Below are 57,671 nucleotides of genomic sequence, written 5' to 3' on the forward strand. Positions count from 1 at the left end.
GGTTGGCCGATCCCAGCGGACTGTTCGTTTCGCGGACCCGGGAGCCGGTCTCCGGAACCTGCATCACGGTGACCATGGAGGGCCGCCGGCCACTGCTGGCCGAGGTTCAGTCCCTTCTCGCTGAGAGCGCCAATTCCCAGCCACGCCGCGCCACCAGCGGGCTGGAAAGCTCCAGGGTTGCCATGTTGCTGGCAGTGCTTCAGCAGCGTGCCGGCTGCATGCTTCATAAGGATGATTCCTATGTGGCAACCGTGGGCGGAGTGAAGCTGACGGAGCCGGCCACGGACCTGGCCGTTGCCTTGGCTGTCGCATCGGCGAAGTCCCGCAAGGCGCTCCCCCAACGGCTCATTGCATTCGGCGAGGTGGGCTTGGCTGGCGAAGTACGTCCCGTGCCAGGGATTAACCAGCGCATCCAGGAAGCTCACCGTCTCGGGTTCACGCACGCTATTGTTCCGGCAAGCCCGGCAGGTGCCGGGATTATCCCGGACGGCTTCTCCGTGCGTGAAGTAGGGCACCTGGCCGAGGCGTTGGAACTGCTGATCACGTAATTCCGCCGGGGTGTCGGAGCCACCTGAGCTGCGTGTTCGGCGAGGATGAGAGGCATGACCAAACGGAATGTGCTTATCGGGGGACGCTTTTTCTTTGGACTTCTGACCTTGGTGGCCGTGGGAACACAGCTGACAGTTCATCTGGGCATGGGTTATGACCTCTGGAACTTCTTCAGCTACTTCACCAACCTGTCCAACATTTTTGCTGCCCTTGTGCTGCTGATCAGTGGATACCGGGTGCTGATCCGAAAGCGGCCCAGTGAGATCGACGATGTCACCCGAGGCACGGCCACCATTGCCATGGCCGTTGTGGGGTTGGTGTTTGGTGCACTACTGGCCGGTGAGGACCTCGGTTCCCTGCTCCCCTGGGTCAACTTTGTGGTGCACTATCTGATCCCTGTGGTGATGGTGGCGGACTGGCTGTTCCAACCGCCCAGGGCCACCCTCCGCGCCAAGCACATCTGGTATTGGCTGCTCTATCCCATCGGCTACTTGGTCTACAGCCTCATACGCGGAGCGTTCGTCAACTGGTACCCGTACTGGTTCATCGATCCCGCCCGTGCGGGTGGTTGGGGCGGCGTGGTGGTGTTTGCCGTAGCAATTTCCGTCGGCTTCCTCGTCGTGAGCCTGGCAATGCTGTGGCTCGGGAACAAGCTGAAGCGGCAGGTGGATTACTAGGCGGTCCTGCCCAAGGAATGGCGGAATAACTACAGCAACTGGCTATATTCGCCCATGTCAGCGGACAAAAATCCGCAAAGTGCACCTGTCGGACAGCTCGGAAAATGCACCTTGAGCGCATCATCGAACATAACGAAATGACCCACTTTGGGGCTTGCTGGTGCGGTTAACGGTGCCTGGAAGCCCTATCATTGTGCTTGTCGTCATGTGGGCATTTTTCGGTAGAGCGCACTGACGCCTGATTCAGCTTGTCTGTGAGCCGTGGCTTGCACCTTCGAAGGGAAACCCTATGGCCCGGAGTCCGGAAGAGTCGCTCAAGGCGACCTTGGCCAGAGTTGCACCCGGAACTCCATTGCGTGATGGCCTGGAACGCATCCTTCGCGGGCGCACCGGCGCCTTGATTGTGCTGGGCTACGATCGCACCATCGATTCCATCTGTTCCGGCGGATTCGACATCGGCATCGACTTCTCCCCAACCCGCCTCCGGGAGTTGGCCAAGATGGACGGCGCCATCATCTGCGACAAGGATGCCAGCAACATCGTCCGGGCAGCCGTCCAACTGGTGCCCGATTCAAGCATTGAAACCCAGGAATCCGGCACCAGGCACCGCACCGCCGAACGCGTCGCGATCCAGACCGGCGTTCCCGTTATTTCCGTCAGTCAGTCCATGCAAATCATCGCGCTCTACGTGAACGGCCTGCGCCACGTTCTGGAGGGCTCGGAAAAGGTCCTCGCCCGAGCCAACCAGGCCCTCGCAACCTTGGAACGGTACAGTGCCCGCTTGGACCAGGTCACCAGCTCTCTTTCTGCCTTGGAAATCGAGGCACTGGTTACCGTTCGGGACGTCGCAGTCACGCTGCAGCGCCAGGAAATGGTCCGCCGCATCTCGGAGGAAATCGCCCAGTATGTCTTGGAACTGGGTGAAGACGGCCGCCTGCTGTCCCTCCAGGTTGAAGAACTCACCGTGGGTCGCGGCCCGGGCAGTGATGTCATCATCCGGGACTACTCCGATCCCAACGCTACGCCCGAGGAAATCGAAGAAGCCGTCCAGGCCCTCCTCAATCTGGGCCCCACGGAACTGATCGACCTCAGCCGGATTGCCCACATCATCGGCTTCGCGGGTGGGGTGGAGCAACTGGACGCCGTCGTGCAGCCGCGGGGCTACCGTCTGCTGTCCGGCTTGAAGTCCGTGCCGAAGGCGGTAGCTGACCGTTTGGTGGACTACTTCGGCGGGCTCCAGAACCTCATGGCAGCCACCATCGACGACCTCATGACCGTGGACGGCATCGGCGATCAGCGCGCCCGTACCGTCCGCGAAGGCCTGAGCCGCATGGCCGAGGCGAGCCTGCTGGACCGCTTCCTCTAGAATGGGTTGAGTCGGACTCAGCCGATTCACTTGTTTTATCCCCAGAACACAGCTCTGCCCAAACCCGTTTTGGGCCCACATGTTATGCCCTCCAGGGCAGTTCAGGGATAAACCAGTATGGACTTCTACGCTTCCGACGCCTTCCTCACGGGTCTGGCCCGCGACTTCTACCGGGCCAAAAGCACTGAACTAAAAACGTACGCACTCCACGGGAGTACCGCGCGCGTCCGGCTTGCTGAGATCAACGGAAAAAGAGTGGTCCACAGCGGCCCCTTCTACGACTACGTGAAGCCCTTGGCCAACGGCGCACCTTTCACCGCGCCGGCCGGAACTGTGAAGTACCTGCCCAAGCTGGTCACGTCCGTCATCGAACTGCCGGATGAGGATCCCACCTCAGTGGTTCCCGCGACCCCCTTGGACCCGGCTCCGCTGGTCATGTGGGGAAAATTCGAAACGTGGGAGTCGTATCAGGCCCTCATTCGGAAACGAAGCAAGAGCTTGCTGAGAACGCAGCGGCAACGGCTTCGGAAGGTAACAGAACAGTTTGGCGAGCCTGAATTTGTTTTCGACAATACGGATATCGCGGCTTTCAACACCTGCATTGCATGGAAGATCCAGCAGTACAAGGGCGGACACGAAACGTTGGAAAGCGCCGAAGCCGTGGCCATGCTCCGACGGCTCTTCGAGGACCGGCACCTGATCCTGTCCACGTTGAAAGTGAAAGATGAATACGTCGGCTTCCATGCCGGCTTTATCTGGCAGGACGAATACCTGGCACTCATTCCCGCCTACAGCCCGGCCTTCGCAAAGCACGGAATCGGCAAGGAAATACTCTTGCGCGTAATGAAGCACAGCTTTGATGCAGGCCACAAGAGTTTCGATTTCCTGCAGGGCGCCGAGACCTACAAATGGGAGTTCGCCACCCACGTCCAGATTATTGAAAACCACGGCACACCGCCACTGATCAATCGTCTGAAAACTACGGCGGAGAGAACGGTCAAGCAGGGACTCGTTTCACTGTCACCGGAGCTCTTCTACCGGGTCAAGCGCCTTGTTTTGGCAGGACGGCGTGTTGCGGCGAATATCCGGGGCGCCCGGAAGGGACCGGACAAAGGTTAATTCAGCTGAAAGGCAACCTTGGCACTCGCCTTGTTCCCGAGGCGCGCTTCAAACGTGTAGTAAGCGCCGCCTGCGCCCGGTTTGGCGGTGATCGCGGCACAGCCTTCAAGCGTGCGGTTGCGCTGCCATGGGAAGTTAGCGGTCTCGCTCTTGCCGGGTTGGATGGTCTTGATGAGGTCCTCGCCGCCCGTCTGGCAGTCCTTTGACGAGAAGATGCGGTCCGATCCGCTCATCAGCAGGTACTCCATTTGGGAGGTGCCTACGTTGACCTCACACGGGGCGGTGCCGCCGTTGGTGATGGTCATGGTCAGCAGCGGAATTTCCTCTGGGCCGTAGGCGGGCTTATCGGTCTTGGCGGCTACAGTCATCAGGTTGAAATCGCAGACAGGCGTGGGCGGGGCCGAAGGCGAAGGCGCCGCTGTTCCTGTCGGCGCAGTCCCCTGCGTCGGTGCCGTTGATACATCCGGCGTGCTGGCTGCCTGCGGTTCTTGGGTCCCGGCGAGCGCCCCTGTGAGCGCGATGACTCCGCCAACCATAAGGGCGATGACCAGCAGCAGGGCGCCAAAAACCACCTGCCGACGACGGCGATACACGGCAGCACTCGGTCGGCGCCTGTTCACCGGGGTACTTTTGCCCGGCGTACCGGCGCGGGATGAGCCACGGGCAGCACCCTTCGCCGGCGCTGATGTGCGCGCGGTCGACTGCTGCTTACCGTTGTTGGCCATAGTTCTAGGCTAGGCTCGCGGTCGTGTGGGCACCTAACCTCCACGCCGCAGGGGTCCAATCCCGGCCTGTGTGACGTCGGCCATGAGCATGGCCGAGGGCGCCGGTCCCAGGATTCCACTACAGTGGATGGCAGCATGACACTTCCCGATTCCAGCCAGCTGGCAGGCCTCCACCAAGCCCTTGATCAGTGGTTCGCTGAGACTGCCCGCGACCTTCCGTGGCGAGAGCCCGATTGCAGCCCGTGGGGCATCCTGGTCAGCGAAGTGATGCTCCAACAGACTCCCGTTGTGCGTGTGCTCCCGGTGTGGCTTGACTGGATGGAACGCTGGCCCACCCCCGCCCACCTTGCCGACGAGCCATCTGGTGCAGCCCTCCGGCATTGGGGTCGCCTCGGCTACCCACGCCGAGCCCTGCGACTGCATGCGGCCGCCGTCGCAATGCGGGAGCAGCACGACGGCCAGGTCCCTGATACTTACGTTGAACTTCTGGAGTTGCCGGGGGTCGGCAACTACACAGCGGCCGCCGTCGCAGCTTTTGCTTTCGGCCGCCGCGAAACCGTGGTGGACACCAACATCCGGCGCGTCCATGCGCGGCTCATTTCCGGAAGTGCGCTCCCCGCTCCCGCCTTGACCGCCGGGGAGATGCGCCTGGCCGGCGCCCTCCTGCCCGAGGACCGGGAGTTGTCCGTGCGGTGGAACGCGTCCGTCATGGAACTCGGCGCCATGGTCTGCACCGCCCGCAGCCCCAAGTGCGCTGAGTGTCCTGTTCGCTCCAGTTGCGCCTGGCTCGCGGCAGGTGAGCCGCCGCCGTCGTACACCCCTAAGGGCCAGTCCTGGCACGGCACGGACCGCCAGGTACGCGGCGCCGTGATGGCCGTCCTCCGAGAAGCCGCCACACCCGTCCCCCGCGAGATGTTCGAGCAGGCGCCGGCCGACCTGGGGTTCGCGTCTTCCGGCGTCGGCATCCCGCTCGCTGCACTGCATCGGCTCAACTCGGCGCCCGAGCAACTGGAGCGGGCACTTGAGGGTCTGTTGGTGGACGGTCTGGCAGAAATGCACGACGGCGGTCTGCGGCTTCCAGCGTAGGTGCGGCAGCGGGGTATCGGTTCAGCAACAGGTGGCTTGGCGCCGTAACGATGCGGCGCTGTTTGCTCTGCCCAGGCGGCATCCCCGCGACAACTCCTGTGCGCGGTCATACTCTGAAGCATGGGCAGGATCGGATTGGCTTTGACCCTTGCCGGGACCGCAGCACTGCTTCCCGGTTGTTTCGCTGAACCTGTGGCCTGTCCGGCGATCGGGCACGTGGCGGGCGTTTCCTTGACCGTCGTTGCCAGCTACGCAGACGACGTTGCTTCGCTTCGGTTGAAGGCGTGCCAGGACGGCATCTGCACTGACAAGGACCTTATCCTGAACCCCGGGGCGACCGCCGTGGACCAAGGTTGCACACCGGATGGCGTGTGCTCCGCGACGTCCTCGCCGGATGGGACGCTTCAGGGTTTCCTCGAGCTTCCTGCCCTCAGTGAAGGTTCGATTGAGGCAACCGTGACTGGCACTTCCCCCACTGGAACGGCGTTGCCGGAAAGCACACTGACCTTCACTCCGAAGGGCGACTATCCGTTCGGTGAGCAGTGCGGGCGGGTGACTATTGCTGCCTTGGCGCTGGATGCAGACGGGTTGCGGCAGCTGTAAGCCTGGGACGCGTCCTAGGATGGGAGCGTGCCTGCCAATGATGTCCACCCCGACGTAGCCGAGGCATTGCAGGCTCTGACTCAATTGTCCGGACAGTATTCGCCAGCTATGCCGGAGGCCGACAATCATGAGTACGGCGCCGCCGTCGCCAGCCGAGGGCAGGAACTGATCCGGTTCCGCGTCGGCAAGCTCACCCCTACGAAAGTGGGCCTCTTCGTTGCGGTATGGCGCCGCGCCCAGGACGGTTCCACTGAGCCCTTCCCGGCAGAAGAAGGCATCGGGCTATTGGTGGTCACAGCGCGGGAAGGGAACAACGCAGGCCATTTTGCGTTTCCCGGGTCGGCGCTGGTCAAGCACAGGATTGTTTCCGTGAAAGGTGTCGGCGGAAAGCGCGGCTTCCGGGTCTATCCGCCGTGGTCTGAAGTGAGCAGCGGGCAAGCCCTACGGACTCAACAGTGGCAGTGCGCGTTCTTTACAGATCACGTTCCAGCCTGATCAACATCGGCCTGATCAAGGCCAGGGGGTTCACTGACCGCCGGCTAAACGGCACTCTTGTCTTATGAGAATCGCGTCCGGGCAATTCAGTGCGGGGACCGATCCCCAGCGCAATCTCGAAGCGGTCAGGCAGTTGATGACGACGGCCGCCCGCGGTGATGCTGAGCTTCTGGTACTTCCTGAGTCCAGTCTCTACGCCAGCAACGAGCCCGCGTCCGTCCTTGCCGGCGTCGCCCAGCCATTGGATGGCCCGTTCATCAGTAGCGTGGCGGCATCAGCCAAGGACCTGCAGTTGCCAGTGGTTGTGGGAACCACCGAGGCAAATCCGGATGGCCTGCCATTCAACACGCTCGTGGCCATTGATGAGGCCGGCGTGGTGCAAGCCACGTATAGGAAAGTGCACTTGTATGACGCTTTCGGATACACGGAAAGCTCCGGAATCTCCCCTGGGGTGATCACAAGCCCGGAGTTGCTGAATATCGCAGGCCTGCACTTCGGAATGCTCACCTGCTACGACCTCAGGTTCCCGGAAAGCTCCCGATTACTGGTGGACGCCGGGGCTGACGTCCTGCTTGTGCCAGCCATGTGGATTGTGGGCCCCGGCAAGGAAGATCACTGGAGCACGTTGGTCCGCGCACGCGCCATCGAGAACACTGCGTACGTGGTCACCGCTAACCAAACAGGCCCCCTTGCCACTGGCTACTCCATCGGGGTGGACCCTTTCGGTGTGGTCCTGGCCAATGCCGGCGAATCGCCGGGCGTCATCTATTGCGACTTGACTGCCGAGCGAATAGCGGAGGTTCGCGGGCGGGTTCCGTCGCTGCTGAACCGCCGCTTCAGGGTGGTCCCGCGGGAGCCCGGAGAACCAGGACCGGCGTGATCGGACTGACACTCGATTTTGACACTGTCGAAACATTACATGGCGTCCGCTGTCCTAAAATTTAAGGGAAGATTTGCCCCGGAAGGACCCCATGGAAACCACAGACACCGCAATGAAACCCGTCATCGGGCTCACCACCTACCTTGAACAGGCAGGCACTGACGGTTGCGGCACGGTTAATGCGGCGTTCCTTCCGGAAACTTACTTGGCTCCCATCACGGCGGCCGGAGGTGTGCCGATCCTGCTGCCGCCACAACCCGTCACGGCAGGGGTTATCGAGCTTCTCATCAGCCGCTTGGACGGGTTGGTCATTCCGGGGGGCTGGGATGTTGACCCTGGTTTGTATGGTCAGGAACGCCATGAAAAGACTGATGAGCCGCGCCCGGAACGGGACGCCTGGGAGCAGGCTCTCATCCGTGAAGCCATTCGGCAGGATATTCCCCTGCTGTGCATCTGCAGGGGCGAGCAGTTGTTGAACGTAACCCTCGGCGGCACCCTGCACCAGCATCTCCCGGAGGTGGTTGGCAACGGCAGGTATCAGCTGGGCGGCTATCAGTTCAACCTGATTCCCGTCATGGTTCGTCCGGAGTCCACCCTGGCCAGGCTCACCGGCTTGAGCATGGATGCCGTCCCGGTATCGCACCACCAAGCGGTGGATAAGCTCGGCGAGGGACTCGTGGCTGCAGCATGGAGCGAGGACCAGATCGTGGAGGCCATTGAATATCCGGCAAACACCTTCACGGTAGGCGTGCAGTGGCACCCTGAGGAGCTTCCGGAGGAATTCGGCCTGTTCCGTGGCTTGATTGAAGCAGCACGCGGAAAGTACCTGTCACGCTTGATCCCGGTGACGTCCTCTTCAGCCATGGCTGACCTGAATGAGGCCTTGGAAGGAACACCGTCCCTGACGTCGGAAGACCTGCCCACACTCTGATGAAAAGCATTGCATCCTTGTAATTTCCCCTTGCCCTCAATAAGTAAGCATGCTTACTATTGGGTTTAGTTCAGAGGTTATGCAGTTAGCCCACAGCTCTGCCAAGGAGCAACTGTGGCTCACCAGAGCAACGTCAATACGAGCGATGGCCAGCCATACAGTCCTCGCGACGCTGGAGCAATGGCACCAAGCGTCGCCACCCTTGGCAGCACGTCAATAACAAGGAATGACGATGTGCGGAATTGCCGGCGAAATAGCTTTCAGCGGTAGACGGGCGTCCAGGGATTCAGTCCTGGACATGATGGGGGCCATGACCTCCCGGGGGCCGGACGGGCGCGGTACTTGGGACGCCGGTTGGGTGGCAATGGGCCACCAGCGCCTCAGCATCATCGACCTCTCCCCAGCAGGTGCGCAGCCCATGGTGGATGATGGCAAGGTGGCCATCACGTTCAACGGCTGCATCTACAACTACAAGGAACTGCGCCAGGAACTGGAGCCGGAGTTCACTTTCCGGTCAACATCAGACACCGAGGTGATTCTGAAGGCGTACCAAAAGTGGGGCCACGACTTCGTTCACCACCTCACGGGCATGTTTGCGATCGCCATTGCCGATACCCGGCGCAATGAGGTGCTGCTGGTTCGCGACCGGTTGGGTATCAAGCCCCTCTATGTTGCCCACCTCCCGGGGCGGCTGCGATTCGCATCGACTTTGCCGGCAATTCTTGCTTCCGGTGGGATAGACACGTCGCTGAACGAGGTCGCCCTTCACCACTACCTCAGCTGGCACTCCATCGTCCCCGCCCCACGGACCATCCTGAATGGCGTCGCAAAAGTTCCCGCTGCCACTATCCGGACCGTCAGGCCGGACGGCACGTGGCGGGACCGGGAGTACTGGAAGCCCGAATACACGCGGAAGGAACAGCATGCCAACTGGTCCGTGGAGGATTGGCAGGATGCCATTGCTGAGGCTCTTCGAACAGCAGTACGACGCCGGATGGTTGCCGATGTGCCAGTAGGTGTCCTTCTGTCGGGGGGACTCGATTCGAGCCTTCTGGTGGCTTTACTCGCCGAGCAGGGCCAGCACGGGCTGTCCACCTTCAGTATTGGTTTTGATGGAGCTGGCGGTGATTCCGGAAACGAGTTCGCGTACTCGGACCGGATTGCGGAGACTTTCGGGACCAATCACGAGCGGCTCCACGTCAACACCTCTGACTTCGCTCCCGCCATTCCGGCCGCCATCGCGGCAATGTCGGAACCGATGGCCAGCCATGACGTGACGGCCTTCCACCTGTTGTCCGAAGCCGTGTCACGACATCTCAAGGTGGTCCAATGTGGCCAAGGAGCTGATGAGGTGTTCGCTGGTTACAGATACCACCAACCCCTGGCTTCCGTGGCGCGGCACGAAGCACTGAATACTTTTACCGCGGCGTTCGTAGACCACGGCAACCAGGAACTAGCCGAAATGGTGGAACCCGAGTGGTGGACTGGCAAGGATGCCAGCCGGGACGTCCTGGCGACCCACTTGGCGGCCCCTGGTGCCGACACGGCATTGGATGCCGTCCTGCGATTGGACACACATTTGTTGATGGTGGATGATCCCGTGAAACGGCTGGACAACATGTCCATGGCATGGAGCATTGAGGCTCGCGTTCCGTTCCTGGACCAGGATTTGGTGGGGCTGTCCGCCGCTTGCCCGCCGGAGCTGAAAGCATCCCAGGGCGGCAAGGGCATCCTCAAGGACCTGGGGCGCCGGCTCCTGCCTCATGAGGTGGTGGACCGGCCCAAAGGGTACTTTCCGGTACCAGCACTGAGGCATTTGGAGGAACCGTTCCTCACCATGGTGGGCGACGCCCTTCACGCCCCCGAGGCCAAACAGCGCGGCCTTTTCCGCTCTGACTTCATCGAGGGCCTGCTGGCTAACCCCAACGAACGTCGAACACCGGTAAACAGCAACGTCCTTTGGCAGGTGGCGCTCCTGGAAATGTGGCTCCAAAGCCATGGTGTGGGCTGATGCCTATGGTGGAGGAGTTGCGTCAGGCCGTGAAAAGAGACTTTCCGGAAACCATCGAACATCTCGCGGAGTTGGTTCGAATACCGGCCATGGCGTGGGAAGCCTACGACCCGGGCCAGCTGGACCTCGCCGCCGCTGAGGTAGCAGGCCTCCTCGGAAAAGCCGGGATGGCCGACGTCGTACTCCTCCAAGCGCCGCGCCCGGACGGCAGGCCGGGTGCCCCCGCAGTGGTGGCTCGCAGGCCGGCGAAGCCCGGCAAGCCGACCATCCTGCTGTACGCACACTACGACGTCCAGCCCGTGGGCGATGTGGCGCTATGGCTCAGTCCGCCGTTTGAGGCAGTGGAGCGGGACGGACGCTTATGGGGCAGGGGCGCGGCGGATAACAAAGCAGGAGTGCTCCTGCATGTGGCCGCCCTCCGCTCCGTGCTGCGTGTCCTGGACGTCGGGTTCGGCATGGGAATCACCGTTTTCATCGACGGTGAGGAGGAAGCCGGATCACCCAGCCTCCCCCAACTGCTGCAGGAACACCCCGCACTTCTCAACGCCGACGCCATGGTGGTAGCTGATTCCGGCAACTGGCAGGTGGGCGTTCCTGCGTTGACCACCAGCCTGCGTGGGTTGATATTGGGGACCATCGAAGTTCGTGTCCTGGAACACGCGCTGCACTCGGGCACCTACGGTGGGCCGCTACTTGATGCGGTGACAGTGCTGTCGCGGCTGATCGCCACGTTGCATGACGACGACGGTGCTGTGGCAGTGCGCGGTTTGCCCGTTTTTGAGCCCGAGGCTTCGGCGGATCGTGTTCCCGAGTTCAACGAGGTGCTGTTCCGCGCCGATGCCAAGGTGCCGCCACGCACGAAGCTTGCAGGAACCGGCACAGTGGCATCCCGTTTGTGGAACAAGCCGGCCTTGTCCATCATCGGCGTGGATGCGCCCAGCGTCGCCGAGTCCTCTGACACGTTGTTGCCCATCGCGCGGGCGAGGTTCAGCCTGAGCTTGGCACCGGGCACCAACACGGTGGAGGCCATGGAAGCAGTTCGGCGCCATGTTGAAGGCCACGCCCCTTTTGGTGCGGACGTCCGGCTGATTCCCGGAGGCCGGACCGAGGGATTCGCTGGCGGAACTTCCTTCCCAGCCGCCCGGACCATGCTGGATGCAATGGCTGAGAGTTGGGGAGTACCGGCCGTTTGCATGGGCGTGGGTGGTTCCATCCCTGTGGTGGACACGTTGTCCAAGCTTTGCCCGGATGCCGGCATTCTCATCACTGGAGCCGAGGACCCGGACTCCCGGGCGCACGGCGCAAACGAATCCGTCCATTTGGGCGACTTCCAGAATGCAATCCTTGCTGAGGCGCTGCTCCTGGCCCGGCTGAATTCCGAACCCACTACTGGCCACACCTAAGAAAGGAACCACCATGACCACCACTGACAGGCCACTCGCCTTGGTCACCGGCGCTTCAAGTGGCATCGGGTTCGAGCTGGCAAGGCAGTTCCTCAGCAACGGATTCGACACCGTCATCGTCGCGGAAAACGACAAGATCCACACGGCCGCAGAGGAACTGAAAGGCCTCGGCGGGGAGGTGTATGTAGAGCAGATTGACCTCACCGACAGGCAAGGCATGGGTCGCTTGCACTCCGCAGTGGCCGCATTGGGCAGACCCTTGGAAGCAGTCGCCATCAACGCCGGCATCGGAGTGGGCGGACCCTTTGTGGAAACTGACCTGGAAGCAGAACTCAAGACGATCGACCTGAACGTCACCTCTACGGTTGTCATCGCCAAATGGGTCGCGTCGGACATGGTTCAACGCAACAGGGGCAGAATCCTCTTCACCTCCTCAGTTATCTCCAGGGCGCCGGCACCCTTCCAAGCCATCTATGGCGCGTCCAAGGCGTTTGTGCAGTCCTTTGGACAGGCACTGCGCAACGAACTGAAGGACACAGGAGTCACCGTCACCACCCTCCTGCCGGGCCCAACAGAGACGGACTTCTTTGAACGGGCCGACCTCCTTCACACCAAGGTGGGGTCGGAAGACAAAGATGACCCGGCGTTGGTCGCCAAACAAGGATTCAAGGCCCTGATGGAAGGTGACGGCAACGTGCTGGGCGGCTCGCTGAAGTCCCGCACCATGGGCCTTGGCAGCAATGTCATGCCCGACGCGGCAGGAGCGGCATTCAACCGCAAACTGAGCGAGCCCGGATCCGGAGAAAACAAGTAACCACCAGAACAGAAGGAGTAGCTATGTCCAACCCCAATGAGGAACAGAACACCGCGGGCGAAGCCATCGAGGACGTCATCGTTCCACAGGACGACGCGTTGCCGAATCCCGACCGTTCCGGCCACGGCAAGATGCCCGAGGACATCGACGACGACGTTTACGAGAAAGCCGCGGAGCAGGAACGCGTCGCCGCAGGCCTTGCTGATTACGCTCCCAGCGACGTGCCGGACGCCACCGAGCCGCTGCCTCCGGAAGCCTCCGAAGAGGCGGATCTGGCACAGCGAGGACTACTGAACACCTCAGACGACGATTCTGAAGAGGACAACTGACGGACTCATGCCCCCAGACGTATAAGTCACCCGGGCGTTGTACCGAACGACTTCCGGTAGCCACTCGGAGTGAAGCCCAGGTACTTCCGGAAGTCGTTCGTTAGGTGCGCATGGTCTGCATAGCCAAGTTCGACGGCGATCGCGGCAAGGTCCGCTGTTGGGTCGGACCGGGTGCGCTCAGCCGCATCCTGCAATCTTCGACGCCGGATCAGCGCGGAGGGACTCAGCCCGACGTACTTTCCGGCGATTCTCTGCAAGGTTCTCGGCGACACTGCTAGACGTGATGCCACGTCCTCAATCAGGAGCACGTCCGGCTCGGAAGCAATGACATCCATCATCCGGTTCGCGAGCAAGGCTTCCTCGGATGCTTTACATTCAAGGGAAACCAGCCACGCAACAAAGGCTTCCACTGCACCCTCGCGGCGAGCGCCGCCGTCGTGCGTGTCACCGGCAGAGGGGGTCATGGTTGCTGACACGGCTTCGTGAAGGTTCGCCAGCACCAAAACGACTTCCTGATCGCGGAGAGCTCCCGGGTTGTCGGTGAACAGCGGCACCGCGGCCGGGCGGAGGAGCGCGCCAACAGCCCAGCCTTCGCCGGTCAGGTCGCGGTAGGCCGCTCGGGTAGTGGGCCCGGAGAATTCGACGGCTTCGCCTTGCACCACCAGGTTGGACGTGGGGTAGGCGATCACGTGCTGCCGGGACGACCGCCCGGGCTCGATGTTCCACTCCGGAATCCAGAACCATTGCACCAGGTCAGTCACGGAAGCCGGGGCCGGAAAGCGGTGAAAGGTTGGCAGTCTTGCCGGATACAGGATGCCCTTGAACGAACCCTCCATTGGACCCTTTCCAAGCGGATCAAAGCTGTCGCAAATCTTCAAGCGCTACCGGGCGGAAAGCCCGTAGCGTCATAGCCATGACAGATACTACAAGCACAGAATCCACCACGGCAGCCCACGGCGAATACACCACTCACGGCATCCCGAACGGCTTGACCAGCCTCACGCCGTTCCTTGCGGTGCCCAACGCCAAGGAAGCCATCGCGTTCTACTGTGACGTGTTTGGCGCCCGGGTTGTAGGCGAAACCGAAATGGGCGGGATCGTGGTTCACGCCGAACTCGACTTCGGTAACGGGCACCTCCAACTGGGCGAGCCCAGCCCGGAATACCATCTGGTCCCGGCGCCGAGCGGGGAGGACGACTGCTACTCCCTCGGCCTCTACTGCCAGGACGCAGATGGACTCGTCAGGAAAGCCGAGCAAGCCGGGGCCACCATCCGCGAGCCATTGTCCACGTTCGTATCAGGTGACCGCTATGCAAGCATCCGCGATCCCTTCGGCGTTCGCTGGTCCATCATGACGCGCGTTGAGGACCTCTCCGAGGAAGAGAGCAACCGTCGCGTCGATGAATGGGCGGCCCAGCAGGGCTAAGGCGCCGGCCCTTAGCTCAGGCAGAGGCAGAACGGGTGCCCGGCCGGGTCAAGGAACACCCTGAACGTCTCTCCGGGCTGGTGGTCGGCCTTGGTGGCACCCAGGGAAAGCGCCACTTCCTCCCCCTTGTCCAAGTCCTCTACCACCATGTCGAGGTGCATCTGCTGAGGGATGGTCTGGCCGGGCCATTTTGGCGGTTGGTACACCTCCACTTGCTGGAAGGAGATGCAGTTGCTGCCGTCGCTGGGACGGATATCGAACCAGTCACCTTTGTCCTCGATGTCCCAGCCGAAGAGCTCGCCGTAGAAGGCAGCCAATGCAGCTGCGTCGGGACAATCGATGACAACACTCGGGAACTTAGCTATAGCCATTGTTAGACCTCGTCAGCCGTCTTCTTCATGCGGGCCAGGGCGCTCTTGGTGCCCCGCTGGGTGAGAACGTGAACTACGGCTCCAACGCCTGCAGAAACAACCGCGAAAACAAGGACGCCGGGCAGGGAGTCGTTGAGATCCGTGCCATCCTTCGGGGCGGGCTTACCGGTCCTCTTCTCCCAGAGACCTTCCAGTGTCTTGTTTGCGATCGTGCCGGCTCCGAGGCTGACTGCCAGGCCGAAAAGTTTCACCAGTATGTTCACGAAGATCCTCCATCAGATAGCGCGCCGCCGACCGGCGCCTCACATAACAATCGCCTCAAAGACAAGGCAGGGCCGCTGCAACTGCAGCGGCCCTGCCTGGATTCTTAGTCCTTCTTGAAAGCGTCCTTCAGCTTCTCACCGGCACCCTTAAGGTCGGCTTTCGTCTGGTCGCCCTTGCCTTCGGCTTCCAGGCGTTCGTTGTCAGTCAGCTTTCCGGCAGCTTCCTTAGCCTTGCCACCAAGCTTCTCGCCAGCGTTCTCCATCTTGTCGTCAGCACCCATGTTTCGTACCTCTTCCTTGTAGTGAACCTGTACCTCTACAACATCACTAATCAGTGTGCTTAGCAATATTTGGGAGAAAATCTCCCGGCTAGAGCTCCCCGAAGCCTTCCTCCACAAGCCGCCCCACGTATTCAACGGCCTTCAACGAATCCTTGCCACGGGCTTCGACCCGCAGGGTGGAACCCTTACCCGCGGCGAGCGCCATAAGCGCCATAATGGACATGCCGTCGACGCCGTTCACAGTCACTTCCGCGTCCAGCCCGGACAGGCCCCCTGCGATCTTGGCCGCAGGGCGGGCATGCATTCCAAGGGGGTTGATGAGCTCGAAGTCACCGCTTGCATCTGGTTCATCCTTGTCGTCGGGGATCTCCGGACCCCCCACGCCTGCGGGCACGTTGCCAAAAGCCACAGCCTCTGCCGCCTTGCAGACATCCTCGACGCCGGCACCTCCTTGGGCGGCAACGGCGGCAGCCACGAGCCCCTCAACCAGCGGTGCATCAGCAAGGAGCACAGCGTCCGGATCGCTGGCGAACTCCACCGCCGACTCCGCTGTCATCACGGCCGAGCCCAGATCCGTCAGCACCACCACGCCATCGCCGCCGGAATCAACCAAGGACTGTTCGACGGCGGCAAGCACCTTCTCCAGGCTGGTTCCGATTCGTTCGTCGTCCGTTCCCCCGGCGGCGACGAGTTCGACGTCGGGAGCCATCTGCGCGGCAAGTTCCACCGCTCCCTCAGCGATCTTGCTGCTGTGCGATACAACCACTAGCCCCACTGTCATACGGCGTCAGTTCCCGTGTCACCGGTGGAGCCTGCAGCTGCAGCTGCCGCCGCGCGAAGGAGCAGGGCAGTGGAAGCGGCACCGGGGTCGCGGTGCCCTGCACTGCGCTCCCCCAGGTAACTGGCCCGGCCCTTGCGTGCCACCAACGGATCCGTGGCCATGGCCCCTGTTTCGGCAGCTTCCGCGGCCGCTTCCAACACGCCAACGGGGTCAGAGCCGCCCGCTGCGGCTTGCTGGGCGGCTTCGACCGCTGGCGCCCAAGCATCGATCATCGTCTTGTCCCCGAGCTCGGCTTTGCCTCTGGCCACCACTCCATCCCGGGCGGCTGCGAGGGCCCCAGCCAGCGCTTCCGCATCAATATCGCTGTTGTCCCCCAACGAGGTAGCAGCCCGGAGGTAGGCAGTGCCGTACAGCGGTCCGGCCGCTCCGCCCACCTTGGACATGAGTGCCATCGCCGCAGCTTTCAATGCTGCTCCCGGAGTGTCAGGCGGGGTCTCATCCAGCTTCTGCAGCACGGCTTGGAAACCTCGGTCCATGTTTTCGCCATGGTCCGAGTCGCCGATAGGACGGTCCAACTCAATCAGTTCCACCCGGTGCTCGGCCATGGCTTTTGCGGAGAGCTTCAGCCAATCAACGGCCCAATCAACGCCCAACCCCATGCTCAGGCTCCCCACCGTAGGGCAGCCGTGTGGACAGGAGCGTCCCAGAGCCTGGTCAGCTCGTCATCGAGGCGCAGCACGGACACGGAGCAGCCCTGCATCTCCAAGGACGTCACGTAGTTCCCCACCAAGGAGCGCTCCACGGTAGCTCCACGCTCGGCGAGGACCTGGGCCGCCCGCCGGTACACGATGTACAGCTCGCTTTGAGGTGTGCCGCCCATTCCGTTGACGAACAGCAGCACCTTGTCCCCGGACGCCAAGCCAAGATCTTCAAGCACAGGTTCCAAGAGGCGGTCCGTGATGGCGTCAGCGCCTTCCATTGCGATCTTGTGCCGGCCAGGCTCACCGTGGATGCCGATGCCAATCTCGATCTCATCTTCCGCGAGCTCAAAGCTCGGCGTCCCGGCGTGCGGAACAGTGCAGCCGGACAGCGCCACACCCATGGTCCGCACATTAGCCACCACGCGCTCGGCGATGGCCGTGACGGCGTCCAGGTCGTCACCACGTTGGGCGGATGCCCCTGCGATCTTTTCCACGAGGACAGTTCCGCCAACGCCGCGCCGGCCAGCCGTGTACAGCGAGTCCTCCACCGCGACGTCGTCGTTTACCAGCACCGAACGTACGTGCACGCCTTCGGCCTGAGCCATTTCGGCGGCGGTTTCAAAGTTCAGGACATCGCCGGTGTAGTTTTTCACGATATGGACGACGCCGGCGCCTGAGTCCACTGCCACGGTCGCCGGAATGATCTGGTCAGGTGTGGGTGAGGTGAAGACTGCGCCGGGGACTGCTGCATCCAGCATGCCGAGGCCCACGAAGCCCGCGTGCAGGGGCTCGTGGCCGCTGCCTCCGCCGGAAATCAGGGCGACTTTGCCCGCAACAGGAGCACCTTTCCGGATGACGTACTTAGGCTCGGGATGGACGTCCACGATGTCGGCATGGGCCATGCCGAAACCTTCAACGGACTCGTCCACCACGGCGCGTGGATCATTGATGAGCTTTTTCATGTGATGCTCCTGGGCGTGCTGTGGCTGGTGCTCTGACCCTACTACCGGCCACTGGGGCCACGGTAGGCCTAGCGGTCTGCCTGTGCATAAATAGCGGTGCCGGCGCCTAAAGAACGGGGCTCATCACTTAAGAGCGGAAGGGACAGCCCCCAATGACTGTCCCTTCCGCTGATCCATTGGATCCGTTAGTCCTCGGCAGCTTGTGTTGTCACCGCCTCGGACTCATTCCGGGCTTGGTACTCCGGCCAGAAGGCCGAGTACAGATCCGGGTTCGAGTGCCCCGCATCCTGCCAGGAGGCCTCGTGCGGCCATGACCCATGCGGAATGTCAATCTGAAAAGCGGAGAAATCGGGGAACGTGACCCTATGGTCCATTGTTCGCATCCCCTTTCAGCTGTTCAGGACGGCGTCGCCGCCGGCAGTAACAACGTCCTCAAGCAGCACGGTCTGATCAATGACCGGAAGCCCCACAACATGCCCGAAACTGAACATGTTCTTCGGATCGAGCTCCGCTTTTGCCTTCCTGAGCCGTTCTCGAACTGTCGGACCCCAGGCCCGCTCCCTGTCCTCAGCGTCAACAAAGTGGCCGTGCAGGTTCACGAAAGTCCCGCCATTGGAGGCCTCGCGCAGGTCCTCACGAACGGCGTCGAACACTAGCGGAAGCAGCTCCGCCAGCGGCGGGACCGCCATGCCTGCCATGAAGAAGCTGAACGCTGCGTCGCGGGCGCCAACAGTGTCCTCGCCTTCGGCACTCTTGGCCAATGCGCCGCCGAGCAGCCGCACCTCAGCCATCAACACGGGACTTTCGACGCCGGGGCCGAAGTGCCGCAGGATCGCTTCCTTGGCTCCATCGTCCAAGCGGTCCAAGAGGAAGCCCCGCTCGCGTACGGGCACGGGCTGGTCCGGGTCCTGGTGGATCGTGTCGAACTGCGTGGCGTCCAGCGGGCCGGTCCCGTCCATCATGAAAGGCGCACTCTGGCGCATCGGCTCCAGCAGTTGCGAGGCCACCGCTGCGTCACCCTGATAGGCGTAACGCAGATGGACCACGAACCTGCCGCGCAACGGCTCGGGAACGATGTCCATGTCCGGCAACCGCAGGAAAGCCAACGACGCCGATGCCTCCTGGGGGAGCGAGGTCACCCACTCACTGAACTGCTCGAGGACCGCAGCGGCATGCTCACCGTCGTAGTACAGCCCGCCGGCAAAGAGGTCCGAGCCCGGGAAGAGGTGGAATTCCATGGCAGTGACGATGCCCAGGTTCCCCTTGCCGCCGCGGAGAAGGTAGAACAGCTCCGAGTTCTCGTCCTTGGTCACCCGGCGCTGCGTGCCGTCGGCGGTGACGAGCTCGAAAGCGATCACGTGGTCTGAAGCGAAGCCGTATTTGCGCCCTAGGATGGGCAGGCCGCCGCCCAAGGTGTAACCCACCACTCCGACGTCGGTGGTGGAACCGCACAGCCCCATCAAGCCGAAGGTCGCGGCGAGATCCACCACGGCCTTCCAGCGGACGCCCGCACCGACGCGGGCTGTCTTCTCAACGGGATCGATGCTGAGTTCCAGCATCCGGCGGGTGCTGATGAGCAGGCCGCCTTCGATGGCGTTGGTGGCACCATGTCCGGTGGATTGAACGGAAACGGGCATTCCCCGTTCAGCCGCCCAGCGAATAGCCGTGGAAACGTCCTCTGCGTCGAGGGCGCCGAAGGCCAGATCAGGTTGGTGTTGTGTAGAGAGGTTGAAGGCCGCTACTTCGGGAGCGAAGCCCGGATCGGCAGGCGTGAACACGGGACCGCGCACGCTGAGTTGGAGTTCTGAAACATCTGAAAAGGAGGCGTGGGACTGCATGATCTTCTCTCAATTGACCGATGTGGTGGAAGCTTCCCCAGCAAGCCTTGATCAGTTTATCCATCAACTGGATATAAGAGAAGAGTTAATAAATCACTCATAATCGGGCAGGGTTGATTGACGCGCCGCTTTTGATGCGGGACTTGAAAGGGAGAGCGCTAAAGCTGCTTGATCATGCGGGTGTTGCCCAAGGTGTTGGGCTTCACGCGGGCAAGATCCAGGAACTCCGCCACACCTTCGTCGTGCGAGCGCAGCAGCTCGGAGTACACCTGAGGATCCACGGCCGACTGGTCCGCCATGACTTCGAATCCGTGGCGCTTGAAGAAGTCCACCTCAAAAGTCAGGCAAAACACGCGGCTCACGCCAAGCGCCCGGGCTTCCTCCAGCAGGTTCTCCACCAAGACGTGCCCCACACCCCGCCCACGCCATGAGTCAGCCGCGGCCAAGGTGCGAATCTCGGCAAGATCCTCCCACATCACATGGAGAGCGCCACAGCCGATGACTTCACCTTCATCAGACTCGGCGATCCGGAATTCCTGGAGGCTCTCGTAATACGCCACCGTCTCCTTGGCCATGAGAATCCGTTCCTCGGCCAGGGGCGCCACAAGCCTCTTGATGGCCGCCACATCACTGGTGCGGGCAGGACGAAGGCTGAAGGTCGAATTCACCCCCCCATCCTAGTCACGGGCGGCCGGGCGCACGTTTAATGGCGTGTAACCTCTCACTTACCAACACTTATTCACTTAAGTGTTGGTAAGATGACGGAATGCCAACACCTGCGGAGGCACGCATCCCGATCACTCCGGTTTCATTCGAGACCCTCGACTGGAAGCCGCAGGCGCCTGAGATGTTCTCACGCGCAGAGGTGGCGCGTCAGACGGGCCCCTATGAAGCGGCCGTCACCGCGTCTATTGCCGGCTGGACTCCCAGCATCTCCGGTGAAATCTTTGCCGACGTTGAGGATGCAACACGGCAGCTCGTCGATTTCGACAAGCATGCGCAGCAGACACTTGGCACCAACAACCCCGCGCTCGGACCAATGACGGCAATCCTACTGCGCACGGAGTCGGCCTCCAGCTCGCAGATCGAACAGTTGACGACGTCGGCGAAGCAGCTCGCCCTCGCTGAAATCAACGAGGGCGATAAAGCGAACGCTCTGACTGTCGTCGGCAACGTCCATGCGATGGAGGCGGCCCTCCAACTGGCCGACGACATCACTGAAGCGACCATCCTTTCCATGCACGAGGCGCTGATGATTCATCAGCGCGGTTTCGATCCACTCGACGCCGGCCGCTTTCGCGGGGAACCTGTGTGGATCGGCCGCGGAGAAGCCGGCCCGCGATTGGCCGACTTTGTAGCCCCACACCATGACCGGATCCGCGATGCCATCAAGGACCTGGTTGGATTCGTCAACCGTCAAGACCTACCCGTGATCGTTCAGGTCGCGGTCAGCCACGCACAGTTCGAAACGATCCATCCGTTCCCTGACGGCAATGGCAGGACCGGCCGAGCACTGGCACAGTCGATCCTCCGCAACAAAGGTCTGGTCGGCTCAACCGCGGTGCCGATCTCCGCCGGCCTCCTCGTCCACACAGAGCGCTACTTCGAGGCACTGGGCTCCTTCCGTGCCGGCGACGCCGGGCCAATCGTCCGCGAGTTCGCCCAGGCAAGCCGGATCGCCGCGACTACAGGGTCGCGGCTCGTGGACAACCTTGTGGAACAGCTTGAGGACTCCCGTGCGAAAATGACGGGCCTCCGGTCAGACGCCGCGGCGTGGAAGGTGCTGCCCACACTGATCGGGCAGCCCGCAGTGAACTCGAAGTACCTTATGAGAAAGCTCGGCCTCGGCGAGATGGCAGCGCAGCGCGCGCTCGACGCTCTCACTGACCGCGGCGTGCTCGTCGAAACGTCCGGCCGCGGCCGCAATCGCGTGTGGCAGCATCCCGGATTCTTCGAGGTCCTCGACGGTTATGCCGCCCAGATCCGCCGGATGTCAGAGCGCTGATCAGATCCTCCAGCCACCCCGTTAGACCCCCAGCTCCTCCGGCAAAGCAACGTCCTCGCCCAGCAACTGCTTCGCCAGGAAGTGCTCCACCACGCCGTACCAGACCTTCGCGTGCTGCGGCTGCAGGACCCAGTGGTTCTCGTCCGGGAAGTACAGGAAGCGGTGCGGGCTCTGGCCGTTGTCGTCGGCGGGGAGTTGCGATGAGGACAGGAGTTCGTACCAGAGGCGCAGTCCTTCGCCGATGGGCACGCGGTAGTCCTTGTCTCCGTGGATGACGAGCATGGGTGTCTTGATGTTGCCTACGTTCAGGTGCGGCGAGTTTTCCATCGCCATTTCCACGGTCATTTCCTTGAGCCAGTACTGCGCCGCGTCGGTGGTGGGTCCGAATTGATCCAGCGCCCACAGGCTGGCGTGCGTGACGATTGCCTTGAAGCGGTCCGTTTGCCCGGCAACCCAGTTCGCCATGTAGCCGCCGAACGATCCACCCATAGCCGCGGTCCGCGATTCGTCGATGTCCGGCCGGTCAACCACTGCGTCCGTGATGGCCATGAGGTCGGTGAAGGGCTTCTTTCCCCATTCGCCCCATCCGCGCTGGATGAACTCCTGCCCATACCCGGTAGATAAGGCGGGGTCCGGCAGGAGCACTGCGTAGCCCTTGGCCACGAGCAACCAGGGGTTCCAGCGCCACGTCCAGGCATTCCACGAGTTCAGTGGGCCGCCGTGGATCCACAGCAACAGCGGTGCCGGATTGTCCGCAGAGGCACCTTCGGGGAGCGCGAGGTAGGCAGGCACGCGCGAGCCATCTTCCGCCGTCGTTTCCACGCGTTCCAGGTGACCCTTGTAAACGGGTCGCTCCGCCGGTGCCTGCAACCGGACCACTTCACCGGTGGCGAGGTCGATCCGCACGGCTTCGGCAGGGAACTCGTACGAGCTTCGGAGCGCGTAGGCCGTGGTCCCATCCGGGGAAACCACGACGTCGGAATAGGCGGCAACATCCTGCGTCACCCGGGTGACTGCACCATCAGCGACGTCGATCCGAAATACCGGCCCCGCGCCGTCGTCGTCCGCTGTTACCAGGACCGCATTACCGTCCGGGAGCCATGCGAGGGGCGTAGCCCAGCGGTCCCACTGGTGCGCGAACGGCTCAAGGTCAGTGGTTTCCCCGTCAGCAACGTTCACTAGGTGGAGCTTCACGTGGGGAGCCTGGCTGGGCGTCGTGTCGCTCTCGCTCTGGACCACCAGGGTCCGATTGTCAGGGCTGACGGGCCCGGGGAAGTAGCTCATGCCTTCGTGGTCCAGCAGCACCTTGACGGCCCCGGTGGCGACGTCGATGGCGGCGAGCACCTCACGACTGTCAGCCTTCGCGAGCGCCTTGGTCATGCTGGTGTAGATCGTCTTGCCGTCCGGACTCACCACCGTTTTGGCTTCGCGCAGCGAACCCCCGACGCCGGGCGTCAGGTTCCGGAGTTGGAGCGGCGCCGATGCATCCACCGTGGAGGGCTTGCCGGGTTCGTCTTCCGCACCCTGCTCCACAGCGAAGATCCGCGGCTCGGCCGGGCCAAGGTCTGCATCCCAGTAGCGGACCGGGTAGCCGCTGTGCAGGATGGCCGAGACCTTGTTGTCCTTGCGCGCCTTGCGGCGTTCCTCGTCGCTTTCCTCGTCGGCGGAGCCAGCCAGGACCTCGGCGTTGACGAAGGTGACGTCCGCATCCTTGGCGGCCATCACTGAAGCGATGCCGCCGGCACGTGAGTGCACCACGCGGGCTTCTCCCCCGTCGGCGGGCAGCAGCCACAGTGCATTGACGGGGTCGGCGTCAGGGCTTTCCGGATCAGGACGCGCCGAGGTGAAGTAGAGGTCGCCGTTGGCAGCAAAGACCGCACCTGCTTCGCCCTTGGAGCTGCGGGTGATGCGGCGGGCGCGATTCCGGCCGCTGGGGTCGAGTTCCCAGAGTGCGGTGGCGAACTCAGTTCCCTTGGCATTCAGCGTTGTGACAGTGGTGACCAGGCGTTTGCCATCCGGGCTGAGGGTGAGGCCGCCAACCCGCGGGATGGCGAGGTAATGGTCGAGGTCGTGAAACGGGGTTTCGGGCTGCCCGCCCTGGGTGTCAGCAGAGTCCATGTTCCGATTCAACACGGATTGTGCGGCCGATCACAGGGTGGTTCACTCACAGTGAAACAGTACTTTCACATATTCACCCAACCAGGTAGCAGTTGGGGCCGTTCTGAGTGGGTGGTTTCTAGCGGTTATCGCAACAGGAAGGTTCTGATCATCTCATTGGGGGTGCAGAAGTCGAATCGTTGGCGGGGTCTGTCGTTGAGTTCGTGGGCGACGTAGTCGAGGTCGGTTTGGCTGTAGATGCTTAGGTCTGCGCCTTTGGGGAAGTACTGGCGCAGGAGCCCGTTGGTGTTCTCGTTCGAGCCGCGTTGCCAAGGTGAGTGGGGATCGCAGAAGTAGATGTCGATGTCGGCTGCGATCTTCACTTCCTTGTGCCTGCGCATTTCGGTGCCTTGGTCCCAGGTCAGTGAGAGCCTCAGTTCGTCGGGAAGGGCGCCCATTTTGCGGATCAGCCCATCCCGAACAGACTCGGCACGGTTTTGACCGGTCGGGACATGGAGGAGCATCACGAACCCGGTTGTGCGCTCCACGATGGTGCCGATGGCGGTTTTTCCGTCCTTGCCTACGATCAGGTCCCCTTCCCAATGCCCTGGCACGGCACGGTCTTCGACCTCGGCGGGACGGTCGGCGATCATGACCTTGTCCTGGATTCTGCCGCGGCGTTCGTCGGGGCGGCGTTGGGGTTTGCGCAGGGTCCGGCCGGTGCGCAGGTTCTTGACCAGTTCCCGCTTTAGCCCGCCCCGGGACTCGAGATAGAGGGACTGGTAGATGGTCTCGTGTGACACCCACATCTCCGGGTTGTTCGGGAAGTCCTTGCGGAGTCTGCCAGCGATCTGGACCGGTGAGTCTTTCTTTTCGAGCCGCTTTTCGACTTCCAGGCGCAAGGGCTTGTTGCTGTTGAGCTTAGCGGTCTTGGGCCTGGCTGCCCGGGCGTGGGCGCGGGCATGGGCGGTGGTAGCCCGGTAGAAAAAGACCTTGTCAGCGTTCCGCCGGAGCTCCCGGGAGATCGTTGACGGGGAACGACCCAAACGTCTGGCGATCTCACGGACCGATTCCTTGCCCCGCCATAACGAGATCAACTCCCGCTCCTGGAACGATAGGGAACGGCCGGTCAGGGTCCGGCCCCGACGGGGCCGGACCCCTCCTGAGGACCTCAGCTCACGGCGGACCGTCGTTACGGACCACCCGACGAACGCACCAGCATCTTCAAAACGGGCACCGTCCGCAACCTGCTGCCAGAACGACTGGACAACCTCAGCAACCAAACGATTCGTGAACTTCACCATGGCAATCGACACCCTTCAATAATCAGGTGTTGCGATCACCGCATGATTCAGCGTGCCCAAAACGACCTCAACTGCTACTTGGATGGGAGGTTTCGCAGGGCGTCGACCACCGGTGCGGTTCCGTCCTCCCTCGCGATCGCGGCCGCCACTTCCGCTGCCCTCTGCGCGTACGACGGCGTGCTGACAGCTTCCGTAATGGCGTCACCGAGGCGCTCCGGAGTCAGCTTCTTGTAGGGAACTGGCTGAGGACCCGCCCCGAGTGACGCGATCCGGGAGGCCCAGAGCGGTTGGTCCGTGTACACCGGGACACCCACGGCCGGCACGCCCGCGCGAAAGCCGGCCGCCGCCGTTCCCGCTCCGGCATGGTGAACCACTGCCGCCATCCGCGGAAAGAGCCACTCATGGGGAATGCTCCCGACGGCGATCGCATCGTCGCCCAGCGCGCCCTCGACGCCCTGCACAACTGCCCGCACTCCGGCCCGGCGGGTGCTCTCAAGGATGAATGCCGGATCAATGTGGGCGCTGCTGCCAAAGCCAACAAAAACGGGCGGCGGACCGTCGGCAAGGAAGTTCACGAGGTTCGCTGGCGGCTGCCAGTCCGGCTTCATTGGTGGCCACCAATATCCGGCCATGACCAGGCCCTCGGGCCAATCAGCAGGCCTTGGCAGGACCGAGGGACTGATGCCATGAAGAACAGTGGCGCGGGCTTTACGACGGCGGCGCTCACCGGCCGCGCGGCTCAGCTTGCCCAGTCCCAGCTCCTTGCGAAGGCGGGCGCTGGGGGCATCATAGGGAGCCGGGCCTGCGGCAGCGCGCTCACCAATGATCTTATTTCCCCATGCGCCGAGGCTTCTGGCCGAATTCATGATCACGGGCGGATACGCTGCGCTGGGCTCCGTGGGCTGCAAATGTGCGCCGAGGGCCGGAATGCCCATGGCTTCCGCGATGTCGTACGCATAAGGTGCCACTGAATTGGCCAGGATCACGTCGGCGCCGGCCTCAGCCGCTGCCAGGGTGCCGGTGGCGGCGTTGTCCATATAGTCAGTGAGCTTCCGCCAAAAGGTGAGCAAGCTTCCGGAGGATCCCTTGGCTCCGGGCGCTGGTTGCCTGATCAGCCCCTCCAGATCCCCGGGAAGCGGCCTGAACTCGCAGCCCGACTCCACAACAAGAGGGGCGAAAGCCGGGTTGGCCGCGATGGCTACCTCGTAGCCCAAGCTCTGCAGGCTGCTTCCCAGCCCGGCCATGGGCGCAACATCACCTCGCGTGCCTGGTGTCACCATGAGCACTCGCATGCCATCCCTACTTCCCGCTACCGTTTTGTACAGAAAATGCCCTTCTGAAGTCACTTTAACGGCTCTCTCTGTACATGAACCGGGCCCAGCACCAACGCAAAAGCCCCACCCGCTCCTTGTCTTGGAGCGGGCGGGGCTTAGTGCTGTAGTGCCTTACGCGGTCGGAGCGATCTCCGGGATACGCGGCTTGGCATTTCCTTCGAACGTGAACTTGGCGTCGTCACCTTCGCCGTCAACGTCCACCACAACGATGTCGCCGGAGTGGAGCTCGCCGAACAGGATCTTCTCGGACAGCTGGTCCTCGATTTCGCGCTGGATGGTGCGGCGCAACGGCCGGGCACCCATGGCGGGATCGTAACCACGCGTGGCAAGGAGAACCTTGGCAGCGGGGGTGAGCTCGATGCCCATGTCCTTGTCCTTGAGGCGACGCTCCAGGCGGGTCACGAACAGGTCCACGATCTCGATGATCTCGTCCTGCGTCAGCTGCGGGAACACCACGACGTCGTCAACGCGGTTGAGGAACTCGGGGCGGAAGTGCTGCTTGAGCTCTTCCGTGACCCGGGCACGCATCCGGTTGTAGCCCGTCTGGGTGTCCGTGCCGGACTGGAAGCCCGTTGCCACGCTCTTGGAGATATCGCGGGTACCAAGGTTGGTGGTCATGATGATCACGGTGTTCTTGAAGTCCACCACGCGGCCCTGGGAGTCGGTCAGTCGACCGTCTTCCAGGATCTGCAGCAGCGAGTTGAAGAGGTCAGCGTGGGCCTTCTCCACTTCATCGAACAGGACCACGGAGAACGGACGCCGGCGGACCTTCTCGGTCAGCTGGCCGCCTTCTTCGTAGCCGACGTAGCCCGGAGGTGCACCGAAGAGACGCGAAACCGTGTGCTTCTCGGAGTACTCGGACATGTCCAGCGTGATGAGGGCGTCCTCTTCACCGAACAGGAACTCTGCAAGTGCCTTGGCGAGCTCGGTCTTGCCGACGCCGGTGGGGCCGGCGAAGATGAATGAGCCACCGGGACGCTTGGGGTCCTTCAGGCCTGCACGGGTGCGGCGGATGGCCTGAGACAGGGCCTTGATGGCCTCGTTCTGGCCGACGACGCGCTTGTGCAGTTCGTCTTCCATCTTGAGCAGGCGCGAGGACTCTTCCTCGGTGAGCTTGAAGACCGGAATGCCGGTGGAGTTCGCGAGAACTTCAGCGATCAGGTCTTCGTCAACCTCAGAGATGTCGTCCATGCCGCCCGACTTCCAGGTGCGTTCCTTCTCTGCGCGTTCGGCAATGAGCTTCTGCTCCTTGTCGCGCAGTGAGGCGGCACCTTCAAAGTCCTGGGCGTCGATGGCGGATTCCTTCTCCATCTTCACGTCGGCGATGCGCTCGTCCATGGCCTTGAGCTCCGGCGGAGCGGTCATGCGACGGATGCGCAGACGCGCACCGGCTTCATCGATGAGGTCGATCGCCTTGTCCGGCAGGAAGCGGTCCGAAATGTAGCGTTCGGCCAGCTGCGCAGCTGAGGCAAGAGCGCCGTCGGTAATCGTCACGCGGTGGTGTGCCTCGTAACGGTCACGCAGTCCCTTGAGGATCTCGATCGCGTGAGCGACAGAAGGTTCCTTGACCTGGATTGGCTGGAAGCGGCGCTCAAGAGCAGCGTCCTTCTCAATGTGCTTGCGGTATTCATCCAGCGTGGTGGCACCGATGGTCTGGAGTTCACCACGGGCCAGCATCGGCTTCAGGATGGACGCAGCATCGATTGCGCCTTCGGCAGCACCTGCACCAACCAGGGTGTGGATCTCGTCGATGAAGAGGATGATGTCGCCGCGAGTGCGGATCTCCTTGAGGACCTTCTTCAGGCGCTCTTCGAAGTCACCGCGGTAGCGGGAACCAGCAACCAGGGAACCGAGGTCAAGCGTGTACAGCTGCTTGTCCTTGATGGTCTCAGGGACGTCTCCGCGGACGATCGCCTGGGCGAGACCCTCGACGACGGCAGTCTTACCGACGCCGGGCTCACCGATCAGGACCGGGTTGTTCTTGGTACGGCGGGAGAGGACCTGCATGACGCGTTCCATCTCCTGCTCGCGGCCGATCACAGGATCGAGCTTGTTTTCGCGCGCAGCCTGGGTCAGGTTGCGTCCGAACTGGTCAAGCACCACCGAACCGGCAGGGGTACCTTCCGGCTGGCCCTGGCCCGAGCCGCTGCCTGCGGTCTCCTTGCCCTGGTAGCCGGAGAGCAACTGGATGACCTGCTGGCGGACCCGATTAAGGTCCGCACCAAGCTTGACCAGCACCTGGGCGGCTACGCCTTCGCCTTCGCGAATGAGGCCGAGCAGGATGTGCTCAGTACCGATGTAGTTGTGGCCGAGCTGCAGTGCTTCTCGAAGGGAAAGCTCAAGCACCTTCTTGGCGCGCGGGGTGAAGGGGATGTGACCGGACGGGGCTTGCTGGCCCTGGCCGATGATCTCCTGCACCTGTTCGCGGACGCCATCGAGCGAAATGCTCAGGGACTCGAGCGCCTTGGCAGCAACGCCTTCACCCTCGTGGATCAGACCCAAGAGGATGTGCTCGGTACCGATGTAATTGTGGTTAAGCATCCGTGCCTCTTCTTGGGCAAGGACGACCACGCGACGGGCACGGTCCGTAAATCTCTCAAACATTTCGCCACACTCCTAGCTACGACGTACTTTGATGCTACGTGCCGGAGCAACACTTTTGGAGCGTGTTCGCCACAGGGGAAACATGACGCCGTTGTGGAATAAATCCGGTTCCAGCCCTTGACCTCTCCCATCCAGCGGTGGCACCCTGCCGCCTTGCCTGGGTGCACTGAACGTTGGCCGCCCGTGAACATTTTGCGGCGTGCTGGTCCGCGGCTTTCCTGGAGGGCATTAGTGCCTGCATTCGACCCTTCCCCGCTCAGGCGATTCACAGAATATTCCAAGCCCCGCTGCAGAGCCACCACAAACTGGCCCGTTAAACACCAATGCCCCGGCAGCGACTGCCGGGGCATTGAAGCGGTGAATCAGGAATTGGCCTTTTGGTACGCTTCCTGAATTTCAGCCTGAATACGTCCGCGGCTGTTGACCGTGTAACCGTTGTCACGGGCCCATTGGCGGATTTGCGCGGAATCCTGGTTACGTGCGGCTGTAGCACGGCCCCGGGTTGCGCGGCCGGAAGAAGTCTTCCTGGCTTTGGCAACGTAGGGCTCCAATGCCTTGCGCAGCGAGGCTGCATTGGCAGTGGACAGGTCCATCTCGTAGCTCACGCCATCGAGGCCAAAGCGGACAGTTTCGTCTGCTGCCCCTTCATCCAGGTCATCGACGAGGATGATTTTTACTTTCTGTGCCATGAGTTGCCTCTCATTTGGAGGGTTGGATAATCAGAAATTCCCCGGATTCCTTTGATGATTATCGTTCACGGCAAGCACCCACGTCAAAGCGTTATTGGATTCTCTTCAGTAAGCGGAACCCAATTGGAAGGCTATTTAGCTGCAGGGCCCTCGGATGCAGGTCCTGAATTTTTCAAATTCGCTTCGGCCTGGGCCTTGGCTTCGGCTTGCCGTTCCGATTTGTCCGCATTGAAGATCGACTTCATGGCAAACCAGAAGATCAATCCCACCACAATGGACGGGGCCAGGACTGCGATGTACTCCATGATCAGTGACCTTCAGGCTTCAGCAACGGGAAAAGGATGGTTTCGCGGATACCAGCACCGGTGAACAGCATCACCAAGCGGTCAATGCCCAACCCGATGCCACCCATGGGCGGGGCACCGTATTCAAGGGCGCGGAGGAAGTCCTCGTCCAACTGCATGGCTTCCTCGTCGCCGGCAGCAGAGCGGCGTGACTGCTCTGTAAGGCGCTCACGCTGGATTACCGGGTCAATGAGCTCGGAGAACGCCGTGCCGCGCTCCATGCCCCCAATGATCAGGTCCCAGGCCTCAATGAGCCGGCCGTCTTCGCGGTGGGGTCGCGCCAGCGGCTGTGCGGACGGCGGGTAGTCGTAGACGAAGGTGGGGTTCAGCAAAGTGGGTTCCACAATCTCGCCGAACAGTTCAACCACGATCTTTTCGGCATCCCACTTGGGGTCCACCTTGACCTCGTGCTTGGCCGCAATTGCCAGCAACTCATCCACTGTGGTGTCGGGGGTAATTTCAATTCCCACCGCTTCTGAAATACCCGGGTATACCGAAATCCAAGCCCATTCGCCGTCGAGGTTTATTTCGCCGCCGTCCGTCTGGATGGTGCGGGTACCTACGACGTCTGCCACATTCAGGATGATTTCCTTCATGCGCTCGGCCATGACGAACTGGTCCCCCCACGCCTCATAGCACTCAAGCGTGGTGAATTCGGGGCTGTGCGTGGAATCCACGCCTTCGTTGCGGAAGACGCGGCCCATGTCGTAGACGCGGTCAATGCCACCAACAACGGCACGCTTGAGGAAGAGCTCAGTGGCGATGCGCAAGGTCATCTTCTGGTCGAACGCGTTCATGTGCGTCTCGAAAGGACGGGCTGTAGCGCCGCCGTGGACCAGCTGCAGGATGGGGGTTTCCACCTCCACGTAGCCGTGGCGGTCAAGGGTTTCGCGGACCGAGCGGGTGATGGCGGCCCGCTTGTAGACCATTTCGCGGGCTTCGTCGCGGACCATGAGGTCAACGTAGCGCTGCCGAACGCGGGTTTCCTCATTCAGCTCCGCGTGCAGGACCGGCAGCGGACGCAGCGCCTTGGACGCCATGGACCAGGAGTCGGCCATGACGGATAGCTCGCCGCGGCGGGATGAAATGACCTCGCCCTTGATGAAAACATGGTCACCAAGGTCAACCAGAGCCTTCCAGTCGGCCAGCGCTTCCTCGCCGACATTCGCCAGGCTCAGCATCGCCTGAAGGCGAACGCCCTTGCCATCCACGCCGCCCTCCTGGAGGGTTGCGAAGCACAGCTTGCCGGTGTTGCGGACGAACACGACGCGGCCGGTGACGCCCACAGTATCGCCGGTAGTTTCATCGGCTTCCAGGTGTGCGTACTTTTCGCGTATTTCGCTGAGGGAATGGGTCCGTTCAACACCCACCGGATAGGCCTCGGTGCCCCGCTCGATCAGCTTTGCGCGCTTCTCCATACGGATGCGCATTTGCTCGCTGGCGTCGATGGGCTCTGCGGAGGTGTTCAGGGCGGGGGTGTTTGCGGAAGTCACAGTCCTTAAGTTTACCGGTGATTGCGGGCCTTTACTTCCGGGCATCAAGATCAGGGAAACGCATAGACTCGGGCTGTGGAAACGTGGACGGTTGAGACGAACGACGGCGGCGGGCAGCTTGAGGTGCATACCTTCCGGCCGGCGTCGGGTGCTTCGTTCCCGGGCTCGAAGGCACCCGCTGAACCAGCCGGCGTCGTGCTTGTTCATGGCACCTTGGTGACAGACTCCTTGTATTGGCCGTTCGCCCGGACGTTGAGCGTCATGCTAGGGCGCCCTGTTCACAGCTACAACCGCCGTGGTCGCGGACAATCCGCACCGCAACCGCCCGGCTATTCGGTCGACACAGAGATCGCGGACCTTCAAGCGATCATGGAAAAGAGCGGTTCCACGGACGTTGTGGCGCACAGCTATGGCGGGTTCGTGGCGTTGCAGGCCGCCCGCCACGACGGAATCAACCGCTTGGTTACCTACGACGCGGCGGTATCCCTCTCCGGCAACCTCAGCGGCCGGTGGCGGCCCGAGCTCGAGGAAGCCGTGACTGCAGGCCAGCTTGATCACGCCTGGGCCCACCTGGTTCAGGGGCTGGGGACGGCGGGCCCCATTTCCTACCTACCCATGGGCGCCCTGCGCACGCTCAGCGTCCTCTCCGCCCGCACCCGGTTGGGACTGGAGATGCGCTCCCTTCTACCCACTGCCGTGACGGAAATGCGAGCCGTCCTCGATGCCGACGCCCACCTTCACGACTTCATGAAACTCTCCACCCCCACGCTGATGCTCAGCGGCGGCTGGAGTCCTTCATACTTCGCGGAGACTGGTCGGATTCTGGCCGGCGCCGTGCCCTCGATTGACTTCGCGATTGTGCCGCTGCAGTTCCATGAAGGTCCGCTCCGTCCCGGGAAGCGCCTTGCATCGCGCATTGCGCGGTTCCTTTCCGGGAACCATCTGGAGAAAGAACCCGCGAGTGCCACCTAGGATGTTCCGATGAAGGAACGGGTCATTGGAACGCACGACGGCGGCAAACTCGCCTTGTACAGCTACGGTACGGAAGACGCGCCCGGGGAACGCCGCGTGGTGCTGATCGGGGGCGCCTTCCTCACGGCCTTGATCTACCGCCCTTTCTCACTCGCTTTGTCCAAGGGCCTCGGCGAAGGCTGGGCCGTGGACGTGTACGACCGCCGCGGCCGTGGAAGATCCAGCGATCAACCACACAACTACTCCATGGCCACGGAAATCGCCGACGTCCGCACCATCATGGACGCCACGGGTGCCCGCAACATCATGGGCCACAGCCTGGGTGGCGCAGTCGCCCTCAACGCAGCCCAGGCCTTCGCCGGCACTCACCACCAACCGGACAAGCTTGCGGTGTACGACGCTGCGGTGAACATTGACGGAAGCATGGACACGGGCTGGCTTGACAGATTCGCGGAGTCCGTCAATGTTGGAGATGTTGGACGGGCGATGGCCCGGATGAAGCGTGGCATGCATGCCGGAACCGCCCTCGCCCGGGTTCCGGAGCCGGTACTGGCCGGACTCATGGCAGTGGTCTCGGGGACCAAGGTCAACAGGCTCTTCCGGGAGCTCATGCCCACGGGTGTCGGTGAACTCAAGGCAGCCTTCGAGGCCGCCGATACGCCCCAGGATTTCTCAGTCCTACCTCCCAGCACGCACTTCATGGTGGGCAAGAAGAGTCCCCGGTTCTACAAGGTCACCGCAGCCCGCCTGAACAGGGCCGTTCCTGGCAGCACGTTGGAGGTCTCCCCGAAGGGCTTCCACGGCTCCGTCCCGGCGGCGGTCAACGAACTCGTCTCCGACATCTCGGACTACTTCAAGCGCTGACTTGTCCACATAAGGGTCGGCATGCTGCCCGCATTGAGATGGCTCAGTTAGGCTCGAGTTATGACGCGCGACATCATCATGACCCACGACGGCGGACACCTCGAAGTACTCACCACGGGCGGTGAGCTGGCAGCGGCAGGCTCCGGCGTCGTCGTCGTTCCTGCCTCCATGGTGACGGCCACCGACTACACGCGTTTCGCCCAGAAACTCAGCGAGGCCCTTGGCCGCCCCGTCCACACTTTCAACCGACGTGGCCGCGGTGATTCGTCTCCGCAGTCCGAGGATTACACGCTCGAAGCAGACATTCGGGATCTCGATGCTGTTATGAAGCACACGTCCAGCACCGACGTATTCGGGCACAGTTTCGGTGGTGCCGTTGCGCTGCACGCGGCTCGGTCGCTGACGGTTGAGCGCCTCGCGGTTTACGATCCCGCCGTCTCCGTAAATCACAGCGTCAAAGCCGACTGGACACCGGACTATGAACGCGCGACGGCGGCAGGAGACTATGATCGTGCCCTTGCGGTCCTCATCAAGGGAGTGGAGACCGGCGGTGCCTTTGCGCGAATGCCCCTGTCCATGCTGACCTTGGCCAACAAGCTGGCCGCCGGGACACCACTGGGCAAGCAGATGCGTGAACTGATGACCTGCGGCGTCCGCGAAATTAAGGCCGTGATAGCCGCGGACATGCCTGCCGAGCCTTTCCTTGAGCTGCCCCTGGAGACTCTGATCGTGGTAGGCGAAAAGAGCCCCGCATACTTCGGTGTCGCGTGCGGCCAGATTCACGACGTCCTGTCCGGATCCAGCTACACCATCCTCCCCGGGTTCGGGCACGATGGGCCCAACAAGGCGCCCGACAAGCTCATCTCGGAACTGTCCGAGTTCTTCTCGGGCTAGGCCCCGACAACATAACCATCCGAAGCTGCGCTGAAGCCTGATGAGGCGTCTTTGCAGATCGTTGGTGACCCCTTTAGGCTATAAATCATAAGCCCCCTTACCTTTTGAGGGGCGGGTGCTGTATTTGATTCGACTTCCCGGCAGCATCCTTTCGTGTTTCAGACCTCGGCAACAGGAGGACCATCATGACTGATCAGTACACGTTCCGAAACCCGGTCACCGCCTACGAACAGATTTCACCGCCCAAACAACACCAGCCCGAGCCGGGCCTCGATGCCGAGCTGACGCCCAAGGCGGACCTTGGTGAAGAGAGCTACCGCGGGACGGGACGACTGGAAGGCCGCAAGGCGATCGTCACCGGGGCGGACTCGGGAATCGGTGCGGCCACGGCCATCGCCTTTGCCCGGGAAGGTGCAGACGTTGTCCTTTCATACCTGCCCGAAGAGGAAGAAGACGCAGCACGTATTGCCGGCATCATCGAGGCAGCTGGCCGGAAGGCCATAAAAGTGCCCGGAGACCTCAAGGACTCCGCCACATGCCAGGAAGTGGTGGATACGGCCGTGGCCGTCCTCGGCGGAGTGGATATCCTGGTGAACAACGCCGGCAAGCAGGTGGCTCAGGAAGACCTGGCCGAGATCACCGACGAACAATTCGACCACACGCAGAAGACCAACGTTTACGCCATGTTCTGGCTGACCAAAGCTGCCCTTCCGCACATGCCTGCTGGCTCGACCATCATCAACACCACGTCAATTCAGGCGTACAACCCCTCGCCCACTCTCGTGGACTATGCCACCACAAAGGCCAGCATCAACAACTTCACCAAGGGGCTCGCGCAGCAGCTCGCTCCCAAGGGCATCCGGGTCAACGCCGTGGCGCCCGGCCCCATTTGGACACCCCTGCAAGTCAGCAGCGGCCAGCCCAAGGAAGCGCTACCGGAGTTCGGGCAATCCACACCCCTGGGGCGCGCCGGACAACCCGCAGAACTCGCTCCGGCGTATGTATTCCTTGCTTCACCGGAGTCCAGCTATGTGATCGGGGAAACTCTGAACGTCAACGGTGGTAGCCCCACTCCCTAGTTCGTTGCGTTCCCGTCGTCGCATGCGGGGTGGGTTTGGTGGTTAAATGCGGGGAGCCCCGACCTTCGTGGTCGGGGCTCCCCGGTTTAATGGTTGTCCGGCGGTGTCCTACTCTCCCACACCCTCCCGGGTGCAGTACCATCGGCGCTGTGGGTCTTAGCTTCCGGGTTCGGAATGGGACCGGGCGTTTCCCCCACGCTATGACCGCCGTAACCTTGTTACCCGTCCCCCCGTGCCGTTTGGCGTTGGGGGTGGGAAGTCTTTGTGGTTACAACTGTGCTGTTGTGTATTCAGTTGTGTTTGGTTCCTGGAACGGTTGTTGTTCGGGAACCACATAGTGGACGCGTGCAGTGTGTTGTGTGGTGTAAGTTGTTGGCCTATTAGTACCGGTCAGCTTCACGAGTCTTTAGTCCTCGCTTCCACATCCGGCCTATCAACCCAGTGGTCTGGCTGGGGGCCTCTCACACATGATGTGTATGGAAATCTCATCTTGAAGCGAGCTTCCCGCTTAGATGCTTTCAGCGGTTATCCCATCCGAACGTAGCTAATCAGCGATGCACTTGGCAGTACAACTGACACACCAGAGGTTCGTCCGTCCCGGTCCTCTCGTACTAAGGACAGCCCTTCTCAAATTTCCTGCGCGCGCAGCGGATAGGGACCGAACTGTCTCACGACGTTCTAAACCCAGCTCGCGTACCGCTTTAATGGGCGAACAGCCCAACCCTTGGGACCTACTCCAGCCCCAGGATGCGACGAGCCGACATCGAGGTGCCAAACCATGCCGTCGATATGGACTCTTGGGCAAGATCAGCCTGTTATCCCCGAGGTACCTTTTATCCGTTGAGCGACGGCCATTCCACAATGTACCGCCGGATCACTAGTCCCGACTTTCGTCCCTGCTTGAGATGTCTCTCTCACAGTCAAGCTCCCTTGTGCACTTACACTCGACACCTGATTGCCAACCAGGCTGAGGGAACCTTTGGGCGCCTCCGTTACTTTTTAGGAGGCAACCGCCCCAGTTAAACTACCCATCAGGCACTGTCCCTGACCCGGATCACGGGCCGAAGTTAGATGTCCAAAGTGACCAGAGTGGTATTTCAACGATGACTCCACCCGAACTGGCGTCCGGGTTTCAACGTCTCCCACCTATCCTACACAAGCCACTCCGAACACCAATACCAAACTATAGTAAAGGTCTCGGGGTCTTTCCGTCCTGCTGCGCGTAACGAGCATCTTTACTCGTACTGCAATTTCGCCGAGTTTATGGTTGAGACAGCGGGGAAGTCGTTACTCCATTCGTGCAGGTCGGAACTTACCCGACAAGGAATTTCGCTACCTTAGGATGGTTATAGTTACCACCGCCGTTTACTGGGGCTTAAATTCTCAGCTTCGCCCGCAAGGGGCTAACCGGTCCTCTTAACCTTCCAGCACCGGGCAGGAGTCAGTCCGTATACATCGTCTTGCGACTTCGCACGGACCTGTGTTTTTAGTAAACAGTCGCTTCCCCCTGGTCTCTGCGGCCCACACCCGCTCACGGAGAGCAAGTCTCCATCACGGGGCAGGCCCCCCTTCTCCCGAAGTTACGGGGGCATTTTGCCGAGTTCCTTAACCATAATTCTCTCGATCGCCTTGGTATTCTCTACCTGATCACCTGTGTCGGTTTGGGGTACGGGCGGCTAAAACCTCGCGTCGATGCTTTTCTTGGCAGCATAGGATCACCGGATCCCCCCATACGGGGGTCCCATCAGATCTCAGGAACGTGCTCGAAGCACACAGGAACGGATTTGCCTATCCCTGACCCTACATCCTTAGACCGGGGCAACCATCGCCCGGCCCGGCTACCTTCCTGCGTCACACCTGTTAATACGCTTACCTCCCGGGATCAGGTCCCGCGCTCGGCCAAAACCCACAACACCACAAGGGTGAGCGGGCAGGCTCCGGGCGGTTAGTATCCCCCGCTTGGCATGGGCGGTTTTTCGCCGGTACGGGAATATCAACCCGTTGTCCATCGACTACGCCTGTCGGCCTCGCCTTAGGTCCCGACTTACCCAGGGCAGATTAGCTTGACCCTGGAACCCTTGATCATTCGGCGGACGGGTTTCTCACCCGTCTTTCGCTACTCATGCCTGCATTCTCACTCGTGTAGGCTCCACCGCTGGTTTCCACCGCGACTTCACTGCCCACACGACGCTCCCCTACCACTCCACACCCCTGAACCACGAAGGCTAGGGCATTATGTGAAATCCACAACTTCGGCGGTGTACTTGAGCCCCGCTACATTGTCGGCGCGGAATCACTTGACCAGTGAGCTATTACGCACTCTTTCAAGGATGGCTGCTTCTAAGCCAACCTCCTGGTTGTCTTCGCAACTCCACATCCTTTCCCACTTAGCACACGCTTAGGGGCCTTAGTTGGTGGTCTGGGCTGTTTCCCTCTCGACTATGAAGCTTATCCCCCACAGTCTCACTGCTGCGCTCTGACTTACCGGCATTCGGAGTTTGGCTGACGTCAGTAACCTTGTAGGGCCCATCGGCCATCCAGTAGCTCTACCTCCGGCAAGAAACACGCAACGCTGCACCTAAATGCATTTCGGGGAGAACCAGCTATCACGGAGTTTGATTGGCCTTTCACCCCTACCCACAGCTCATCCCCTCCATTTTCAACTGAAGTGGGTTCGGTCCTCCACGACGTCTTACCGTCGCTTCAACCTGGCCATGGGTAGATCACTCCGCTTCGGGTCTAGATCACGCCACTACACTCGCCCTATTCAGACTCGCTTTCGCTACGACTACCCCACACGGGTTAACCTCGCGACGTAACACTAACTCGCAGGCTCATTCTTCAAAAGGCACGCCGTCACAACTACAAGGCTGCTCCGACGGATTGTAAGCACACGGTTTCAGGTACTGTTTCACTCCCCTCCCGGGGTACTTTTCACCTTTCCCTCACGGTACTGGTCCGCTATCGGTCATTAGGAAGTATTTAGGCTTATCAGGTGGTCCTGACAGATTCGCACGGGATTTCTCGGGCCCCGTGCTACTTGGGATACTCCCCAGGCCGTGCACAACATTACGGTTACGGGGCTCACACCCTCTCTGGCCGGCCTTTCAAGACCGTTCACCTATGCCTGCACCTCACCTCACTGGTCCGGCAGAACCAGAACGGAAAGTCCCACAACCCCGCCCATGCAACGCCCGCCGGCTATCACACATGGAAACGGTTTAGCCTGATCCGCGTTCGCTCGCCACTACTAACGGAATCACTATTGTTTTCTCTTCCTGCGGGTACTGAGATGTTTCACTTCCCCGCGTTCCCCCCACGCACCCTATGTGTTCAGATGCGGGTCACACAATCACCTTGCAGCGTTGTGCGGGGTTTCCCCATTCGGACATCCTGGGATCAACGCTCGGTTATCAACTCCCCCAGGCTTATCGCAGATTCCTACGTCCTTCTTCGGCTCCTAATGCCAAGGCATCCACCGTGTGCCCTTAAAAAACTTGACCACACACAAACCAACAACCCCAAAGGGCCGCCGGTCTACGATGCATCATTCATATCGAGAGAACCATGACCACAAGGGCCAGGTTCATTCATAAGAAATTGCTGTAAGAACACACACCCACACGAAGGCGTGTGTGTGTTCTAGATGCTCGCGTCCACTATGTAGTTCTCAAACAACAACCCCGTCAACCAGACCACCACCACCCCGCAAAACGGGGACACAATGGTAAGAACCGGAAGCAGGAACAAAAGAAACACCAGAAGATGCCCCCATGCATTGCTGCAAAAAGGTCCTGTTGCCTCAGGACCCAACAGTGCGCCAAACACAACCCCACACACACCACGCCCCGACGCGTTCCACACAACACCACACCCCCCAAAGGGGACACGACGCTGCCGTACTGGCACCAGGACACAACCGGTGAAGGCCATGCCAAACAAGTTTGATTCGTTGATATTCCACCCATGAGCACCCACCGCAGAACAGACGCCTGCGCAATGGGCAACACTGACAACCACTCACATATCCGCATGCACGGACACCAGCAGTTGCTAGCAGCTCCTTAGAAAGGAGGTGATCCAGCCGCACCTTCCGGTACGGCTACCTTGTTACGACTTAGTCCCAATCGCCGGTCCCACCTTCGACGGCTCCCCCCACAAGGGTTAGGCCACCGGCTTCGGGTGTTACCAACTTTCGTGACTTGACGGGCGGTGTGTACAAGGCCCGGGAACGTATTCACCGCAGCGTTGCTGATCTGCGATTACTAGCGACTCCGACTTCATGGGGTCGAGTTGCAGACCCCAATCCGAACTGAGACCGGCTTTTTGGGATTAGCTCCACCTCACAGTATCGCAACCCTTTGTGCCGGCCATTGTAGCATGCGTGAAGCCCAAGACATAAGGGGCATGATGATTTGACGTCGTCCCCACCTTCCTCCGAGTTGACCCCGGCAGTCTCCTATGAGTCCCCGCCATAACGCGCTGGCAACATAGAACGAGGGTTGCGCTCGTTGCGGGACTTAACCCAACATCTCACGACACGAGCTGACGACAACCATGCACCACCTGTAAACCGACCGCAAGCGGGGCACCTGTTTCCAGGTCTTTCCGGTTCATGTCAAGCCTTGGTAAGGTTCTTCGCGTTGCATCGAATTAATCCGCATGCTCCGCCGCTTGTGCGGGCCCCCGTCAATTCCTTTGAGTTTTAGCCTTGCGGCCGTACTCCCCAGGCGGGGCACTTAATGCGTTAGCTACGGCGCGGAAAACGTGGAATGTCCCCCACACCTAGTGCCCAACGTTTACGGCATGGACTACCAGGGTATCTAATCCTGTTCGCTCCCCATGCTTTCGCTCCTCAGCGTCAGTTACAGCCCAGAGACCTGCCTTCGCCATCGGTGTTCCTCCTGATATCTGCGCATTTCACCGCTACACCAGGAATTCCAGTCTCCCCTACTGCACTCTAGTCTGCCCGTACCCACTGCAGAACCGGAGTTGAGCCCCGGTCTTTCACAGCAGACGCGACAAACCGCCTACGAGCTCTTTACGCCCAATAATTCCGGATAACGCTTGCGCCCTACGTATTACCGCGGCTGCTGGCACGTAGTTAGCCGGCGCTTCTTCTGCAGGTACCGTCACTTTCGCTTCTTCCCTACTGAAAGAGGTTTACAACCCGAAGGCCGTCATCCCTCACGCGGCGTCGCTGCATCAGGCTTGCGCCCATTGTGCAATATTCCCCACTGCTGCCTCCCGTAGGAGTCTGGGCCGTGTCTCAGTCCCAGTGTGGCCGGTCACCCTCTCAGGCCGGCTACCCGTCGTCGCCTTGGTAGGCCATTACCCCACCAACAAGCTGATAGGCCGCGAGTCCATCCAAAACCACAAAAGCTTTCCACCACCATGACATGCGCCAGATGGTCGTATCCGGTATTAGACCCAGTTTCCCAGGCTTATCCCAGAGTCAAGGGCAGGTTACTCACGTGTTACTCACCCGTTCGCCACTAATCCCCCAGCAAGCTGGGATCATCGTTCGACTTGCATGTGTTAAGCACGCCGCCAGCGTTCATCCTGAGCCAGGATCAAACTCTCCGTTGAAGTAAAACAAAACCAAACAGACACAACCACACCCACCGGAAATAACGGTAGAACGCGGCTGCACAAAATTCGAAACCAGCTGAAAACCAGACCACCACACACGGGGGTGCGCAATGATCCAGCCATAATTTCAACCAATTGAAAAACAATCGGTATCAACAAACTTGGCACACTATTGAGTTCTCAAACAACAGACCCCCCAAAACATCACCCACAGCACACCACAAAAGCAGCGCACCCAACAGGGCCATTGGAAAAGAAGAGTTATTTTTGGCCGCCTACCGAACCGTACACACCTTCCGGCTTTCCGTTTCGCACCCGGCGACTCAGAAAACAATACACCCCCCACACCCCCAACGCAAATCCACCCCCAACCCCACCCCAACACCCCCAAAACCCCACCCACCGCCGTCGAACGCCACTCACTAAAGGTGAGCCGTGGCGTCGAAAGTAGCGGACGGAACAGCGCCGGCTGGACCCATGACGAAGCTACTGTCTGGTGGGAGGATGGGACGCATGGAACTGCACATCACAGGAGATGCCGCCGCGGACCAGCTGCTCAGTGACGACGCTTTTGCGTTGTTGACCGGAATGTTGCTGGATCAACAAGTAACGATGGAGTCGGCTTTCGCCGGGCCGGAGAAGATCCGCACACGTTTGGGTTCCCTCGAACCCGGCACGATCGCGGAGTACGATCCAGCAGGCTTTGTAGAAGTCTTCAAGGAACGGCCTGCCGTCCATAGGTTTCCCGGCTCCATGGCCGCGAGGGTCCAAGCCCTCGCCGAGACAGTACATCGGGAATGGGACGGTGATGCCTCCGCTATCTGGACCAGCGGAAATCCCGATGGCCCTGAAGTACTCCGTCGACTAAAGGCCTTGCCCGGCTTCGGCGAACAGAAAGCAAAGATCTTCCTGGCCTTACTGGGCAAACAATGCAATCTGCAGGCGGACGGATGGCGGGAAGCGGCCGGCCACTATGGCGAGGAAGGCTCCTACCTCTCGGTCGCCGACATTGTGGACCCGGAGTCCCTGGTCAAAGTGCGTGCCAGCAAGCAAGCGGCCAAGGCAGCCGCCAAAGCTGCTAAGGCGTAACCAGGCCAAGACGCAGTCAGTGGTAGGTTCGGCTCTTGACTGCAGAGGACGCTGCTCTTCCGCCTGAGTGGCGCATCTCTGAGCAGCCCCCGAAGCTCATTGCCTGCCGATTGGTCAGCCAAAACGGTTTGAGGAGGACTTCTCCTGGCATGGGGATGACGTCCTCGACGCAGCGCAGACGGCTGTTCTTCCACCTGGTTGTGAGGACAGTGTTTGGATTCTCCATAATCAGTACGCCTGTCCCGCTGATGTTGATCCCGGCTCGCTCGGCGACGACGATCATGTCCCGATCTACCTTGTCGCGCCACCGCCTGACTTTGTCAGGGTCAGGTGGCAAGAAGTGGCCAATATCAAAGGCGGCCCGCTACGGCGGAGCGCTCTGGGACGGGCTCGAGGTTCCTCCATGCTTCCGCTGGCAAACAATGCTCGCGTGGGATGAAGCGGGGTTTGTTCTACCTGGTGCTGAATTCGTGTACCAGGCCAGGAGTGCAACCATCGGTCAGCCGGAGCTTGAAGTTCTTCTACCTCGGCTGCGAACTGCGACACAAACTAGTCGGGTTCAAGGAATATTCGCCTCTGCTGATCGAAACGCGGACGACATTTTGGGTCTTGTGTTTGATGCCGATGGATTCATGCATCGTCGTGTTTGCTCCTTCGACCTCAAGCCCTACGGCCGGCACTCCTGCGACCAGCTCTTCTTGAGGTGGCTGCTGTGTCGGTGGGTGGTTAAAGGGGTGAAGCCTCCATGGGTGGTGGAGGCTTCTGTGGGTTTGGTTGTTAAATGCGGGGAGCCCCGACCTTCGTGGTCGGGGCTCCCCGGTTTAATGGTTGTCCGGCGGTGTCCTACTCTCCCACACCCTCCCGGGTGCAGTACCATCGGCGCTGTGGGTCTTAGCTTCCGGGTTCGGAATGGGACCGGGCGTTTCCCCCACGCTATGACCGCCGTAACCTTGTTACCCGTTCCCCCGTGTGCCTGGTGTGGGCTTGGGGGTGGGAAGTCTTTGTGGTTACAACTGTGGTGTTGTGTTATTTAGTTGTGTTTGGTTCCTGGAACGGTTGTTGTTCGGGAACCACATAGTGGACGCGTGCAGTGTGTTGTGTGGTGTAAGTTGTTGGCCTATTAGTACCGGTCAGCTTCACGAGTCTTTAGTCCTCGCTTCCACATCCGGCCTATCAACCCAGTGGTCTGGCTGGGGGCCTCTCACACATGATGTGTATGGAAATCTCATCTTGAAGCGAGCTTCCCGCTTAGATGCTTTCAGCGGTTATCCCATCCGAACGTAGCTAATCAGCGATGCACTTGGCAGTACAACTGACACACCAGAGGTTCGTCCGTCCCGGTCCTCTCGTACTAAGGACAGCCCTTCTCAAATTTCCTGCGCGCGCAGCGGATAGGGACCGAACTGTCTCACGACGTTCTAAACCCAGCTCGCGTACCGCTTTAATGGGCGAACAGCCCAACCCTTGGGACCTACTCCAGCCCCAGGATGCGACGAGCCGACATCGAGGTGCCAAACCATGCCGTCGATATGGACTCTTGGGCAAGATCAGCCTGTTATCCCCGAGGTACCTTTTATCCGTTGAGCGACGGCCATTCCACAATGTACCGCCGGATCACTAGTCCCGACTTTCGTCCCTGCTTGAGATGTCTCTCTCACAGTCAAGCTCCCTTGTGCACTTACACTCGACACCTGATTGCCAACCAGGCTGAGGGAACCTTTGGGCGCCTCCGTTACTTTTTAGGAGGCAACCGCCCCAGTTAAACTACCCATCAGGCACTGTCCCTGACCCGGATCACGGGCCGAAGTTAGATGTCCAAAGTGACCAGAGTGGTATTTCAACGATGACTCCACCCGAACTGGCGTCCGGGTTTCAACGTCTCCCACCTATCCTACACAAGCCACTCCGAACACCAATACCAAACTATAGTAAAGGTCTCGGGGTCTTTCCGTCCTGCTGCGCGTAACGAGCATCTTTACTCGTACTGCAATTTCGCCGAGTTTATGGTTGAGACAGCGGGGAAGTCGTTACTCCATTCGTGCAGGTCGGAACTTACCCGACAAGGAATTTCGCTACCTTAGGATGGTTATAGTTACCACCGCCGTTTACTGGGGCTTAAATTCTCAGCTTCGCCCGCAAGGGGCTAACCGGTCCTCTTAACCTTCCAGCACCGGGCAGGAGTCAGTCCGTATACATCGTCTTGCGACTTCGCACGGACCTGTGTTTTTAGTAAACAGTCGCTTCCCCCTGGTCTCTGCGGCCCACACCCGCTCACGGAGAGCAAGTCTCCATCACGGGGCAGGCCCCCCTTCTCCCGAAGTTACGGGGGCATTTTGCCGAGTTCCTTAACCATAATTCTCTCGATCGCCTTGGTATTCTCTACCTGATCACCTGTGTCGGTTTGGGGTACGGGCGGCTAAAACCTCGCGTCGATGCTTTTCTTGGCAGCATAGGATCACCGGATCCCCCCATACGGGGGTCCCATCAGATCTCAGGAACGTGCTCGAAGCACACAGGAACGGATTTGCCTATCCCTGACCCTACATCCTTAGACCGGGGCAACCATCGCCCGGCCCGGCTACCTTCCTGCGTCACACCTGTTAATACGCTTACCTCCCGGGATCAGGTCCCGCGCTCGGCCAAAACCCACAACACCACAAGGGTGAGCGGGCAGGCTCCGGGCGGTTAGTATCCCCCGCTTGGCATGGGCGGTTTTTCGCCGGTACGGGAATATCAACCCGTTGTCCATCGACTACGCCTGTCGGCCTCGCCTTAGGTCCCGACTTACCCAGGGCAGATTAGCTTGACCCTGGAACCCTTGATCATTCGGCGGACGGGTTTCTCACCCGTCTTTCGCTACTCATGCCTGCATTCTCACTCGTGTAGGCTCCACCGCTGGTTTCCACCGCGACTTCACTGCCCACACGACGCTCCCCTACCACTCCACACCCCTGAACCACGAAGGCTAGGGCATTATGTGAAATCCACAACTTCGGCGGTGTACTTGAGCCCCGCTACATTGTCGGCGCGGAATCACTTGACCAGTGAGCTATTACGCACTCTTTCAAGGATGGCTGCTTCTAAGCCAACCTCCTGGTTGTCTTCGCAACTCCACATCCTTTCCCACTTAGCACACGCTTAGGGGCCTTAGTTGGTGGTCTGGGCTGTTTCCCTCTCGACTATGAAGCTTATCCCCCACAGTCTCACTGCTGCGCTCTGACTTACCGGCATTCGGAGTTTGGCTGACGTCAGTAACCTTGTAGGGCCCATCGGCCATCCAGTAGCTCTACCTCCGGCAAGAAACACGCAACGCTGCACCTAAATGCATTTCGGGGAGAACCAGCTATCACGGAGTTTGATTGGCCTTTCACCCCTACCCACAGCTCATCCCCTCCATTTTCAACTGAAGTGGGTTCGGTCCTCCACGACGTCTTACCGTCGCTTCAACCTGGCCATGGGTAGATCACTCCGCTTCGGGTCTAGATCACGCCACTACACTCGCCCTATTCAGACTCGCTTTCGCTACGGCTACCCCACACGGGTTAACCTCGCGACGTAACACTAACTCGCAGGCTCATTCTTCAAAAGGCACGCCGTCACAACTACAAGGCTGCTCCGACGGATTGTAAGCACACGGTTTCAGGTACTGTTTCACTCCCCTCCCGGGGTACTTTTCACCTTTCCCTCACGGTACTGGTCCGCTATCGGTCATTAGGAAGTATTTAGGCTTATCAGGTGGTCCTGACAGATTCGCACGGGATTTCTCGGGCCCCGTGCTACTTGGGATACTCCCCAGGCCGTGCACAACATTACGGTTACGGGGCTCACACCCTCTCTGGCCGGCCTTTCAAGACCGTTCACCTATGCCTGCACCTCACCTCACTGGTCCGGCAGAACCAGAACGGAAAGTCCCACAACCCCGCCCATGCAACGCCCGCCGGCTATCACACATGGAAACGGTTTAGCCTGATCCGCGTTCGCTCGCCACTACTAACGGAATCACTATTGTTTTCTCTTCCTGCGGGTACTGAGATGTTTCACTTCCCCGCGTTCCCCCCACGCACCCTATGTGTTCAGATGCGGGTCACACAATCACCTTGCAGCGTTGTGCGGGGTTTCCCCATTCGGACATCCTGGGATCAACGCTCGGTTATCAACTCCCCCAGGCTTATCGCAGATTCCTACGTCCTTCTTCGGCTCCTAATGCCAAGGCATCCACCGTGTGCCCTTAAAAACTTGACCACACAAGATCAATAAACTTACTCGAGAGAACCATGACCACAAGGGCCAGGTTCATTCATAAGAAATTGCTGTAAGAACACACACACCAACCGCCAAAAAGGGGCCAGCCACGTGTGTGTTCTAGATGCTCGCGTCCACTATGTAGTTCTCAAACAACAACCCCGTCAACCAGACCACCACCACCCCGCAAAACGGGGACACAATGGTAAGAACCGGAAGCAGGAACAAAAGAAACACCAGAAGATGCCCCCATGCATTGCTGCAAAAAGGTCCTGTTGCCTCAGGACCCAACAGTGCGCCAAACACAACCCCACACACACCACGCCCCGACGCGTTCCACACAACACCACACCCCCCAAAAGGGACACAGGATTGCCGTACTGGCACCAGGACACAACCGGTGAAGGCCATGCCAAACAAGTTTGATTCGTTGATATTCCACCCATGAGCACCCACCGCAGAACAGACGCCTGCGCAATGGGCAACACTGACAACCACTCACATATCCGCATGCACGGACACCAGCAGTTGCTAGCAGCTCCTTAGAAAGGAGGTGATCCAGCCGCACCTTCCGGTACGGCTACCTTGTTACGACTTAGTCCCAATCGCCGGTCCCACCTTCGACGGCTCCCCCCACAAGGGTTAGGCCACCGGCTTCGGGTGTTACCAACTTTCGTGACTTGACGGGCGGTGTGTACAAGGCCCGGGAACGTATTCACCGCAGCGTTGCTGATCTGCGATTACTAGCGACTCCGACTTCATGGGGTCGAGTTGCAGACCCCAATCCGAACTGAGACCGGCTTTTTGGGATTAGCTCCACCTCACAGTATCGCAACCCTTTGTACCGGCCATTGTAGCATGCGTGAAGCCCAAGACATAAGGGGCATGATGATTTGACGTCGTCCCCACCTTCCTCCGAGTTGACCCCGGCAGTCTCCTATGAGTCCCCGCCATAACGCGCTGGCAACATAGAACGAGGGTTGCGCTCGTTGCGGGACTTAACCCAACATCTCACGACACGAGCTGACGACAACCATGCACCACCTGTAAACCGACCGCAAGCGGGGCACCTGTTTCCAGGTCTTTCCGGTTCATGTCAAGCCTTGGTAAGGTTCTTCGCGTTGCATCGAATTAATCCGCATGCTCCGCCGCTTGTGCGGGCCCCCGTCAATTCCTTTGAGTTTTAGCCTTGCGGCCGTACTCCCCAGGCGGGGCACTTAATGCGTTAGCTACGGCGCGGAAAACGTGGAATGTCCCCCACACCTAGTGCCCAACGTTTACGGCATGGACTACCAGGGTATCTAATCCTGTTCGCTCCCCATGCTTTCGCTCCTCAGCGTCAGTTACAGCCCAGAGACCTGCCTTCGCCATCGGTGTTCCTCCTGATATCTGCGCATTTCACCGCTACACCAGGAATTCCAGTCTCCCCTACTGCACTCTAGTCTGCCCGTACCCACTGCAGAACCGGAGTTGAGCCCCGGTCTTTCACAGCAGACGCGACAAACCGCCTACGAGCTCTTTACGCCCAATAATTCCGGATAACGCTTGCGCCCTACGTATTACCGCGGCTGCTGGCACGTAGTTAGCCGGCGCTTCTTCTGCAGGTACCGTCACTTTCGCTTCTTCCCTACTGAAAGAGGTTTACAACCCGAAGGCCGTCATCCCTCACGCGGCGTCGCTGCATCAGGCTTGCGCCCATTGTGCAATATTCCCCACTGCTGCCTCCCGTAGGAGTCTGGGCCGTGTCTCAGTCCCAGTGTGGCCGGTCACCCTCTCAGGCCGGCTACCCGTCGTCGCCTTGGTAGGCCATTACCCCACCAACAAGCTGATAGGCCGCGAGTCCATCCAAAACCACAAAAGCTTTCCACCACCATGACATGCGCCAGATGGTCGTATCCGGTATTAGACCCAGTTTCCCAGGCTTATCCCAGAGTCAAGGGCAGGTTACTCACGTGTTACTCACCCGTTCGCCACTAATCCCCCAGCAAGCTGGGATCATCGTTCGACTTGCATGTGTTAAGCACGCCGCCAGCGTTCATCCTGAGCCAGGATCAAACTCTCCGTTGAAGTAAAACAAAACCAAACAGACACAACCACACCCACCGGAAATAACGGCGAACACGGCTGCACAAAATTCGAAACCAGCTGAAAACCAGACCACCACACACGGGGGTGCGCAATGATCCAGCCATAATTTCAACCAATTGAAAAACAATCGGTATCAACAAACTTGGCACACTATTGAGTTCTCAAACAACAGACACACCCGGCACCACCAAACCCCCCACAAGGGACCAGGATCGCTCCGGAGCAACTTTTCAAACTTACCCGAACCAGCCGCACAAAGCAAACCAAACCTCGGGCCTCCCACACCAACCAGAAGCACACAAAAGCACTACCGGAACCGGTGAATTGAAAGGGAGTCGGTCGCTATCTTTCCGCATCAGCGGCGGCGACTCGAATAACTTTACACGCGCCCAACCCCCACACCAAATCCACCCCAACACCACCTAAAACCCCCGCAAACACAAGGAAAACAACCCAAAAGTCGCTCCAACCACCTCAAACCCGCACCTGTGAAGCGCGTCACGCAGAAAAACCTGAGGGACGTGAGAGAGCGACCAGCCCAAACCCGAGGGAAATGAGAGAACGATCAACCCAAACCCGAGGGACCTGCGAGAGCGTTGGTAGGCGGCGGCCACCAAAAGCCAACCACCGCCGTCGAGCCTCAACCGACCCAGGCAACACACACCTTTAAAGCAACAACGCTCCCCCACCAAAAGTGAGGAAGCGTTGAGCTCAAAGCCGAGGGATGTGAGAGATCGATCAGTTCAAACCCGAGGGAAGTGAGAGAGCGTCGGAAGATGGGTCAGTGGCCCCCGTGGCCTCCGGCGCCCTCGGTCTTGCGCATCATGGCACCGAGCACCACAGCGGCCACGGCGATAACGGTCGCGGCGAGGAATGCCGTCTGCATGCCGGCTACTTCGCCCGAAGACGCAGAAACCACTGCATAGATGGACACGAGCAACGCCGTCCCGGCTGCACCGGCGACCTGCTGTGCGGTGCTGATGATCGCCGAACCGTGGGAGTACAGGTGCGGGGGCAACGGGTTGAGGCCAGTGGTGAAGGCCGGCGTGAACAGCAGGGCCAGCCCAAGGCTCAGGGTGACGTGCAAAGCGATGACCCAGCCGAGCGCACTTCCCTCATCCAGACGCGAGAACTGCCAAAGAGTCAGGACCATCAGTACTGAGCCCGTTACAGTCAGCGGCAGGGGACCCACTTTGTCGAAGATCCGCCCGATGACCGGCCCCAGCAAGCCCATGGCCAAACCGCCCGGCAGCAGAGCCAGCCCGGTCTCCAAGGGCTGAAGGTGCAGGGTGTTCTGGAGGTACAGCGGCAACAGGATAACGCCGCCGAACAGGGCCATCATGGCAACGACCATCAGCAGCGTGGAAACCGTGAACATGCGGAACTTGAAGGCGCGGAGATCCAGCAGCGGGGCGTCGGACTTCTGGAGCTTGAGCTGCCGGAAGACAAACAGTGCCAGGCAGAGGACGCCAACCACCAGTGCTATGACGGGTACAACGCCGGCGTCGGCGCCACCGATCTGGCTCAGGCCATAAACCAAGCCACCAAAAGCGGGCACGGTAAGGATCACCGAAGGAACATCCAAGGTGGTCTTCTCGCGCTCCCCCACGTTGGTGAGGTACTTGGCGCCGATGGCGAAAGCGGCCAGTGCAACCGGCAGTACGAAGACGAACATGAAGCGCCAGGAGAAGTGGTCCAGGATGATGCCGGAAACAGTGGGCCCCATGGCCGGAGCAACCGAGATGGCAATGCTGACGTTGCCCATGACGGCGCCGCGCTTTGACATCGGCACCAGCGTAAGGATGGTGGTCATCAGCAGCGGCAACATGATGGCAGTACCACCGGCTTGGACGATGCGCGCCACCAGCAACACCAGGAACCCGGGCGCCAGTGCGGCCAGCAACGTTCCGCCGCTGAACAGGCCCATGGCCAGCATGAAGGCCCCGCGCGTGCTCATCCGCTGCAGGATGAACCCGGTGGTAGGGATGACGACAGCCATGGTCAGCATGAAGCCAGTGGCCAGCCACTGAACGGTGGACGCGCTCACCTGAAGGTCCGTCATGAGGCGCTGGAGGGCGACGTTCATGATGGTCTCGTTGAGGATCACCACGAAGGTTGCCACCAGCAGCGTGACAATGACGGTCACGGATTCACGTGACATCTTCCCGGACACGGGGGCCTGCGAGGCAGGTGCCTTCGACACCGGAGCCTGCGGGTCTGCGGTCTCTGCAGAGATAACAGTGCCGGAAGCGCCCGATTCAGGCTTGCCGTTGGCGTCGGACGTGACGTCGGTAGACATGAGGATTCCCCAAGGTTTGGATTTGGTGTCCGGCGATCTGTGCCGGTGAAGACTAAAACAGTCTAAACGTCCATCCAATTCCCGTCAGCAGAAAAATTCCAAACGTTAGGAGAACAACGGAGCGTTGTCGATGAGCCGAACGGGTCCCACCTTGGCGGCGATGATCGCCAAACCCTCACCGCGGAAGGGAGTCTCCTTGCAGTTCTCTGCGAGCGGTTCCAGCGTGACGGGATCGACGACGTCGAAATAGTCCAGTTCCACGAGCGGCTGGGACTCCACAAGCGCGACGGCGGAATCGAGGTCGAGCGGTTCGTGCGCGTTTGCGCGGGACTCGATAAGGCGCAAAGCCCGCGATAACACCAAAGCGGCTTCGCGTTCTTCCTCGGAAAGGAATCGATTGCGACTGGACAGCGCCAAGCCGTCCTCACTGCGAACAATGGGCACTGGCACAATCTCCACAGGGAAGTTCAGGTCCGAGACCATTCGCTTCACCAACGCCAACTGCTGCGCGTCCTTCTGCCCGAAGTAGGCCCGGTAGGCCGTCGTCGTCCCGTCCGGTGCAGCACCTCCAGGTAGTCCGTAGTGCAGCAGTTTTGCCACTACGGTGAGCGCGCCATCAAAGTGCCCGGGACGCGAGGCGCCTTCCCACTTGTCGCCGAGCGGGCCCGACGTGACCCGCACCAGAGGCTGGCCGCCGGGATATACCTCGTCCACGGTCGGCGCGAAAACCAGATCCACGCCCTCGGCGTCAAGCAGGGCCATATCGGCGTCAAGCGTGCGCGGGTAGCGGTCCAGGTCCACGGCATCGCCGAACTGTAAGGGGTTCACAAAGATGGTGGCCACAACAACGTCGTTCTCGGCCGCGGCGGTCCGAGCCAGTGCGGCGTGCCCTGAGTGCAGGGCGCCCATGGTGGGCACCAACCCCTGCGAAGTTCCACCTTTGGCGGCCAGGAGCTTGGCGCTCTCCGTCCGCAGTTCCTTCGCGGTGGTCACGAGTTTGATGGCCATGCTGTTCAGTTTCCTTCCGGAGCCTTGGGTTCCGCGCCCAAAGCCTCGTCAATGTCGTCGAGTTGTTCGGGACGCAGCAGTCCGCGGTTTCCCGCCCTGAGCGCAGTGGCCCGCGCCATGGCTTGGTACGCCGCGAGAACATCGCCGCCTGCACCGCCGTCGTACTCCTTCAGCGCCTGGGCGTGCGCGGCAACGGTACCCACGTCCCCACGCGCTACGGGACCGGTAAGCGCAGTTTCGCCGGACGCGAGAGCGTTCTCAAGCGTTGCACGCAAAAGAGGACCCAGCATGGACTCCGGGTTTTCGACGCCGATCTCCCGCAGCATCTGCGATGCCTGCGCCACCAGCGTGACCATGTGATTGGAGCTGTGCGCAAGTGATGCGTGATAGAGGGTACGGTCAGCCTCGGCAATCACTACCGGCTCTGCGCCCATCTCCACCACCAGCGCCTGAGCAATCGGCAGCATGGCAGCGTCGGCAGTGACCCCGAAAGTGCAGTCCATGAGCCGGGTCAAATCCAGGCTCATTCCCGTGAAGGTCATGGCGGGATGAAGTGCCAGCGGTATCGCGCCAACCGCACGGACCGGGTTGAGGATTCCGACGCCGAACCGGCCTGACGTATGCGCCACTAGTTGACCGGGCTGCCAAGCTCCAAGCTTGGCCAGCCCCGCGACCAACTCGCCGAGGGCGTCGTCCGGGACGGCAAGCAAAACGAGCTCGGAGCGCTCCACGATGTCCTGAATCTCCAGGATCGGGACACCGGGAAGAAGGTTCTCAGCCCGCTCGCGGCTTGCCTCGGACACAGCAGAAACCCCGACGACGGCGTGCTCGGCTGCGCGCAAAGCGGCACCCAACACCGCCCCCACCTTGCCTGCACCGATGATCCCGACGCCGAGTCGTCCTGGCCTAGCCATCGTGGCGGTCCTCCTGTGGTGAAGTCTGGGGTTGTGTGGGCTGAGCGGATTGTCCTGGCTGAGCCGGTGGTTCCGGGATGGCGGCTGCGACCTCCGGCGCCTGCGGAGCCACCTGCGCCAGCCATTGTTCGCTGGTTTGCCTCTTCCGTGCTTCCCGGGCACGCGCGGCCTGCTGATCGAAGAGTTCCACTGCCTGCTCTACTCCGGCTTGGAACACCCGGGGTGAAACGGGACCTGCCGTGGTGTGGAGGACAAGGTCGGCCACTCCGAAGCGCCTCGCCCACGGGCCTTGGTGAAGTGCCATGGATTGCGTCCGCTGGTGCGGAACCATGACCAACGTGTGCCACCAGCGGCCTGATCGGATCAGCAGCGCAGTTTTAGTGGCCAAGAATCCGTTGCGACGCCAGCCCAACGGGGCCAACAAACGGGCGCGGCGGGGAGTGGTGACGTACCCATCCCCTGGCGCCAGGTCAACTCCTGCCGGCCCCAGTCCATCCAGCCCAGCGCTGAACACGCGTTCCGGATCCTCAACTCCCGGATCAGGCAGCACCAACGACATCATCCGCAGGACATCAGACCTCATGCCAACAGGGAGCAACATGGTGCGGGCAGCACCTTCGGTACCGCCCGAAACCCCGTAGCCCGCAACATTGACGTGCATGCGATACCAGCCGAAGATCCGCCAAAGGGGTGGCTGCGTCACCATGAGAGCCTGGATGCGTCCGGGAGGCAAGGTCTGCGCCTGGGTATCCAGGAGTCCGTACCTAAGGCGGATACCGTCCGGTGAGATTGCAGCCGTGAAGTTGTAGCCCTTGTTGAAGGAGTTCCAGTATGCGGCGCCGATTCCCAGAATGCCGGGGATGAGGGCCAGGAAAAGGGTCTGGTTCTGCGTGAGAACGGAGACGACAACAACTACTGCGGAACCGGCCAGGATTCCGATGGTCTGCTCGCTCAGCAGCAGGGAACCGATGAGCCGTGACGGCGGCACGGACAGTACAACATGCTCGGGAGCTTCCGGAATTTCCTCTGTCGTCTCGGGCCCACTGACCACACCCGCCGCCCGAGCGAGGATGGTGGCACGCAGCTGCTTGGCTTGGTCAAGCGGGAGGTAAGCGAGCCGCACTGCCGACTCGCCGGCGTCGGCCACTTCGAACTTGAGCTCAGCGAGCCCGAAAATACGCGCTAAAAGCGGCTGCACAATGTCGATTGCCTGGACGCGATCCAATCGGGCCTGCCGTTGCTGCTTGAACAGGAAGCCGGTATTGACGCGGACGTACCCCTCGGCCACTTGGTAGCGGGTGAAGTACCAGCTGAGAATAAAACCGCCTACCGTCAACAGCAGAACCACACCGCCGCCAGCCAGGAGCCACGGCACCCGGCCGCTGAGGTTCGGATCAAGGAAATCCCGGCCCTGCAGCATCCGCTCGAAAGCGTCCCGGCCAAAGAAGAACCCGACGGCGGCCAGCGCCACCCAGCCGCGAACAAAAGGTGACGCGGGGTGGACCCTGTTCCAGCCGCCGTCGACCGCTGGTTCCGGCTTGCCCGGGAGGCTCTCAGTTGCGCTATTCTCCAGGCTCACAGCCCGGCCAACCTGGCTTCTCCGCGGGCCGAAAGCTGCTCGCGCAAGCGTGCCCCCTCTGCTGAGGGGAGGCCAGGCAGCTGCGCATTGGTTCCCGCTGACGCGGTGTGAAGCTTGAGCGTGCACAGCCCTAAGCTGCGTTCGACGGGACCCACTGCAACGTCCACGTATTGCATGCGGCCGTAGGGGACCACCATGGTCCGCTGGAAGAAAATGCCGCGGCGAATGAGGAGGTCGTCGTCGCGCTCGGCATAGCCGATCGCGCGAACCTGGCGTGGAATCAGCACCAGCCGCCACAACGCCAACACCAGCATCACCGCGGGAACCGTGATGGCCAGCCACAACGGCGGCCACCGCCACCAGCCGAGCAGCACGAAAATGAGAGGCAAACTGAGGACCGCAAGCATCAATACGTTGCCGATAGCCCACTCCACCAAGCGAACCGTGACGTACTTCGGGGATACCCTCAGCCACTGGACGCCGGGAGGATCAATCGCCTCGGTATGCATATTCGCCTTCACCCTTTGTTTCGCCTCGACGGGTTTCCGGTCCGGCGGTACCACCTTCCAGGTCCTCCGGTGGGATCCGGCAGAACCGCTCCACTACGAGTCCAACCACCACCATCACCACACCGCCTCCGCCCATCAGCAGGGCATTCCACAGAATGCCCTCGCCGCCGCGCAAACCACCGATACGGAGAAGATCCACCGCGATTCCTACATGCCAACCCAGGAGCAACGTCCCGGCGTAGGCGCAGGCTTGGGCAAGAATCAGCGTCCTTGCCGCGAGGATCGGGTTGAGCAGATTCTTTTTCTTACCGTTGCGCCAACGCAGCACACGGATGCCCATGATGAGCGTCAGGACGGCGATGACAGCCATGGTGATGAGTGCGGAGACCGGCAGCACCGGTGTTGGCATGCTGAAACGGTTAGTAGTGACCGTAGCCAACCATCCGATGACGGCAGCGATGACGGCGATGAGCACCAGAACCACAGGGCGCATTGCTTTCATGGCTGCTCCACTGCTCCCGTCGCCGGCACGCCGGCTACGTCGCCAAAGCCGTCGAAGCGCCGGATGTCCGGCATGTCAGCGGCGACGGCGGCCAGTTCAGCCACGCTTTCGCCGCTCAGCGTGGCGTGCGGCTCCAGTAAGGACCACGGGTAGAGCACGAAGGCGCGCTCAGCTGCCCTCGGATGCGGAATGGTCAGAACAGGATCATCACTCACCACGTCACCAAACACGATGATGTCCACGTCAAGCGTCCTTGGCCCCCAGCGCACCTCACGCGTGCGGTGATGCTTCTGTTCCACCGCGTGGCAGTGCTTCAGGAGCTCCAAAGGGGTCAACGTGGTCTCCACGGCCATGACCATGTTCAGAAAATCCGGTTGGCCCTCCGGACCGCCCACAGGCTTGGTCTGCACCACCGGCGATACACCCAAGAGGCGCACCTCCGGGGGGTCCACCAGGTCCGCGACGGCCGTGGAGAGGGTGTCGTTCCGCTCCCCCAGATTGCTGCCAAGAGCCAGAATGGCCTTGGTATAGCCGGACGTCATGATCGCTCCCGGTGGACGCTGACAGTGACGTCGCCAAACGGCACCTCGATGGGCGCCTTGGGCTTGTGGACGGTGACATCGACGGCGGCCACGTTGTAATTCTCGAGGATGCCCTCGGCAATCCTGACGGCCAGGCCCTCAATGAGGTTCAAGGGGTCGCCTTCAATGTGCTTGGTGATCAGTTCGGCGACTTCACCGTAATGGGCCGTGTACTGGAGATCGTCTGTCTCAGCCGCTTTGGTGAAGTCCGAGTACAGCACGGCGTCCACAACGAAAGGCTGGCCGTCACGGCGCTCGAAATCGAACACTCCGTGATAGCCGACGGCGGTGACGCCGGTCAGCGTGATCCTGTCCACAGCGGTATCCAATCAGCGGGAGATGCGGGCGGCGACCTTGACGGCGTCAAGGCTGGGGCCGACGTCGTGAACGCGGACAGCCCAGGCGCCCTTAGTGGCGCTCAAAGCGGTGATGGCAGCGGTAGCTGCGTCGCGTTCCAACGGCGCAGCGGACTTACCGGCCACTGTCAGGAGGGAACCGAGGAACCGTTTGCGGGAAGCGGCAACCATCACCTTGTGGCCCAGCGTGAACAGCTGGTCCAGGTTCTTCAGGATCTCCCAGTTCTGGTCCTCTTTCTTGGAAAAACCGATACCGGGGTCGACAATGATCTGTTCCGGCGCAACGCCAGCTGCGTAGAGCTTGTCGCGGACGCCGCTGAGCTCAGCCACGACGTCCTCCGTGACGTTGTTGTAGTCAGTGAGGCTGTCCATGGTCAGGGCGTCGCCACGCCGATGCGTCAGGATGTACGGAACCTTGGTCCGGGCAACGAGCTCGGGCATGTCCGGTTCGATCGTCAGGCCCGAGACATCGTTGATGATGGCCGCACCCGCCTCAATGGCAGCGGCAGCGGTGGACGTATGCATCGTGTCGATGCTGACCAGCGCGCCGGCTTTCACCAATGCTTGAATCACCGGGATGACGCGGCGTTGTTCTTCTTCGGGGGAAACCGGTTCAGCGCCGGAACGGGTGGATTCACCACCGACGTCGATGATGTCTGCACCTGCGTAAAACATACGCAGGCCGAGCGCGATGGCGGTGTCCGGTGTCCGGTGAGTGCCGCCGTCGCTAAAGGAATCCGGGGTGACATTGAGGATTCCCATGACGAGCGTGCGGTCCGTTGGCAGGTCCTCGAACCTGGCAGCGGGTCGCGGTTTGCGGAGAATCGGCAGCGGGCTTGTGGCCGGGCCGGTTCCAGGTGCTGCAGCGAGGGAGTCCATAGTGCTTACCTTCCGAGTATGAGGCTCATGGCCTCGGCGCGGGTGGCCGGGTCATGGAGTTGACCGCGCACCGCACTGGTGACGGTCTTTGCGCCGGGCTTGCGAATGCCGCGCATGGACATGCACATGTGTTCACATTCGACGACGACAATCGCGCCGCGGGGGTTGAGGTGCTTCACAAGTGCCTCGACGATCTGCGTGGTGAGGCGTTCTTGCACCTGCGGCCGGCGTGCATAGATATCGACCAGCCGCGCCAACTTGCTCAGGCCGGTCACCTTTCCGTCATGTGACGGAATGTAACCAACATGGGCGACGCCGTGGAACGGCACCAAGTGATGCTCGCAAGTCGAGTAGAAGGGGATGTCCTTCACGAGGACAAGCTCTTCATGGTCGAGGTCGAACGTGGTGGAGAGGACATCCGCAGGGTGCTGGTGCAGCCCTGCGAAGACCTCGGCGTAAGCCTTGGCCACGCGCTTTGGGGTGTCCAGGAGGCCTCCGCGCTCAGGGTCTTCACCTATAGCCAGGAGAATCTCGCGGACAGCCGCTTCAATGCGCGGACGGTCCACTTTATGGCCGTGCTTGGAGCCCGCGGCGGAACCGTGGGCGGCGGCGAGGTCGTCGTCGTCGTCGAAATGAGTCACAGCAGAAAGCTTAGCCGTGATGCGGGTGGTCGTTGCCGCCGTCGGGTTGCGGGGCTTGGAATGACTCCTGGCTGCTGACTCCCTGGGCGTGGGGTGCTACTA

The 57,671-nt window shown here is 60.9% G+C and carries 50 protein-coding genes and 6 rRNA genes (2 of these 56 only partly in view); 20 read left to right on the top strand and 36 right to left on the bottom strand.

What is annotated here, in order from left to right:
• The 4 genes from radA to M1D89_RS22970 all read left to right on the top strand — a co-directional run.
• A protein-coding gene (radA, locus tag M1D89_RS22955; RefSeq protein ID WP_498647294.1) for a DNA repair protein RadA crosses the window boundary here: on the top strand, window positions 1-548 show its final stretch. Its footprint begins 826 nt before the window's first position; only the last 548 of its 1,374 coding nucleotides appear in the window; its start codon lies off the left edge, out of view; its stop codon occupies window positions 546-548.
• A 54-nt stretch (window positions 549-602) separates the two neighbouring features.
• Window positions 603-1,226 carry a Pr6Pr family membrane protein gene (locus M1D89_RS22960; protein WP_498647296.1) on the top strand — a complete coding sequence of 208 codons (624 nt, stop codon included), beginning with the start codon at window positions 603-605 and terminating at the stop codon, window positions 1,224-1,226.
• 289 nt (window positions 1,227-1,515) lie between these two features.
• On the top strand, window positions 1,516-2,592 hold the full coding sequence (gene disA / locus M1D89_RS22965; RefSeq protein ID WP_017197017.1) for a DNA integrity scanning diadenylate cyclase DisA: 1,077 nt from the start codon (window positions 1,516-1,518) through the stop codon (window positions 2,590-2,592).
• Window positions 2,593-2,709: 117 nt separating this feature from the next.
• Window positions 2,710-3,711 carry a GNAT family N-acetyltransferase gene (locus M1D89_RS22970; protein ID WP_498647299.1) on the top strand — a complete coding sequence of 334 codons (1,002 nt, stop codon included), beginning with the start codon at window positions 2,710-2,712 and terminating at the stop codon, window positions 3,709-3,711.
• Here M1D89_RS22970 and M1D89_RS22975 read toward each other — a convergent pair.
• Entirely contained in the window at window positions 3,708-4,436 is a 729-nt protein-coding gene (locus tag M1D89_RS22975) for a hypothetical protein (protein ID WP_498647301.1), read from the bottom strand. The genes M1D89_RS22970 and M1D89_RS22975 overlap by 4 nt on opposite strands.
• 135 nt (window positions 4,437-4,571) lie before the next feature.
• On the opposite strand from M1D89_RS22975, the gene M1D89_RS22980 reads away from it, so the two are divergent.
• The 9 genes from M1D89_RS22980 (at window position 4,572) to M1D89_RS23020 (ending at window position 12,988) form a co-directional block, all read left to right on the top strand.
• Window positions 4,572-5,522, top strand: coding sequence for an HhH-GPD family protein (locus M1D89_RS22980; RefSeq protein WP_498647303.1), 951 nt, complete (start codon window positions 4,572-4,574; stop codon window positions 5,520-5,522).
• A gap of 120 nt (window positions 5,523-5,642) precedes the next feature.
• The gene (locus tag M1D89_RS22985) at window positions 5,643-6,125 is read left to right on the top strand and encodes a hypothetical protein (protein WP_498647305.1); all 483 of its coding nucleotides are present in this window, start codon (window positions 5,643-5,645) and stop codon (window positions 6,123-6,125) included.
• A 27-nt stretch (window positions 6,126-6,152) separates the two neighbouring features.
• Window positions 6,153-6,620: a MepB family protein gene (locus tag M1D89_RS22990; protein WP_498647307.1), complete on the top strand. Its 468-nt coding sequence runs from the start codon at window positions 6,153-6,155 to the stop codon at window positions 6,618-6,620.
• 64 nt (window positions 6,621-6,684) lie between these two features.
• On the top strand, window positions 6,685-7,500 hold the full coding sequence (locus M1D89_RS22995) for a carbon-nitrogen hydrolase family protein (RefSeq protein ID WP_498647309.1): 816 nt from the start codon (window positions 6,685-6,687) through the stop codon (window positions 7,498-7,500).
• Between the two features lie 91 nt (window positions 7,501-7,591).
• A complete protein-coding gene (locus M1D89_RS23000; protein WP_498647311.1) occupies window positions 7,592-8,431 on the top strand; it encodes a gamma-glutamyl-gamma-aminobutyrate hydrolase family protein in 840 nt (279 codons plus the stop codon).
• 232 nt (window positions 8,432-8,663) lie between these two features.
• Complete coding sequence (locus tag M1D89_RS23005; protein ID WP_498647313.1) at window positions 8,664-10,442, top strand: N-acetylglutaminylglutamine amidotransferase; 1,779 nt, start codon at window positions 8,664-8,666, stop codon at window positions 10,440-10,442.
• On the top strand, window positions 10,442-11,845 hold the full coding sequence (locus tag M1D89_RS23010) for a M20/M25/M40 family metallo-hydrolase (RefSeq protein WP_498647315.1): 1,404 nt from the start codon (window positions 10,442-10,444) through the stop codon (window positions 11,843-11,845). The genes M1D89_RS23005 and M1D89_RS23010 overlap by 1 nt, the downstream gene beginning before the upstream one ends.
• Window positions 11,846-11,858: 13 nt before the next feature.
• A complete protein-coding gene (locus tag M1D89_RS23015) occupies window positions 11,859-12,659 on the top strand; it encodes an SDR family NAD(P)-dependent oxidoreductase (protein WP_498647317.1) in 801 nt (266 codons plus the stop codon).
• Window positions 12,660-12,682: 23 nt separating this feature from the next.
• A complete protein-coding gene (locus M1D89_RS23020; RefSeq protein ID WP_498647320.1) occupies window positions 12,683-12,988 on the top strand; it encodes a hypothetical protein in 306 nt (101 codons plus the stop codon).
• A 26-nt stretch (window positions 12,989-13,014) separates the two neighbouring features.
• Here the strand turns inward: M1D89_RS23020 and M1D89_RS23025 are convergent, their stop codons facing one another.
• Complete coding sequence (locus tag M1D89_RS23025; protein WP_498647322.1) at window positions 13,015-13,824, bottom strand: AraC family transcriptional regulator; 810 nt, start codon at window positions 13,822-13,824, stop codon at window positions 13,015-13,017.
• A 77-nt stretch (window positions 13,825-13,901) separates the two neighbouring features.
• Between M1D89_RS23025 and M1D89_RS23030 the strand changes: the two genes are divergently transcribed.
• The gene (locus M1D89_RS23030; RefSeq protein WP_498647324.1) at window positions 13,902-14,414 is read left to right on the top strand and encodes a VOC family protein; all 513 of its coding nucleotides are present in this window, start codon (window positions 13,902-13,904) and stop codon (window positions 14,412-14,414) included.
• Window positions 14,415-14,425: 11 nt separating this feature from the next.
• Here the strand turns inward: M1D89_RS23030 and M1D89_RS23035 are convergent, their stop codons facing one another.
• The 9 genes from M1D89_RS23035 to M1D89_RS23075 form a co-directional block, all read right to left on the bottom strand.
• Entirely contained in the window at window positions 14,426-14,785 is a 360-nt protein-coding gene (locus M1D89_RS23035; RefSeq protein WP_498647327.1) for a VOC family protein, read from the bottom strand.
• Between the two features lie 2 nt (window positions 14,786-14,787).
• Entirely contained in the window at window positions 14,788-15,048 is a 261-nt protein-coding gene (locus M1D89_RS23040) for a DUF4235 domain-containing protein (protein WP_498647330.1), read from the bottom strand.
• A gap of 104 nt (window positions 15,049-15,152) precedes the next feature.
• Window positions 15,153-15,329, bottom strand: coding sequence for a CsbD family protein (locus M1D89_RS23045; RefSeq protein ID WP_035760998.1), 177 nt, complete (start codon window positions 15,327-15,329; stop codon window positions 15,153-15,155).
• 88 nt (window positions 15,330-15,417) lie between these two features.
• On the bottom strand, window positions 15,418-16,110 hold the full coding sequence (gene dhaM, locus M1D89_RS23050) for a dihydroxyacetone kinase phosphoryl donor subunit DhaM (RefSeq protein WP_498647332.1): 693 nt from the start codon (window positions 16,108-16,110) through the stop codon (window positions 15,418-15,420).
• Window positions 16,107-16,769 (bottom strand): dihydroxyacetone kinase subunit DhaL, encoded by a 663-nt coding sequence (gene dhaL / locus M1D89_RS23055; protein WP_498647334.1) that lies wholly within the window; start codon window positions 16,767-16,769, stop codon window positions 16,107-16,109. Before dhaL ends, dhaM begins: the two co-directional genes overlap by 4 nt.
• Before the next feature lie 2 nt (window positions 16,770-16,771).
• A complete protein-coding gene (dhaK, locus tag M1D89_RS23060) occupies window positions 16,772-17,773 on the bottom strand; it encodes a dihydroxyacetone kinase subunit DhaK (protein ID WP_498647335.1) in 1,002 nt (333 codons plus the stop codon).
• A gap of 185 nt (window positions 17,774-17,958) precedes the next feature.
• On the bottom strand, window positions 17,959-18,147 hold the full coding sequence (locus tag M1D89_RS23065) for a hypothetical protein (protein WP_498647337.1): 189 nt from the start codon (window positions 18,145-18,147) through the stop codon (window positions 17,959-17,961).
• Between the two features lie 15 nt (window positions 18,148-18,162).
• Window positions 18,163-19,611: an FAD-binding oxidoreductase gene (locus tag M1D89_RS23070; RefSeq protein WP_498647340.1), complete on the bottom strand. Its 1,449-nt coding sequence runs from the start codon at window positions 19,609-19,611 to the stop codon at window positions 18,163-18,165.
• Window positions 19,612-19,769: 158 nt separating this feature from the next.
• Window positions 19,770-20,279, bottom strand: a complete 510-nt coding sequence (locus M1D89_RS23075; RefSeq protein WP_017197002.1) for an amino-acid N-acetyltransferase — start codon at window positions 20,277-20,279, stop codon at window positions 19,770-19,772.
• A 98-nt stretch (window positions 20,280-20,377) separates the two neighbouring features.
• Between M1D89_RS23075 and M1D89_RS23080 the strand changes: the two genes are divergently transcribed.
• Window positions 20,378-21,616 carry a Fic family protein gene (locus M1D89_RS23080; protein WP_498647344.1) on the top strand — a complete coding sequence of 413 codons (1,239 nt, stop codon included), beginning with the start codon at window positions 20,378-20,380 and terminating at the stop codon, window positions 21,614-21,616.
• 21 nt (window positions 21,617-21,637) lie between these two features.
• Here M1D89_RS23080 and M1D89_RS23085 read toward each other — a convergent pair whose 3' ends face one another.
• The 7 genes from M1D89_RS23085 to lysS form a co-directional block, all read right to left on the bottom strand.
• Window positions 21,638-23,734 carry a S9 family peptidase gene (locus tag M1D89_RS23085; protein ID WP_498647346.1) on the bottom strand — a complete coding sequence of 699 codons (2,097 nt, stop codon included), beginning with the start codon at window positions 23,732-23,734 and terminating at the stop codon, window positions 21,638-21,640.
• 125 nt (window positions 23,735-23,859) lie between these two features.
• On the bottom strand, window positions 23,860-25,017 hold the full coding sequence (locus tag M1D89_RS23090) for an IS30 family transposase (RefSeq protein WP_498645340.1): 1,158 nt from the start codon (window positions 25,015-25,017) through the stop codon (window positions 23,860-23,862).
• Window positions 25,018-25,091: 74 nt separating this feature from the next.
• Complete coding sequence (locus tag M1D89_RS23095) at window positions 25,092-26,309, bottom strand: glycosyltransferase (RefSeq protein ID WP_498647349.1); 1,218 nt, start codon at window positions 26,307-26,309, stop codon at window positions 25,092-25,094.
• Window positions 26,310-26,462: 153 nt separating this feature from the next.
• Window positions 26,463-28,955, bottom strand: coding sequence for an ATP-dependent Clp protease ATP-binding subunit (locus M1D89_RS23100; RefSeq protein WP_017196999.1), 2,493 nt, complete (start codon window positions 28,953-28,955; stop codon window positions 26,463-26,465).
• 362 nt (window positions 28,956-29,317) lie between these two features.
• Window positions 29,318-29,644, bottom strand: a complete 327-nt coding sequence (locus M1D89_RS23105; protein WP_014920382.1) for a histone-like nucleoid-structuring protein Lsr2 — start codon at window positions 29,642-29,644, stop codon at window positions 29,318-29,320.
• Between the two features lie 131 nt (window positions 29,645-29,775).
• Window positions 29,776-29,949: a hypothetical protein gene (locus tag M1D89_RS23110; RefSeq protein ID WP_011772935.1), complete on the bottom strand. Its 174-nt coding sequence runs from the start codon at window positions 29,947-29,949 to the stop codon at window positions 29,776-29,778.
• 2 nt (window positions 29,950-29,951) lie between these two features.
• Window positions 29,952-31,481 carry a lysine--tRNA ligase gene (lysS, locus tag M1D89_RS23115; protein WP_498647352.1) on the bottom strand — a complete coding sequence of 510 codons (1,530 nt, stop codon included), beginning with the start codon at window positions 31,479-31,481 and terminating at the stop codon, window positions 29,952-29,954.
• Between the two features lie 75 nt (window positions 31,482-31,556).
• Between lysS and M1D89_RS23120 the strand changes: the two genes are divergently transcribed.
• The 4 genes from M1D89_RS23120 to M1D89_RS23135 all read left to right on the top strand — a co-directional run bounded on the left by M1D89_RS23120 (window position 31,557) and on the right by M1D89_RS23135 (window position 35,290).
• On the top strand, window positions 31,557-32,453 hold the full coding sequence (locus tag M1D89_RS23120) for an alpha/beta fold hydrolase (protein WP_498647354.1): 897 nt from the start codon (window positions 31,557-31,559) through the stop codon (window positions 32,451-32,453).
• Between the two features lie 9 nt (window positions 32,454-32,462).
• Entirely contained in the window at window positions 32,463-33,317 is an 855-nt protein-coding gene (locus M1D89_RS23125; protein WP_498647355.1) for an alpha/beta fold hydrolase, read from the top strand.
• Between the two features lie 60 nt (window positions 33,318-33,377).
• Window positions 33,378-34,211, top strand: coding sequence for an alpha/beta fold hydrolase (locus M1D89_RS23130; protein ID WP_498647356.1), 834 nt, complete (start codon window positions 33,378-33,380; stop codon window positions 34,209-34,211).
• 185 nt (window positions 34,212-34,396) lie between these two features.
• Window positions 34,397-35,290 (top strand): glucose 1-dehydrogenase, encoded by an 894-nt coding sequence (locus tag M1D89_RS23135; RefSeq protein WP_498647358.1) that lies wholly within the window; start codon window positions 34,397-34,399, stop codon window positions 35,288-35,290.
• Window positions 35,291-35,385: 95 nt separating this feature from the next.
• On the opposite strand, the gene rrf (M1D89_RS23140) is transcribed toward M1D89_RS23135, so the two are convergent.
• The 3 genes from rrf (M1D89_RS23140) to M1D89_RS23150 form a co-directional block, all read right to left on the bottom strand.
• Window positions 35,386-35,502 (bottom strand): 5S ribosomal RNA (gene rrf, locus M1D89_RS23140).
• Between the two features lie 147 nt (window positions 35,503-35,649).
• A 23S ribosomal RNA gene (locus M1D89_RS23145) occupies window positions 35,650-38,793 on the bottom strand.
• A gap of 565 nt (window positions 38,794-39,358) precedes the next feature.
• A 16S ribosomal RNA gene (locus M1D89_RS23150) occupies window positions 39,359-40,879 on the bottom strand.
• 507 nt (window positions 40,880-41,386) lie between these two features.
• On the opposite strand from M1D89_RS23150, the gene M1D89_RS23155 reads away from it, so the two are divergent.
• Window positions 41,387-41,971: an HhH-GPD-type base excision DNA repair protein gene (locus M1D89_RS23155; RefSeq protein WP_498651018.1), complete on the top strand. Its 585-nt coding sequence runs from the start codon at window positions 41,387-41,389 to the stop codon at window positions 41,969-41,971.
• A gap of 16 nt (window positions 41,972-41,987) precedes the next feature.
• Here M1D89_RS23155 and M1D89_RS23160 read toward each other — a convergent pair whose 3' ends face one another.
• From M1D89_RS23160 to ftsH, 15 genes are all read right to left on the bottom strand, one after another.
• Window positions 41,988-42,254: a hypothetical protein gene (locus M1D89_RS23160; RefSeq protein WP_498647360.1), complete on the bottom strand. Its 267-nt coding sequence runs from the start codon at window positions 42,252-42,254 to the stop codon at window positions 41,988-41,990.
• A gap of 547 nt (window positions 42,255-42,801) precedes the next feature.
• Window positions 42,802-42,918 (bottom strand): 5S ribosomal RNA (gene rrf, locus M1D89_RS23165).
• A gap of 152 nt (window positions 42,919-43,070) precedes the next feature.
• A 23S ribosomal RNA gene (locus tag M1D89_RS23170) occupies window positions 43,071-46,213 on the bottom strand.
• 546 nt (window positions 46,214-46,759) lie between these two features.
• Window positions 46,760-48,280, bottom strand: a 16S ribosomal RNA gene (locus tag M1D89_RS23175).
• The 16S, 23S and 5S rRNA genes sit together here, the layout of an rRNA operon.
• Window positions 48,281-49,082: 802 nt before the next feature.
• Window positions 49,083-50,600 carry a DHA2 family efflux MFS transporter permease subunit gene (locus M1D89_RS23180; RefSeq protein ID WP_498647362.1) on the bottom strand — a complete coding sequence of 506 codons (1,518 nt, stop codon included), beginning with the start codon at window positions 50,598-50,600 and terminating at the stop codon, window positions 49,083-49,085.
• A gap of 105 nt (window positions 50,601-50,705) precedes the next feature.
• Window positions 50,706-51,608: a pantoate--beta-alanine ligase gene (gene panC, locus M1D89_RS23185; protein ID WP_498647364.1), complete on the bottom strand. Its 903-nt coding sequence runs from the start codon at window positions 51,606-51,608 to the stop codon at window positions 50,706-50,708.
• Between the two features lie 5 nt (window positions 51,609-51,613).
• Window positions 51,614-52,522, bottom strand: a complete 909-nt coding sequence (locus tag M1D89_RS23190) for a Rossmann-like and DUF2520 domain-containing protein (protein ID WP_498647366.1) — start codon at window positions 52,520-52,522, stop codon at window positions 51,614-51,616.
• A complete protein-coding gene (locus M1D89_RS23195) occupies window positions 52,515-54,101 on the bottom strand; it encodes a PH domain-containing protein (RefSeq protein WP_498647368.1) in 1,587 nt (528 codons plus the stop codon). Before M1D89_RS23195 ends, M1D89_RS23190 begins: the two co-directional genes overlap by 8 nt.
• Window positions 54,098-54,610, bottom strand: a complete 513-nt coding sequence (locus tag M1D89_RS23200) for a PH domain-containing protein (protein ID WP_017198279.1) — start codon at window positions 54,608-54,610, stop codon at window positions 54,098-54,100. Before M1D89_RS23200 ends, M1D89_RS23195 begins: the two co-directional genes overlap by 4 nt.
• Complete coding sequence (locus tag M1D89_RS23205) at window positions 54,591-55,112, bottom strand: DUF3180 domain-containing protein (protein ID WP_498647369.1); 522 nt, start codon at window positions 55,110-55,112, stop codon at window positions 54,591-54,593. The genes M1D89_RS23200 and M1D89_RS23205 overlap by 20 nt, the downstream gene beginning before the upstream one ends.
• A complete protein-coding gene (gene folK / locus M1D89_RS23210) occupies window positions 55,109-55,654 on the bottom strand; it encodes a 2-amino-4-hydroxy-6-hydroxymethyldihydropteridine diphosphokinase (RefSeq protein ID WP_498647373.1) in 546 nt (181 codons plus the stop codon). The genes M1D89_RS23205 and folK overlap by 4 nt, the downstream gene beginning before the upstream one ends.
• Window positions 55,651-56,010 (bottom strand): dihydroneopterin aldolase, encoded by a 360-nt coding sequence (folB, locus tag M1D89_RS23215; protein ID WP_498647375.1) that lies wholly within the window; start codon window positions 56,008-56,010, stop codon window positions 55,651-55,653. Before folB ends, folK begins: the two co-directional genes overlap by 4 nt.
• 12 nt (window positions 56,011-56,022) lie before the next feature.
• Window positions 56,023-56,928 carry a dihydropteroate synthase gene (gene folP, locus M1D89_RS23220; RefSeq protein ID WP_498647376.1) on the bottom strand — a complete coding sequence of 302 codons (906 nt, stop codon included), beginning with the start codon at window positions 56,926-56,928 and terminating at the stop codon, window positions 56,023-56,025.
• Between the two features lie 5 nt (window positions 56,929-56,933).
• Window positions 56,934-57,569: a GTP cyclohydrolase I FolE gene (folE, locus tag M1D89_RS23225; protein WP_402938510.1), complete on the bottom strand. Its 636-nt coding sequence runs from the start codon at window positions 57,567-57,569 to the stop codon at window positions 56,934-56,936.
• Window positions 57,570-57,579: 10 nt separating this feature from the next.
• A protein-coding gene (gene ftsH, locus M1D89_RS23230) for an ATP-dependent zinc metalloprotease FtsH (protein WP_498647378.1) crosses the window boundary here: on the bottom strand, window positions 57,580-57,671 show its 3' end. 1,978 nt of this gene lie beyond the right edge of the window; 92 of the gene's 2,070 nt are visible here — the last part of the coding sequence; the start codon falls outside the window, past its right edge; the stop codon is at window positions 57,580-57,582.

Source organism: Arthrobacter sp. D3-18 (assembly GCF_054408525.1).

What these genes read in the sequence shown, in the direction of transcription:
- M1D89_RS22960 (WP_498647296.1), top strand. Translation starts at nt 603, where the DNA reads ATGACCAAACGGAATGTGCTTATCGGGGGACGCTTTTTCTTTGGACTT.
- disA (WP_017197017.1), top strand. Translation starts at nt 1,516, where the DNA reads ATGGCCCGGAGTCCGGAAGAGTCGCTCAAGGCGACCTTGGCCAGAGTT.
- M1D89_RS22970 (WP_498647299.1), top strand. Translation starts at nt 2,710, where the DNA reads ATGGACTTCTACGCTTCCGACGCCTTCCTCACGGGTCTGGCCCGCGAC.
- M1D89_RS22975 (WP_498647301.1), bottom strand. Translation starts at nt 4,436, where the DNA reads ATGGCCAACAACGGTAAGCAGCAGTCGACCGCGCGCACATCAGCGCCG.
- M1D89_RS22980 (WP_498647303.1), top strand. Translation starts at nt 4,572, where the DNA reads ATGACACTTCCCGATTCCAGCCAGCTGGCAGGCCTCCACCAAGCCCTT.
- M1D89_RS22985 (WP_498647305.1), top strand. Translation starts at nt 5,643, where the DNA reads ATGGGCAGGATCGGATTGGCTTTGACCCTTGCCGGGACCGCAGCACTG.
- M1D89_RS22995 (WP_498647309.1), top strand. Translation starts at nt 6,685, where the DNA reads ATGAGAATCGCGTCCGGGCAATTCAGTGCGGGGACCGATCCCCAGCGC.
- M1D89_RS23000 (WP_498647311.1), top strand. Translation starts at nt 7,592, where the DNA reads ATGGAAACCACAGACACCGCAATGAAACCCGTCATCGGGCTCACCACC.
- M1D89_RS23005 (WP_498647313.1), top strand. Translation starts at nt 8,664, where the DNA reads ATGTGCGGAATTGCCGGCGAAATAGCTTTCAGCGGTAGACGGGCGTCC.
- M1D89_RS23010 (WP_498647315.1), top strand. Translation starts at nt 10,442, where the DNA reads ATGCCTATGGTGGAGGAGTTGCGTCAGGCCGTGAAAAGAGACTTTCCG.
- M1D89_RS23015 (WP_498647317.1), top strand. Translation starts at nt 11,859, where the DNA reads ATGACCACCACTGACAGGCCACTCGCCTTGGTCACCGGCGCTTCAAGT.
- M1D89_RS23020 (WP_498647320.1), top strand. Translation starts at nt 12,683, where the DNA reads ATGTCCAACCCCAATGAGGAACAGAACACCGCGGGCGAAGCCATCGAG.
- M1D89_RS23025 (WP_498647322.1), bottom strand. Translation starts at nt 13,824, where the DNA reads ATGGAGGGTTCGTTCAAGGGCATCCTGTATCCGGCAAGACTGCCAACC.
- M1D89_RS23030 (WP_498647324.1), top strand. Translation starts at nt 13,902, where the DNA reads ATGACAGATACTACAAGCACAGAATCCACCACGGCAGCCCACGGCGAA.
- M1D89_RS23035 (WP_498647327.1), bottom strand. Translation starts at nt 14,785, where the DNA reads ATGGCTATAGCTAAGTTCCCGAGTGTTGTCATCGATTGTCCCGACGCA.
- M1D89_RS23045 (WP_035760998.1), bottom strand. Translation starts at nt 15,329, where the DNA reads ATGGGTGCTGACGACAAGATGGAGAACGCTGGCGAGAAGCTTGGTGGC.
- dhaM (WP_498647332.1), bottom strand. Translation starts at nt 16,110, where the DNA reads ATGACAGTGGGGCTAGTGGTTGTATCGCACAGCAGCAAGATCGCTGAG.
- dhaL (WP_498647334.1), bottom strand. Translation starts at nt 16,769, where the DNA reads ATGGGGTTGGGCGTTGATTGGGCCGTTGATTGGCTGAAGCTCTCCGCA.
- dhaK (WP_498647335.1), bottom strand. Translation starts at nt 17,773, where the DNA reads ATGAAAAAGCTCATCAATGATCCACGCGCCGTGGTGGACGAGTCCGTT.
- M1D89_RS23065 (WP_498647337.1), bottom strand. Translation starts at nt 18,147, where the DNA reads ATGGACCATAGGGTCACGTTCCCCGATTTCTCCGCTTTTCAGATTGAC.
- M1D89_RS23070 (WP_498647340.1), bottom strand. Translation starts at nt 19,611, where the DNA reads ATGCAGTCCCACGCCTCCTTTTCAGATGTTTCAGAACTCCAACTCAGC.
- M1D89_RS23080 (WP_498647344.1), top strand. Translation starts at nt 20,378, where the DNA reads ATGCCAACACCTGCGGAGGCACGCATCCCGATCACTCCGGTTTCATTC.
- M1D89_RS23085 (WP_498647346.1), bottom strand. Translation starts at nt 23,734, where the DNA reads ATGGACTCTGCTGACACCCAGGGCGGGCAGCCCGAAACCCCGTTTCAC.
- M1D89_RS23090 (WP_498645340.1), bottom strand. Translation starts at nt 25,017, where the DNA reads ATGGTGAAGTTCACGAATCGTTTGGTTGCTGAGGTTGTCCAGTCGTTC.
- M1D89_RS23095 (WP_498647349.1), bottom strand. Translation starts at nt 26,309, where the DNA reads ATGCGAGTGCTCATGGTGACACCAGGCACGCGAGGTGATGTTGCGCCC.
- M1D89_RS23100 (WP_017196999.1), bottom strand. Translation starts at nt 28,955, where the DNA reads ATGTTTGAGAGATTTACGGACCGTGCCCGTCGCGTGGTCGTCCTTGCC.
- M1D89_RS23105 (WP_014920382.1), bottom strand. Translation starts at nt 29,644, where the DNA reads ATGGCACAGAAAGTAAAAATCATCCTCGTCGATGACCTGGATGAAGGG.
- M1D89_RS23110 (WP_011772935.1), bottom strand. Translation starts at nt 29,949, where the DNA reads ATGGAGTACATCGCAGTCCTGGCCCCGTCCATTGTGGTGGGATTGATC.
- M1D89_RS23125 (WP_498647355.1), top strand. Translation starts at nt 32,463, where the DNA reads ATGAAGGAACGGGTCATTGGAACGCACGACGGCGGCAAACTCGCCTTG.
- M1D89_RS23130 (WP_498647356.1), top strand. Translation starts at nt 33,378, where the DNA reads ATGACGCGCGACATCATCATGACCCACGACGGCGGACACCTCGAAGTA.
- M1D89_RS23135 (WP_498647358.1), top strand. Translation starts at nt 34,397, where the DNA reads ATGACTGATCAGTACACGTTCCGAAACCCGGTCACCGCCTACGAACAG.
- M1D89_RS23155 (WP_498651018.1), top strand. Translation starts at nt 41,387, where the DNA reads ATGGGACGCATGGAACTGCACATCACAGGAGATGCCGCCGCGGACCAG.
- M1D89_RS23160 (WP_498647360.1), bottom strand. Translation starts at nt 42,254, where the DNA reads ATGATCGTCGTCGCCGAGCGAGCCGGGATCAACATCAGCGGGACAGGC.
- M1D89_RS23180 (WP_498647362.1), bottom strand. Translation starts at nt 50,600, where the DNA reads ATGTCTACCGACGTCACGTCCGACGCCAACGGCAAGCCTGAATCGGGC.
- panC (WP_498647364.1), bottom strand. Translation starts at nt 51,608, where the DNA reads ATGGCCATCAAACTCGTGACCACCGCGAAGGAACTGCGGACGGAGAGC.
- M1D89_RS23190 (WP_498647366.1), bottom strand. Translation starts at nt 52,522, where the DNA reads ATGGCTAGGCCAGGACGACTCGGCGTCGGGATCATCGGTGCAGGCAAG.
- M1D89_RS23200 (WP_017198279.1), bottom strand. Translation starts at nt 54,610, where the DNA reads ATGCATACCGAGGCGATTGATCCTCCCGGCGTCCAGTGGCTGAGGGTA.
- M1D89_RS23205 (WP_498647369.1), bottom strand. Translation starts at nt 55,112, where the DNA reads ATGAAAGCAATGCGCCCTGTGGTTCTGGTGCTCATCGCCGTCATCGCT.
- folK (WP_498647373.1), bottom strand. Translation starts at nt 55,654, where the DNA reads ATGACGTCCGGCTATACCAAGGCCATTCTGGCTCTTGGCAGCAATCTG.
- folP (WP_498647376.1), bottom strand. Translation starts at nt 56,928, where the DNA reads ATGGACTCCCTCGCTGCAGCACCTGGAACCGGCCCGGCCACAAGCCCG.